We start from the raw sequence: 55,564 nt of genomic DNA on the forward strand, positions 1-55,564 counted from the left end.
CGCGGTGGCGACGATCCGCTCGGAGAGGGTCGCCGACCAGAGGGCGAGGCTGCCGCCCGCGCAGAAGCCCACCGCACCGACCTTGCCGGTGACCTCCGGTCGCCCGGCGAGATAGTCGGCGGCCCCGGCGATGTCCTTGGCCGCCTCGTCCATCCGCATGGCCAGCAGCAGCCGCTGCGCCTCGTCCGGCTCGCTCGTGGTCTCACCGTGGTAGAAGTCCGGCGCCAGGGCGACGAAGCCGGCCTCGGCAAACCGGTCCGCCACCGACCGGATGTGCGGGACGAGGCCCCACCACTCCTGGATGACGATGACGGCGGGGCTGGCCAGACCGCTGGCGGGTATCGCGAGATACCCCTCGCTGCTGCCCCCGTTGCTGCGGTAGCTCACCATCTCGCCCATCGGCCGTCCTCCTAGCGGTCAGTCATCGTTGGCTGGTCGCCCAGTGGTCCTACGTGCCGGTAGCCTGCCACGCCGCGCCGCCGCCGGGAAGACGCGGGAACAGTGGCATTCACCTCCCGTTCGCCCGGCGGTGACTCCGGGTACGCCGACGGCGGCGGGGAACGATCCCCCGCCGCCGTCGTCGGTGCTGCTGCTTCTGTCGGTGCTCCGGTCAGACCTTCTTGGTCAGGCACAGCAGGTAGCCCGTCTTGCCCGGCTTGATGCTGTAGAAGAGGTACCCCTCCTCGCCTTCCTTGAGGTACTGGTCACACGCGGTGCCGGCCTTGGCCTGGGTCTCGGTCTGCCCGTCCACCCGACCGACCACGTTGTACGCCGCGTCGGTGGAGGTGCACTCGACGACCTTGGCGCCGTTGACCTCCTCCTCCTCGGTACCGGTGACCTCGGGCAGCTCCGCGATGCAGTCGCCGGCCTTGGCGTCGGCGGTCTCGTCCTTGTTCAGGTAGTTGCCGATCGCCGAGCCGATACCGAACTTCAGACCCGCGATCACGAGGAACACGACGATCGCGCCGATGATGCCGAGCGCCTTCTTTCCACCGGACTTCTTCGCCTCCGGCTCGCTCGGCGGCGGCGTCGCGACGGCCGGCTGGGGCGGCGCGGCGTCGGACGCGGGGGGCGGTGCGACCTGCTCTGACACGGGGGTTCCTTCCGAGGGGTTGATGAGCAGACGACACCGTAACGATCATTGATTTCCGGCGTCGTCCCGCTCGCCTCGTCCGTTCAGCCAATTCCCAGACTCGTGTGCATGATCTGGTTCACACCGTCCTTCAGCCGGTCACGGTGGGAGTCGGTTCGCCGCTCGGCGTGCTGGTCGGCGTCACGGTCGGTGGCGTCGTCGGAGTCGCCGTCGGTGCCGGGCTCGGCGTCGCCGTCGGTTCCGGGGTCGGCGTCGTCGACGGCGTCGTGGTCGCTCCGGGCGCGCCCGGAGCGCGAGGCCCGAAGGGCGCCTGGTCCGGGCAGTACGGGTACGCCCGCAGCAGCGGCTTGCCGTAGACCTCGGCGGGGTCCGCACAGTCCGGGTAGCCGAGCCGGATCGGGTCGCCGTTCTGGTCGAAGAGCCGGGCGTTCTCCACGAGCCGGCCCTCGCTGTCGTAGACGAAGACGTCCCGGATCCGGTCGTACGGGTTGTTGACCGCCGTCGGGTCGTAGCCGTACTCGTCGTAGCGCATCCGGTCCTCCGCCTGCATCAGGGCGGCGAACGCGAAGACCACCAGCACCGCACTGCCGATCTGCAGCGCCGCACGCGGCCAGCGGGTCAGCCGGGCGGAGCGGCGACCGAGCCAGATCGACGCGAGCACGAAGGCGACCAGCATGATGAGACCGGCGAGCAGTTCGCCACCGAAGCGGGGCAGCAGGCCGAAGCTGCCGCCGGTGCTGATCACGGTGACCAGCATCGCCGCCAGGTATCCGCGCAGCACCCACCACCCGGGACGCAGCAGCCGGAGGAAGTCGCTGGCGGTCTCGTAGCCCAGCGGTGGGCCGAGCCGGGTGTCGACGGCGCGCAGCCGGCGGCGGAACCGGACCACGGTGGCGGCGACCCGCTGGTCGAGGTTGCGGGCGCTGGCCGGGGCACCGGCGGCGGCGCGCAGCTCGGCGGCGTACGCCTCGGGCTCACCCAGCCGCTCGACCAGCGTGCCGTCGGCCTCGGCGGCCACCTCGGCGAGGTGGTCGGGCAGGTCCTCGGTCAGCTCGTCGCGCCGGGTGGGCGGCAGGTCGGCCAGGGCCGCGCGGACCCGCGCCACGTAGTCGGTGATCTCCTGCTCCGTGACGGTCATGCCGCCATCCCCCGATCGTCGAGCAGACTGTCCATGGTGGTGGCGAACGAGCGCCAGAGCTTTCCGGAGCGGGTCAACTGGTCCCGCCCCGCTGCGTTGAGTGCGTAGTACTTGCGGTGCGGGCCGGATTCGCTCGGCACGACGTAGGTGGTGAGCAGGCCGGCGGCGAAGAGACGGCGCAGCGTGCCGTAGACCGAGGCGTCGCCGACCTCCTCCAGCCCGGCCTCCCGGAGTCGGCGCAGGATGTCGTAGCCGTAGCCGTCCTCCTCCCGGAGAACGGCCAGGACCGCGAGGTCGAGCACGCCCTTCAGCAACTGTGTGGTGTCCACGCATTGCACACTAGTGCGTATTGCGAAGTAGCGTCAACGCTATCGCCCAGCGCGTCCAGCCCTGCTTCACACGCCTGGTGCTACCGCAGACTCCAGGCGATGCCGTCGAGGATGTCGTGCTCCGAGGCGACCACCGACGGCATCCCGGCCCGCTCCATGATCACGCGGAGCACCAGCGCACCCGCGCCGATCACGTCGGCCCGGCCCGGATGCATCACCGGGTTCGCCAGCCGCTGCTCGCGGGTCCAGCTCAGCAGGTCCGTGGTCACCTGGGCCACCGCCTCGTACGACACCCGGGCGTGGTGGATCCGCTCCGGGTCGTACTCCCGCAGGCCCTGTGCGAGGGCGACGACGGTGGTGACCGACCCGGCGAGACCGACCAGGGTGGCCGCCTCCCGCCCGGGCACCACCGCGAGCGCCCGGTCCACCGCCGCCGCGATGTCGGCCTGCGCGGCGGCGACCTGCTCCGCCGACGGCGGGTCACCGGGCAGGTGCCGCTCCGTCATCCGGACACAGCCGATGTCCACCGAGATCGCCGCCCGCACCCCGCCGGCCCGGTCGCCGACCACGAACTCGGTGGAACCGCCACCGATGTCGACGACCAGGAACGGCTCCTTCGCGTCGGCGGGGAGCCCGCGCACCGCGCCGGTGAACGAGAGCCGGGCCTCGTCGTCGCCGGTGACCACCTCCGGCGCGACCCCGAGGGTGCGCTGCACCATGTCGGTGAAGTCGGCGGCGTTGGCGGCGTCCCGGGAGGCCGAGGTGGCGCACATCCGCACCCGCTCCGCACCCAGCTTCTCGATGTCGGCGGCGTACGACGCCAACGCCACCCGGGTCCGCTCGATCGCCTCCGGCGCCAGCCGGCCGGTCCGGTCCACGCCCTGCCCCAGCCGGACGATCTCCATGCGCCGGGTCAGGTCGACCAGCGGCGCCTGCGGCCCGGCCGACTCCTCGGGCAGGTCGGCGACCAGCAGTCGGATCGAGTTCGTACCGCAGTCGATGGCCGCCACACGCGTCGTCACGGCAGCAACCTTACGGCAGGACAGGCGGCCCCCCGGCGGCTTGTCCGGTCGGGGCGACGCAGCGGATCACGCCTCCGAACCCCCACCCAGCAAACCCGCACCCAGCGGCGTCACGTGGTGCCGGACGGCCCCGCCGTCCCGCTCACTGACGATCAGGCCGGCCTCCCGCAGCGCGCTGGCGTGCTCCGACGCCGACGAGAGACTGATCCCGACTGCCCGGGACAGCACGGTCGTGCTCAGCCCACCCTCGTCCGCGAGCCGCCGCAGCACCAGCGCCCGGGTCGCGCCCAGCAGCCGCCCGAGGGAATCCGCACCCGCCGTGGCGGCCTGGCGCGGCATCGGCGCCGGATAGACGAGCAGGACCGGGTGGCCCGGCTCGACCAGGACCCGGGGTCGCGGACCGGCCAACGGGGAGGGCAGCAGGACGAGCCCGTGACCGGTGCCGCTCACCTCCCCACCCCACCAGGTCCGTATCTCCAGCACCGGCTCCCGCCAACGGATCGCCGGGTGCAGCCCGGCGAAGAGCCCGTCCAGGCCGTGCAGTGCCAGTCGCCGGCTGGCGCAGGTCACCTGCCGGCGGTGCGTGGACACCAGATCGCTCCAGTGCGGCGCGAGGACGGCGTCGAACCACGTCCGTACCGCCCCACCGAACAGGTCCAGCACCTCCGGGTCGGCCGCCGCGAACCTCCGCCGCAGCGGGGTGGCGGCCGAGTGGGCGTACGCGTCGGTGACCTCGGCCCGGACCCGCCGCGCCGGCGTGGCCCGGATCGCCTCCAGACCGGCCGCCACGGACTCCAGACCGCCGAAGGGGGTGACGAAGTCCGGCAGACGCCCCCGGTCGGGCAGCAGGTGGCGCAGGATCGCCGTGGCCGCCTGGGCCTCGCCCGCTCCCTCGACCGCCGCCGCCCGCTCGGCCAGAGCCGGTGCCATCGCCGCGACCGTGGGATCACGCAGCCACTGACCCGCCAGCAGCGCGGTCCCGACCGGGTGCAGCCGGTCCGCGAACCGCACCCGGCACAGGTCCGCCGGCGCGAGCTGAAGGCGAAGCATGGAAACAGCCTGCCCGCCTTCGCCCTGGACCGAAAGGGTTGATCCACGATCGGAGCGCCTCCAGTGTGGACCTCGGGTCGACGAGGGGTGGCCGACGTGCGGCGGATGGTGGCAGTGCTGACGGGGCTGTGCCTCATCGCGGTGGCCGTGGCGTGTGCTGAGCGGGGGCGACCCTCGTCGACCCCGTCCGCCCAACCCTCGGCGTCCAGCGAACGCCCGGCGCCCGGCGACCACCGGCTCACCCTGCGGCACAACGGGTTGGACCGCACCTACCTGCTGCACGCGTCACCCGGGTACGACCCGAACCGCCCGTCCGCGCTGGTCATCGCCCTGCACTTCTACCCCGGAGCCGGCGCCCTGATGCGGGAGCTGGGCGGCCTCGACGCCAGGGCCGACCAGGACAACGTGCTGGTCGCCTACCCCGACGGGCAGAGCGGCGGCTTCAACGCGCTGGTCTGCTGCGGCACCCTGGACGACGTGGGCTTCCTCAACGCCCTCACCGACCACCTGGTGCGGACCTGGCGGGCGGACCCCAACCGGGTCTTCCTCACCGGCATCTCCAACGGCGGCGACATGAGCTTCCGGGCGGCGGTGGAAGGCGACGGCAGGTTCGCCGCGATCGGAGTGGTCAGCGGCGGCTACAGCGGAACGTTGACCAGGGCCGAGGACTACCTGCCGAAGAACCCGGTCTCCGTGATCACCTTCATCGGCGGCCAGGACCGGTACGCCTCGATCTTCCAGACGGGCATCCGGACCTGGCAGCAGCGACTCAAGTGCCGGCCGGTCCCGCAGAAGTCCGGGGCGCCGGGGGCGACCCTGACCGTGGCCCGCTGCGCCGACGGCAGCGACGTCAACGTCCACACCATCGCCGACATGGGCCACAGCTGGCCGGGGGCGGCATCCGGTCAGCTCGCCGCACCCGCCGCGGGCCTGTCGGCCACCGACCTGATGTGGGACTTCTTCAAGACCCACCCCCGCCGGGCCTGACTACAGGCGTAGCAGCATCCGGGTGTTGCCCAGCGTGTTCGGCTTGACCCGCTCCAGGTCCAGGAACTCGGCGACACCCTCGTCGTACGACCGCAGCAGCTGCTCGTAGACCGGCTGGGGCACCGGCGCTCCGTCGATCGCCTGGAACCCGAACGAGGCGAAGAACCGGGTCTCGAAGGTGAGCACGAAGATCCGCGCCACACCCAGCTCCCGGGCCGCGTCGATCAACTCACCCACCAGCCGGTGGCCGATCCGCCGGCCCCGACAGGACGGATCCACCGCCACCGTCCGAATCTCGGCCAGGTCCTCCCACATCACGTGCAGCGCGCCGCAGCCGACCACCGCGTCGTCCGAGGCCCGGACCGCCACCCGGAACTCCTGCACGTCCTCGTACAGGGTCACGGTGGCCTTGCTCAGCAGCCGCCGGTCGTCGGTGTACGTGTCGACCAGCCGCCGGATGCCCCGCACATCCCCGGTGCGAGCCCGTCGCACCAGGATCTGGCCCTCGGCACCCGCCACCGACGACACGGCGTCCGCGCTCATTCGGTCGCCGGTACGGCCACGCACGGGCCGGCCGTCCACCAGGGCTCGACCAGCTCCAGCGTCTCGTCGCCGAACGGGTTCACCCCGGGGCCGGCGCCCAACGCGTGCCCCAGGTGCACGTGCAGGCACTTCACCCTGCCCGGCATCCCGCCCGCCGAGATGCCGGCGATCTCCGGCACCTCGCCGATGGCCTCCCGGCGGGCGAGGTAGTCCTCGTGCGCGGCCCGGTAGCGGGCGGCCAGCTCCGGATCCGTCGTCAGCCGTTCGGCCATCTCCTTCATCACCCCGGCCGACTCCAGCCGGCTGCACGCCGCCGTCGCCCGGGGGCACGTCAGGTAGTACAGGGTGGGAAACGGGGTGCCGTCGGCGAGGCGGGGTGTCGTCTCCACCGCGTCCGGCAGGCCGCACGGGCAGCGGTGGGCCACCGCCTGGGTGCCCCGGGGAGGGCGTCCCAACTGCGCGGCCACCGCGGCCAGGTCGGCCTCCGTGGCCGGCTCCCGCTGCGGCAGGGGTACGGAATCCGCCGCCGACTCCGGCGGTGGTGCGACAGTCACGGTGCCCATCTCTCCTGGTGCGCTGGTGGGTGGATCACTTGCCCGGCTGCTGGCTGTCCGCCGCCTGCACGCTCGACCAGAGCGTGTCGTACCAGGTAACCGGCCCGGTCGGGGCGTCCGGAGCGGCCGACTTCCCGGCGTCGCGCGCGGCGCCCTCGGGGTCGTGCAGCACCACCATCATCTTCTCGCCCTGCCGGCCCATGAAGAACCGCTCCCGGGCCTGGGTCTTGATGTACTCGTCGTCCTGCCACTTGGCCGCCTCGCTGGCGAGCTTGGCGATCTCTTCCTCCTGCGCCGCCTGGGCGGCCTCCATCCGTTCGATGTCGGCCTGCTGATCCAGGTAGACCCGGACCGGGTAGGTGTAGGCGAGGGCGAGGGCGATCAGCACCGCGAACAGCACGGTGGCCCGGCCGGTGAAGCGACGGGGGTGGGGTGCGGCGAGCCGTTTGACGGAACCACCGGCGGCGGTCCGCCGGGCCGCGGCCGGACGGTTCGCGGAGCGGACCCCCTCGGCGCCCCGGGCAGCGCCCGGCGCCCGCCCGGCGGCACCCCGCGGCTCGGCGCGCACGCCGGCCTCCCGGACCGACCCCCGGTTGGCCCGGCCGCCGCCCGGCCGGCCGGACTGACCCGGCCGGCGGGCGGGACGCTGACCACCCGGTGTGCGGCGCTGCTGCATCGTCACACCCCTCCCCCGAGGTTTCGTGCGTCTCAGGCCGAACGGTAGCGCGGGAACGCGCCGGCGCCGGCGTAGCGCGCCGCGTCGGCCAGCTCCTCCTCGATCCGGAGCAGCTGGTTGTACTTCGCGACCCGGTCCGAGCGGGCCGGCGCACCGGTCTTGATCTGACCGCAGCCCGTGGCCACCGCCAGGTCGGCGATGGTGGTGTCCTCGGTCTCGCCGGAGCGGTGGCTCATCATGCACTTGAAGCCGGCCCGGTGGGCCAGGTCCACCGCGTCCAGGGTCTCGGTCAGCGAACCGATCTGGTTGACCTTCACCAGCACCGCGTTGGCCGCCTTCTCCGCGATGCCGCGGGCGATGCGCTGCGGGTTGGTCACGAAGAGGTCGTCGCCGACGATCTGCACCCGGTCGCCGATCGAGGCGGTCAGCGTCTGCCAGCCGCTCCAGTCGTCCTCCGCCAGCGGGTCCTCGATCGACACGATCGGGTACTCGTCGGCCAGCTTGGTGTAGTAGGTGCTCATCTCCTCGGCGGACTTCGCAGCACCCTCGAACGTGTAGGTGCCGTTGTCGAAGAACTCCGTCGCCGCCACGTCGAGCGCGAACACGATGTCGGTGCCGAGCCGGTAGCCCGCCTTCTCGACCGCCTCGGCGATCAGGTCCAGCGCGGCCGCGTTGGTCGGCAGGTTGGGAGCGAAGCCGCCCTCGTCGCCGAGCCCGGTCGACAGGCCCTGCTTCTTCAGCACCGACTTCAGCGCGTGGTAGACCTCCGCGCCGGAGCGCAGCGCCTCGCGGAAGGTGGGCGCGCCGATCGGCGCGACCATGAACTCCTGGATGTCGACGTTGGAGTCGGCGTGCGCGCCACCGTTGAGGATGTTCATCATCGGCACGGGCAGGAGGTGCGCGTTCGGGCCGCCCAGGTAGCGGAAGAGGCTCAGCTCGGCGCTGCCGGCGGCGGCCTTCGCGACCGCGAGGGAGACGCCGAGGATGGCGTTCGCGCCCAGCTCCGACTTGCTGTCGGTGCCGTCGATGTCGAGCATCTTCTGGTCGATCAGCCGCTGCTCGCTGGCCTCGTACCCGATGATCTGGTCGACGATCTTGTCTTCGACGTTGGAGACCGCCTTCTCCACGCCCTTGCCCTGGTAACGGTCGGTGTCACCGTCGCGCAGCTCGATCGCCTCGAAAGCGCCGGTGGAGGCGCCGGACGGCACTGCGGCGCGGGCCACCGTGCCGTCGTCCAGGCCGACCTCGACCTCGACCGTCGGGTTGCCCCGCGAGTCGAGAATCTCCCGGGCGACGATTCCCTCGATGGTTGCCACTGAGTCGCTCCTCGTTGTTGTTATCCGGTCCGTGGGTGGGCCGCGACGGTGCGGCTGAGGCAGGTGTTGCACGCAGCGTATCGGGCCACGGGAACGGGCACGGCGTCGCCCGCGTACCCGGCTCGCCCCGCACTGACGGACATTCCCGGATTTCCGGGCGTCAACCGGCAACGGGTTTGCGCTGCGCCGACTCGATCCACCAGGCTGGTCGCCATGCCCGCCGCCTCGACCACCCTCCGCATGTTCGCCGTGTCGGTCATCGCGTCGCTCACGGTCACCGGCTGTCAGACATTCGAGGACGCCGGACGAGCGATGGGGCGTTCCGACCTGGTCAACGACCTCGCCGCCCGGCTGGACCGCGCGCTGGAGTCGACCTACTCGGCCGACTACCAGCTCCCGGGCGGGGAGCGCGCGGCGATCGTGCAGGCGCAGGATCCGGCCCGCTCCGCGTACACGTATCCCGGTGGGCGACTCACCGTCACCCCGGAGGCGATCACGCGGTGCACAGCGGCCGACGGCCGCACGGCGTGCACCATCGTCGCGCCACCGACCCCGGCCAGCAAGCCCACCGTGGCGCTCTTCGACGAGGCCAACCGGCAGGGCCTGGTCACGCCGCCGGTGGTGGTCGGCCTGCTGACCGCCGCCGCGCTCGACCCGCAGGCGGTCATCCGGCAGAGCGACACCACCGTCGCCGGGCACCACGCCACCTGCGTGGAGGTCGAGCGGTCGGACGGCGACTTCACCGCCTGCGTCACCACCGAGGGCGTGCTGGGCAGCTTCACCGGGCCGGTCGACGGCAAGCCGATGGAGCTGGCGCTGAGCCGCTACTCCGAGACCGTGGCGAAGGACGCGTTCGACCCGCCCGCCGGCGCCGGCGTGGTGGACCGCCGGCCGGGCGGCTCGTGACCGGCCCGACCGTCGGGTCCACACCACGCGTCGGGTTCCAGCCGGGGGCAGACCTCGGCGGCCCGCCCGCACCCACCGACCTCGCCCTGCCGGTGCTCGGCGCGAAGCTGGTGACCACCACCGACGGGGCCGTGCCACGGGTGGCCGACCTGCCCGCCGACACCCGATGGGTGCCACTGGGCACCCTCGACGGGGTGCCCGCCTGGGCGACCGAACTGGCCACGGCCGACGAGTTCCCCGGCCGGGCGCGCGGTTGGGCCTCGCTCGCCGCCGAGGTGCCCGAACCGCTCGCCACGCTGGCCGGCCGCGCCCTGGCGGTGGTCACCTGGCGACGTACCCACCGGTGGTGCGGTGCCTGCCGGGCCGAGCTGACCGACCAGGCCGGCGAAACGGCCCGGCGCTGCCCCGACTGCGGCCTGTACGTGCCGATGCAGCTCTCCGCCGCGGTGCTGGTGGCGATCACCCGGCCAGGCCCGGAAGGCGGCGCCGACGAGCTGCTGCTGGTCCGGCACGCCACCGGGCCGACCGGGCTGTGGGCACTGGTCGCCGGCTTCGTCGAGGCCGGCGAGACCCTGGAGGCGGCCGTGCACCGGGAGGTCGCCGAGGAGGTCGGGCTGACCGTCGACCGGTTGGCCTACTTCGGCAGCCAGCCGTGGGCGATCTCCGGCCCGGGCGTACTGCTCGCCGGCTTCACCGCCCGTGCCGGCGACCCCCGGGCCGAGCCGGTGGTGGACGGGCGGGAGCTGACCCGGGCCAACTGGTTCGGCCTGGACGCGCTGCCGGCGGAGCTGCCGCCCGCGTACTCCATCTCACGCTGGCTGATCGACGCGACGGTGACCGCCGGACGCCGCCCGCCCGGGGCGGGCTAGAGCCCGAGCAGGGTGCGCAGGTGGCGCGGGGGCGGGCAGTCGTGGGCGAGCATCGCGTCGTGCCAGTCGCGCACCGACACCCCGTCCGGACGGGCGGCGGCGATCTCGGCAACCTCGCTGTACCCCACGAAGTAGGTGGAGAGCTGGGTGGACGTGAGCAGCGACCGGCGCCACTTGCCGGCGGCCTCGCCCTCCTCCTGGAAGCCGCGCCCCGTCATCAACGCCATCGCCTCGGCCTCGGGCAACTCCTCGGCGTGCACCAACTGGTCGAGCAGCGCGTTGATGGTCATCCGTAGCTGCATCTTGAGCTGCTGCAACCGCACCGGCAGGCCACCGAAGCCGAGCCCGGCCATCAGTTCCTCGGCGTACACGGCCCAGCCCTCGATGAACGGGCCCGACTCGGCCAGCGCCCGGACCCGGGTGCCGCCGACGTAGCGGCGGGCGTGGGCGAGCTGGAGGAAGTGCCCGGGCATGGCCTCGTGCACGGTCAGGTTGCGGATCATGTGGTCGTTGTACTCGCGGTAGAACGACTCGACCCGCTGGGCCGGCCACTCCGCCGGGGTGGGTGCGATGCAGTAGAAGGTCGGCAGGGTGGCGGTCTCCAGCGGACCGGGCGCGTCGCAGTACGCCACCGCGACCCCTCGGGCGAACTCGGGCATCTCCTGGATCACGCACCGGTCATCGACGAGCGTGACCAGGTCGTGCGCGCGGACGAAGTCGGTCGCCTCGTCCAGGGTCACCCCGGCCAGCTCGACGATCGTCGCGTCGTCCGGGTGCTCGGCGGCGAGCACGTCCAGCGCCCGCCGTACCGCCGCGTCGTCGGCCCGGCCGCCGACCAGCTCGACGGACGCCTCGCGGATCTCGGCGGTGACCCGGTCCAGGTTGGCCCAGGCACGACGCTGGATCTCGGCCGCGCCCAGCTCGGTGTCCAGGGTGTGCCAGAGTCGGGCCTCCCAGCGGCGGCGACCGAGCCGGGGATCACGGCCCGGGCCGGCGTCGGCGGCCAGGCCGACGCGCAGCCAGGCGACGAACTCCTCCAGCGCGGCGATGGCTCCGGTGGCCGCCGGCTCCACCCGGTCGAGGCTGCCGGGTGCCTGCGCGAGCAGCGCCGGCAGCTCGTCGCGGATCAGTGCGGCCGTGCCGGTGAACTGCCCGACCGCCGTCTCGGCGTGGATCCGCGGCATGTCCCGCAGCGTCGCGCGGGCGGTGGCCAGGGCGTCCGGTACGGCGGCGAGCCGGCCCGCCAGCTGGGTCAGTCGCACCTCGACCGGGGCGTACGGGCGGGCCAGCAGCGGATGCAGCAGCGGGCCGGGGTTGTGGCGCAGCGGGTCCCACTCGTGCGAGCGGATCTCGGTCAGCTCGAACAGCTCCCGATCCACGAAGGAGGTGAGCAGCGCGTGGTCGACCTGCTCCTCGATGTCGAGCGAATCGGGGTCCAGTTCGGACAGAGCGTTGGCCGCGTCGGAGAGCATCGCCCGGTCGGCGGCGAGAGCGTCCGCGGACAGGTCGGGCAGACGGTCGTCGTACCGATGGTCCCCGGCCGCGGTGGCGACCCCCGGCCGGCTCTCCAGTAACGCCTCGACAACCCGTTCCGCGAGAACCCCAAACGCTTCCACCCCCCGACCCTACCGACCGCCCCCTGCCCAGCCGCCACTTCCGTCGATCATGAACTTGTTGCCGTCCGCCTCGGCGCGTCGTGGCAACAACTTCATGATCAGCGGGGGTCAGTGGGTGGGGTGGGTGGTGGGGTGCGTTCGGCGGTGCGGACGGCTTCGGCGTAGGCCAGGGTGGTGCGGCGGAGGGCTGCCTCTGGATCCAGGTCGGCGTGGCGGGCTGCGGCGACCGTGGCCAGGAGGCTGGCGCCGAGTCGTGCCTCCTCGTCCACCTGGGAGTCGGCCAGTGGGGGTGGGACGGCCAGGCCGACCCGTGCCGCCCGGTCCAGGATCTTCGCGGCCAGGGCGAGGGCGGGCTGGCTCAGGGCCACACCGTCCAGCACCGACTCACGTGCCTTCTCGGCCTTCTTGATCCGCTCCCAGTTGGCGGTGATCTCCTCCAGCGTGCCCGTCTCCGCACCGGCGAAGACGTGCGGATTGCGGCGGATCATCTTGTCGACCAGGCCACCGGCCACGTCGTCGACGTTCCAGCGCTCGTCCTCGGGCAACTCCTCGGCGAGACGGGCGTGCAGCACCACCTGGAGCAGCACGTCACCCAACTCCTCGCGCAGCGCGTCCGTGTCACCGGCGCTGATCGCGTCGTAGGCCTCGTAGCTCTCCTCCAGCAGAAAACCGGCGAGGCTGCGGTGCGTCTGTGCCCGCTTCCACGGGTCGCCGCCCGGGGACGCCAGCCGGTCCATGACGGCCACCGCGTCCAGCAGCCGGGCACCCGGCGGGTCCCACGAGCCGTACATCAGCTCCAGCTCGGCCAGCCCCGGCTCCCGGGCCAGCCGCAGACCCAGCTCCCGCGCCAACGCCTCGTCGCCGGCCGGACCGGCCAGCCACACCGCAGCCCCGTGCGCCGCCACCGTGTCCAGCAGCGGCTGTGTCGCCGGGCCATCCACGACGGTGACCTCGGCGCCCGCCTGGCGCACGGCCGTGACCAGCTCGCTCTCCGCGCCGGTCAGCACCGGGTGCGCGCGTACGACATCCCAGGCAGCCGAGGTCATCAGGCCGGCCGGCAGCCGGGGTGAGGTGACCAGCAGGACGATCCGTGCCGACATGCTCAGCTGGCCGTGCCCTCGGTCTCCGGGGCGGCACTCGACGCCGCCGGCTCCGGGCTGGAGATGTCGGTGACCGGACCATCCTCGTTGATGTACGGAAGCGAGTAGAAGACCAGCGACTGGCCGGTGCTCACCACCGACGGCACCCCGACCGCCCGGTAACGCGGGTTGATCGAGACGTCGACCTTCGTCGCCTCCTCCTCCAGCGCGGTGCTGAGGGCGGTGGCGGCGCGGACGAAGCCGGCGTCGCCGAACGCTCGGCGGACGTCGGCCACCGGCATCCCGCCCTGGATCGCGCCGGTCTTCGTGAGGGCCTGGTAGACGGCCATCACCGAGTCGTCGCTCAACTCGGCGGGCGGAAGCTGCTGGTTGAGCACCTGGAGCAGGTCGATCCACTCGCCCCAGAGCTTGGTGTACTCGGTGCTGGCCGGCACCCGCAGGTTCTGCTCCAACTGCTGCGGGGTCACCTCGTCGGGCACCTGGAGGTTCTTCGCCGCCGCAACCCTCTTGCCCAGCTCCAGGCTGACCAGCAGGTTCACCACGTCCTGCCGGGTGACGGCGGACCGCAGCTGCTCCGGCGACGGCGTCGCACCGGCCTGACCGGCCTCCTGCCGGACGGCGTCGCCGTACTTCGCCTGCACGTCGGCGTAGATCTCGTCGACCCGCTGCACCGAGTAGGTGGCGTCACCGACGTACGCGGCGACGTCCGGTGCGGACTTCCCGCAGGCGGCGAGGGAGAGGACACCCAGGGCCGCGACGCTGGCGGCGGCGATCAGACGGCGAGCACGCATGCCCGTCACTCTCTCATGCTCTCTCCCGTGCTGTGACGGCCCCCACCTCACCCGGCCGCCACCGCCAGTGGGGCGGGGGCGCCCAGCACATCGGAGAGCAGTTGGGCGCACCACTCGAGCAGCGCCTGGTCGCGCAGCGGCTCGCCACCGACCCGACGGGTGGTCGGCCGGGGCACGCTGACCTGGTCGGTGGCCTGCTTGTAGACCGCGTCCGGGTGGTAGCGCTTCAGCCGCATCTGCTTCGAGTCGGGCAGCGGCAGCGGCCCGAACCGTACGTGCTTGCCCTGCATCGACACGTCGGAGAGGCCGTACCGACGGGCCAGCAGACGGAACCGGGCGACCGCCACCAGGTTCTGCACCGGGGCCGGTGGCTCGCCGTACCGGTCGGTCATCTCGGCGACCACCTCGCGCAGCCGCTCCTCGTCACGCGCCTCGGCGAGCTTGCGGTACATCTCCAACCGCAGCCGCTCCACGCTCACGTAGTCGTGCGGCAGGTGCGCGTCGACCGGCAGGTCGATCTTGACATCGGCCTCCTCCTCCGGACGCTCGCCCTTGAACGCGGAGACCGCCTCGCCGACCATCCGCACGTACAGGTCGAAGCCGACACCCTCGATGTGCCCGGACTGCTCGCCGCCGAGCAGGTTGCCGGCGCCCCGGATCTCCAGGTCCTTCATCGCCACGTACATGCCGGCGCCCAGCTCGGTGTGCTGGGCGATGGTGGCCAGCCGCTCGTGGGCGTGCTCGGTGAGCGGCTTCTCCGGCGGGTAGAGGAAGTAGGCGTACGCCCGCTCCCGGCCCCGGCCGACCCGGCCACGGATCTGGTGCAGCTGGGCCAGACCCAGCAGGTCGGCCCGCTCCACGATCAGGGTGTTGGCGTTCGGGATGTCGATGCCGGACTCCACGATCGTGGTGCAGACCAGGACGTCGAACTCCTTCTCCCAGAAGCCGACCATGACCTTCTCCAGGGCGTCCTCGCCCATCTGGCCGTGCGCCACCGCGACCCGGGCCTCGGGCACCAGCTCCCGCAGCCGCCGCGCCGCCCGGTCGATCGACTCGACCCGGTTGTGCAGGTAGAAGACCTGCCCGTCACGCAGGAGCTCCCGGTGGATCGACGCGGCGACCTGCCGGTCGTCCTGCGCCCCGACGAACGTGAGGACCGGGTGCCGCTCCTCCGGCGGCGTGGCGATCGTGGACATCTCCCGGATGCCGGTGATCGCCATCTCCAGGGTGCGCGGGATCGGGGTGGCGGACATGCTCAGCACGTCGACCGAGGCGCGCAGCGTCTTCAGGTGCTCCTTGTGCTCGACACCGAAGCGCTGCTCCTCGTCGACGATCACCAGACCCAGCTGCTTGAACCGGGTGGCGGTCTGCAGCAGCCGGTGGGTGCCGATGACGATGTCGACGGTGCCGTCGGCGACCATCTCCAGCGTCCGCTCAGTCTCCTTCGGAGTCTGGAACCGGGACAGCTGCCGGATCTCCACCGGGAACTGGCTCATCCGCTCGGCGAACGTGTTGTAGTGCTGCTGCACCAGCAGCGTGGTCGGCACCAGCACCGCCACCTGCTTGCCGTCCTGCACGGCCTTGAACGCCGCCCGGACCGCGATCTCGGTCTTGCCGTAGCCGACGTCGCCGCAGATCAGCCGGTCCATCGGGACGGTCTGCTCCATGTCCCGCTTGACCTCGTCGATCGCGGCGAGCTGGTCCGGCGTCTCCTGCCAGGGGAACGCGTCCTCCAGCTCCCGCTGCCACGGCGTGTCCGGGCCGAACGAGTGCCCCTTCGACGCCTTCCGGGCGGCGTAGAGCTGGATCAGCTGCGCGGCGATCTCCCGGACCGCCTTGCGGGCGCGGGCCTTGGACTTCTGCCAGTCCGAGCCGCCCATCTTGTGCAGTGTCGGCTGCTCGCCGCCCACGTAGCGGGAGAGCTGGTCGAGCTGGTCGGTCGGGACGAACAGCCGGTCGCCGGGCTGGCCCCGCTTGCTGGCCGCGTACTCGATGACCAGGTATTCCCGGCTGGCGCCGTTGACGGTGCGCTGCACCAGCTCCACGTACCGGCCGATGCCGTGCTGCTCGTGCACCACGAAGTCGCCGGCCTTGAGCTCCAGCGGGTCGATGGTGTTGCGCCGCCGGCTCGGCATCTTGCGCATGTCGCGGGTGGAGGTGCCCCGGCCGCCGGTCACGTCGTTCCCGGTCAGCAGCACGAAGCGGGACGCCTCGTCGACGAACCCGCTGCCCAGCGCGCCGCAGGTGACCACCAGCTCGCCAGGAACGGGCGCGGTCGGCACCTCCTCGGCGAGCCGGGCACCCAGCCCGGCGTCGCGCAGCACCTCGACCGCACGCTGGGCCGGGCCGTGCCCCTCGAAGACCAGCGCGATCGACCAGCCCTCGCCGGCCCAACGCTTGAGGTCGTCGACCACCCGTGCGGTCTCACCGTGGTAGAGCGGGGCCGGCTGGGCGGCCAGGGTCACCGCGATGGCGTCGTCCGGGGTGACAGCGGCCTGCTCGGGGGCGTCCTCCCAGGGCTGCCGCGGCTCGGCGGTGTCCGCCTCCGTCAGGCCGAACGGGGACAGCGTCCACCACGGCTGGCCCAGCTTGCCGGCGGCGGCGCGCACCTCGCCGAGCGTGCGGAAGGCGGCGGCCCCGACGTCCACCGGTGCCTGGCCGCCGACCGCCGCGGCGGCCCAGCTGGCCTGGAGGAACTCCTCCGAGGTACGCACCAGGTCGTGGGCCCGGGTGCGGATCCGCTCCGGGTCGCACAGCAGCACGTGGGTGCCGGTCGGCATGGTGTCGAGCACCAGCTCCAGGGAGTCGGGGCCGACGAGCACCGGCGCCAGCGACTCCATCCCCTCCACCGGGATGCCCTCGGCCAGCTTGTCCAGGATCTCGGCCAGCTCGGGGTGCTCCTGCGCCAGCGCGGCGGCCCGGGCCCTGACCTCGGGGGTCAGCAGCAGCTCCCGGCAGGGCGGTGCCCACAGCAGCGGGACCTGCTCGATGGTGCGCTGGTCGGCGACGGCGAAGGTGCGGATCTCCTCCACCTCGTCACCCCAGAACTCGACCCGCGACGGATGTTCGTCGGTGGGCGGGAAGACGTCGAGGATGCCGCCGCGCACCGCGAACTCGCCACGCTTGGTGACCAGGTCGACCCGGGCGTACGCCATGTCGATCAGCCGGCGGGCGACCTCCTCCAGGTCGGCCTCCTCGCCGGCGGCGAGCTGCACCGGCTCCAGGTCACCGAGCCCCTTGAGCTGCGGTTGGAGCAGCGAGCGGACCGGCGCCACGAGCACCCGCAGCGGCCCGGTGCGGCCGTGCGCGTCGGCCGACTCCGGGTGCGCCAACCGGCGCAGCACGGCCAGCCGGCGGCCGACCGTGTCCGAGCGCGGGGAGAGCCGCTCGTGCGGCAGGGTCTCCCAGGACGGGAAGACCGCCACCTGCTCGGCCGGCAGCAGCCCGCCCAGCGCGGCGGCCAGGTCGTCGGCCTCGCGGGTGGTGGCGGTCACGGCCAGCACCGGCCGGCCGGCGCCGCCAGCGACGCCGTCGGGGTCGGCGGCGACGGCGGCCACCGCGAACGGGCGCAGCGCCGGTGGGGCGGTGATGTCGAGGCCGTCGACCTGCGCGGCACCGGAGCGCGCCAGGTCACGCGCCCGGGTCAGCCCGGGGTCGGCCAGGGCGGCGGAGAACAGACCGGTGAGCATGTGATCACTTCCAGGGGAGTCGACGCACACGACGGCTGCCCCTCGTCCGGTCGGACGGGGGGTGCACGACGACCAGCCTATCCCCGTCGGCCGACACCCATCCCCTTCCGCCCAGGTCCGCCGCGCCGTACGCCCGCACCACCGAGATCCACACAACGTCGGGGATGTAGTGCCTCCGGCGCGCGGGAGGCCACTACAACCCTGAAGTTGCGCGAGCCGCGCGAGATTGATCTTGACCGGTCGCCGATCGGTGTGGTCGGGTTTCCGCATGAGCGAGCAGTGCAGGGCGCAGTTCGACGCCGAGGTGAGCTTCGCCAACGGTGGTGGGCTGCGGACCGAGGGGTTCCGGCTGGACATCCCGGGTCGGGAGATCACCGACGAGGACTTGGCCGCGCTGTTCGTCCGGCATCTCGGGCTGTTGATGGTCGCGGAGGTCCGGATCAGCGCGAAGACGATCATCGAGGAGCCGCACAAGGGCGGCCGGGGCGTCGCCGCCGGTGAACCCGGCACCGGCCGGCGGCTGGTCGAGCTGAGCCACGTGATCCGCGACGGGATGACCACCCTGCCCGGCTGGCCCGGCCCGCGGATCGGTGACTGGCTGACCTTCGCGGCGTCCCGGGCGAACTACGCGCCGGGCACCGAGTTCCGGGTGGCCCGGATCGACATGATCGCCAACACCGGCACGTACCTGGACACCCCGGCGCACCGCTGGGCCGACGGCGAGGACCTGACCAGGGTGCCCCTGGACCGGCTCGCCGACCTGCCGGGCGTGGTGGTCCGGGTGCCGGCCGGCACCCGGGCGGTGGACCGGCTGATGCTGGCGCCGTACGAGGTGGCCGGGCGGGCCGTGCTGCTGCACACCGGCTGGGCTGCGCACTTCGGCACCGAGCGGTACGGCGCGCCGGAGGCGCCGCACCTCACCGGGGACGCCGCCCAGGCACTGGCCGACGCCGGCGCGGTCCTGGTCGGCATCGACTCGATCAACATCGACGACATGAGCCCCATGGCTGGCGGAGAACGCCCCGCGCACAGCACGCTGCTCGCCGCCGGCATCCCGATCGTCGAGCACCTGACCGGCCTGGACGCGCTGCCGCCGAGCGGCTTCCGGTTCACCGCCGTCCCGCCCCGGGTCGCCGGCATGGGCACCTTCCCGGTCCGCGCCTTCGCCGCCGTCAGGGACTGAAGCGCGGTCGAGGGCCGACGGGACAGGTCAGTAGCGCACCGAGATGCGGCGCTCGACCGCGTCCACCAGGACCTCCCCGCCGTACGGGACGATCAGTTGCGGGTCGGTGTGCCCGAGGTCGACGTCGAAGACCACGACCGCGTCCGGGGCGTACTCGGCGCAGGCCCGGGTCACCGCGGCCCGCTGCGCCTCCGCGTACGCCCGGCGTTCGTCGAGGGTGTGCGGCCGGTCGAAGTCCCACGCCTTGGCCCGGCCGACCAGCACCGCCGGGAAGCCGGCGAGCAGGCCGCGCTCCCCCATGCTGCGCAGGATCCGGTAGACCTCGGTGGCCGGGGGCAGCTCCTCGGAGGTCTCGACCAGCAGCACCGAGCCGGCCAGCGACGCCGTCGGGGCGACCCGGTCGGCGGCGAGCAGCCAGTTGAGGACCTCCAGGTTGCCGCCCCAGGTGCGTCCGCGCACCACCCGCGCCGGCCCCTGCCAGTGCCAGCCCTCCCCCGGCAGCATCACCGGCTCCTCGGCGAGCGTGGCCGGGTCGCGCCAGTCGCGCGGCTCGTCGCCCCATTCGGTGGCCGGGGTGAGGTCGTACCAGTCGGTGGTGAAGAGCGCCGCGCGCAGTGAGTCGAAGGTCAGCGGGTGCGGCACGCCCGGCCGGCCGAGGTGCACCAGCACCGACCCGCCGTGGTACGCCACGATCCCCAGCCGGTGCAGGTGGTTGAGCACGTTGGTGTTGTCGGAGTAGCCGAAGTAGGGCTTGGGGTTGGCCCGCAGCACGTCGTCGTCGAGGTGCGGGGTGACGGTGAGCAGGTCGTCCCCGCCGACGGTGGCGAGCACCGCCGTGATGGCCGGGTCGGCGAAGGCGGCGGTCAGGTCGCGGGCCCGGTCGCGCGGGTCGGCCCCCATCACGCGGGTGGTCGGGTACTCCACCGGCTCCAGGTCGAACTCCTCGCGCAGCCGGCGCAGCCCCAGCTCGTACACGTGCGGGAAGAGGCCCGGCAGGCCGGCTGAGGGTGAGACGACGGCGACCCGGTCGCCCGGCTTCGGCTTGGTGGGATATCGCGGAGCGTCCATGATCGAACGGTAGCGGTCCGGGCCAGCGGATTTCCGCCCCGAGAAACGCTACAAACAGGGCAAACGTCACCCTAGGCTGACCTGGTGGACGAGGCGCCGGAGGTCCGGGTACGCGACTGGCTGCCCCGTACCGTCGGCCTGCTGCTCGGCACCCTGGCGCTGGCCACCGCGTTCATCGCCGCCTATGTCGGCGCGTTGCACCAGCCCAACCCCCGGGACGTGCCGGTCGGCGTGGCGATGGGCGACCAGCCCGCGCGCAGCGTCCTGACCGCCGTGCGCGACCGCACCAACAAGATCAAAGCCGTCGGGTACGACGACCCGGGTGCCGCCAACGATGGCCTGACCAGCCGCGAGGTGTACGCGGTGCTCACCTCCACGCCCGACGGCGGGCTGGTGCTCACCACCGCCAGCGCCGGCGCGCCGGCCGCCACCGAGCTGGTCGTCCAGGTGCTCACCAGCGCCGCCCAGCAGGCCCGGCTGCCGCTGCGCGTGACCGACGAGGTGCCGGTGGCCGGCAGCGACCCGCGCGGCCTGGTGCCGTTCTACCTGGCCATCGGGTACGTCCTCGGCGGCTACCTGGCCTCGACCGCGCTCGGCATCTCCCTCGGCACCGCACCGCGCACCCTGCGCCGCGCCGGCCTGCGGATCGGCGCGCTCGCGGTGCACAGCGTGGCGCTCGGCATCATCGGCGCGGTGATCGTCGGCCCGGTGCTGGACGTCTGGGACCACGACCTGCCGGCCGTCGCCGGCGCCGGCATGCTGGCCGCCTTCGCCGCCGCGATGGTCGCCGCCGCGATCCAGGGCTGGCTGGGCGTGCTCGGCACGGGGCTGGTCATCCTGCTGCTGGTGGTGCTCGGCAACCCCGGCTCCGGCGGCATCTACGCCCCCGAGTTCCTGCCCACCTGGCTGCGCGGGATGCACCGGTGGAACGTGCCCGGGTTGGCCACGGATCTGATCAAGTCGGCGGTGTACTTCGACCGGCGCTCGATCGGCTGGCCGGCCACCGGGCTGGCGATCTGGACGGTCCTCGGGCTCGTCGCGCTGATCGCCGCCACCCTGGTCCGGGGCCGTCGGGCGGCACCCACGCGGGCCGTTGAGTGATCTCCGAGGTGTTCCGCGTCACGGCGCGCCATCCGGGGAGCCCCTCCTGCCATCCGGCTCCGCGCGGATACCATCCAGGGAGTCGGACAGCGCTGTCCTTCGTACTCACGTAAGGAGCGCATCGTGACCGACCAGCACGACCACGACGGCCCGGACGCCGCGCTGCGCGCCGACATCCGCCGGCTCGGCACCCTGCTCGGCCAGACGCTGGCCCGCCAGGAGGGCCGGCCGCTGCTCGACCTCGTCGAGGAGATCCGCGCCCAGGTCCGCACCGACGCCCCGGCGGCCGCGCAGCGGCTCGGCGGGCTCGACGTGACCACCGGCACCAAGCTGGCCCGCGCCTTCTCCACCTACTTCCACCTGGCCAACATCACCGAGCAGGTGCACCGTGCCCGGGACCTGCGCCGCCGCCGCGCCGTGCAGGGCGGCTGGCTGGACCAGGCGGCCAAGATGATCGCCGAGCGCGGGGTGCCGGCCGAGGAGATCGCCGCCGCCGCCCGCCGGCTGGCGGTCCGGCCGGTCTTCACCGCGCACCCGACCGAGGCGGCCCGCCGCTCGATCCTGTCCAAGCTGCGGGCCATCGCCGACGAACTGGACACCGAAACCGCCAACGCGATCCTCTACGGCGCCAGCGACGAGGGCCCGGCGAACCGCCGGCTGGCCGAGCTGCTGGACCTCATGTGGCAGACCGACGAGCTGCGGCTGGACCGGCCGGACCCGACCGACGAGGCCCGCAACGCCATCTACTACCTGCGCGACCTGTACGCCGAGGCCGCCCCACAGGTGCTCGACGACCTCGCCGACACGCTGCGCACGCTGGGCGTGGAGACCTCGCCGACGGCCCGTCCGCTGAGCTTCGGCACCTGGATCGGCGGCGACCGGGACGGCAACCCGTTCGTCACCCCGGCGGTGACCCGCGACGTGCTGGCCATCCAGCACGAGCACGGCATCGCGGCCACCGAGAAGGCGATGGACCACCTGATCAACGAGGTCTCCGTCTCCCGTCGGCTGCGGGGCGTGTCACTGGATCTCTCCGCCAGCCTCGCCGCCGACCTGGACGCGCTGCCCGAGGTGGCACCCCGGTTCCGCCGCGTCAACGCCGAGGAGCCGTACCGGCTCAAGGCGCGCTGCGTGAAGGCGAAGCTGGCCAACACCCGGCAGCGGTTGCGGCAGGGCACGGCGCACGTGCCGGGCCGGGACTACCGGGGCTCCGCCGAGCTGATCGCCGATCTGGAGCTGCTGCGCGCCTCGCTGGCCCGCAACTCCGGGCAGCTCACCGCCGTCGGCCGGCTGGCCTCCACCATCCGGACCGTCTCCGCGTTCGGTCTGCACCTGGCGACCATGGACGTCCGGGAGCACGCCGAGGCGCACCACGCGGTGCTCGCCCAGCTCTACGGGGCCGTCGGCGAGATCACCGACTACCCCGCGCTGACCCGGCTGGAGCGCACCAAGCTGCTCGCCGACGAGCTGACCGGACGTCGACCGTTGTCCACGGTGGACACGCCGCTCTCCGAGTCGGCCCGCAAGACGTTCGACGTGTTCGGCACCATCCGGGAGGCGCAGGACCGGTTCGGCGGCGAGGTGATCGAGTCGTACATCATCTCGATGACCCTGGGCGTCGACGACGTGCTGGCCGCGGTCGTGCTGGCCCGCGAGGCCGGCCTGGTGGACGTGCACAGCGGACGCGCCCGGATCGGCTTCGTGCCGCTGCTGGAGACCCCGGCCGAGCTGAACGCCGGCGGCGAACTCCTCGACGAGTTGCTGTCGCTGCCCGCGTACCGGGCGCTGGTGACGGCCCGGGGCGACGTGCAGGAGGTCATGCTCGGCTACTCGGACTCCAACAAGGAGGCCGGGATCACCACCAGCCAGTGGTCGATCCACCGGGCGCAGCGCGCGCTGCGCGACGTGGCCGCCCGCCACGGTGTGCACCTGCGGCTGTTCCACGGCCGGGGCGGCACGGTCGGGCGCGGCGGCGGGCCGACGCACGAGGCGATCCTGGCGCAGCCGTACGGCACGATGGACGGCGCGATCAAGGTGACCGAGCAGGGTGAGGTGATCTCCGACAAGTACACCCTGCCGTCGCTGGCCCGGGAGAACCTGGAGCTCACCCTCGCCGCCGTCCTCCAGGCGACGCTGCTGCACACCGCTCCCCGGCAGCCTGCCGAGATGCTCGAACGGTGGGACGCCACGATGGACGTGGTCTCCTCCTCCGCGTACCGGTCGTACCGGTCGCTGGTCGAGGACCCGGACCTGCCGGCGTACTTCTGGGCGTCCACCCCCACCGAGCTGCTCGGCGCGCTGAACATCGGCTCCCGGCCGGCGAAGCGCCCGAACACCGGCGCGGGGCTGTCCGGCCTGCGGGCCATCCCGTGGGTGTTCGGCTGGACGCAGACCCGACAGATCGTGCCGGGCTGGTTCGGTGTCGGCTCCGGGCTGGCCGCCGCCCGGGAGGCCGGGCTGGCCGACGTACTGGCCGAGATGAACCGCAACTGGCACTTCTTCCGCACGTTCCTGTCGAACGTCGAGATGATGCTGACCAAGACCGACCTGAGCATCGCCCGCCGGTACGTCGAGACGCTGGTGCCGAAGAAGCTGCACCCGATCTTCGAGCAGATCGAGCAGGAGTACGAGCTGACCAAGCGGGAGGTGCTGGCGGTGACCGCCTCGCCCGCGCTGCTGGAGAACTCGCCGGTGCTCCAGCGCACCCTGGCCGTGCGGGACACGTACCTGGAGCCGCTGCACCACCTCCAGGTGGCGCTGCTACGGCAGTACCGCGAGTCCGGTGCCGCCGGACGGGCGGTGGCCACCGCCCCCGGCGGCCGGCGCGCCCCGAGCGACGGCACGGCCCTGGAGCGGGCGCTGCTCACCACGGTCAACGGCATCGCCGCCGGGATGCGCAACACCGGCTGAACGACGACGGAAAAGGCCCCGGTCACGCTGACCGGGGCCTTTTCCGTGTCACTCACCGACGGTCAGAAGTCCCCACCGCCGAAGTCACCCCCACCGAAGTCCCCACCGCCGAAGTCACCCCCACCGAAGTCGCCACCCGCGTAGTCGCCCCCGCCGACGTCACCGCCCTGGTCACCACCGTCGAAGCCCTGGTCACCGCCGTCCCCACCCTGGTCGACGCCGTCGCCGAAGCCCTCCTGGTAGCCCTCGTCGTAGCCGTACCCCGGGTCGGCGAAGGCGGGCGAGAACAGGGCGTCGGCGATCAGGATGCCGCCGAGTACGCCGGCGCCGGTGCCCAGCGCCGTCTTCCACCACGGCGTCGAGTACCAGCCGGCCGGCACGGGCCGGCCCTGATACCGCCCACCCGGGTAGTAGTAGGGCGTTTCCCGGCCGGGCTGAGGGCCGGCCCGGAAGGTCTGCCCCTGCACGTCGACCTCGCGCTCCCTGGTGAGCTGCCCGACGCCGCGCGCGGCGGCCAACTGCGGCAGTTCGGGGCCGGGATCGATGCCCAGCGCCGTCCGTGCCGCCCGGATGTACGCCAGCCCCTCCAACGCGGTCTCCCGGGCCAGCGCGAACTGGTTCGGGGTGCGCGCCTGCTCCAGCTGCGAGCCCGCCGCGTTGTACCGCTCACCGGCGTCGGAGAGCGCCTGGCGGACCGCCGGCTCGTCGCCGTGCAGGTTCATCAACTGGCCGCCGAGGCGCTCGTACCAGCGCTGCGCCTCCGCGCGGGCGTCGCCCAGCTCGGTGCGTCGACGGGCGGTGGTCTGCGCGCGGATGAGCGCCGCGGCGCCCAGTGCGCCGACCAGCACGATGGCGAGGCACAGCACAAGTTCCATGTCTTCGAACGTACCCCCGGGTGTCCCGTCGTATCCGTCTGGCAAGCTCCGGTGATGGACGTCTCGACGCTGCTCCTGGTGATCGTGTGCCTCGGCGCCGGCGGGGCGGTGGGCTGGTACGCGGCCCGGTCCCGATCGGCCGCCGACATCGCCCGGCTGGACGCCACGCTGACCGCGACGCGGGAGGGCGAGGGCCGGCTGGAGCAGTCCATGCGGGCGTTGAGCTACGAGGCGACCGCCCAGTCCCAGGAGGCGGTGGCCCGCGCGGTGGCGCCGCTGCACGACACCCTGCGCCGCTACGAGCAGCGGGTGGCCGAGCTGGAGCACGACCGGATCGACGCGTACGCCGAGCTGCGGGAGCAGGTCCGCTCGATGAGCGCCGTCTCCGGCGAGCTGCGCACCGAGACGAAGCAGCTGGTGGCGGCCCTGCGCGCGCCGCAGGTGCGGGGCCGTTGGGGCGAGCACCAGTTGCGCCGGATCGTCGAGGCTGCCGGCATGCTGGAGCACTGCGACTTCTCCGAGCAGGTCACCGCCGACGCCGACGGGCAGGTGGTCCGCCCGGATCTGGTGGTCCGGCTGCACGGCGGCCGGTCGGTCGTCGTGGACGCCAAGGCGCCGTTCGACGCGTACCTCACCGCGATGGAGGCCCGCGACGAGCGCGGCCGGGACACCCACCTCGACGCGCACGCCCGGCACCTGCGCGGGCACGTCGACGCGCTGGCCGCGAAGTCCTACTGGTCCGCGTTCGACAGCTCACCGGAGTTCGTGGTGCTGTTCGTCCCCGCCGACCCGTTCCTCGACGTGGCGCTCCAGCGTGACCCGACGCTGCTGGAGCACGCCTTCGCCCGCAACGTGGTGCTCGCCACGCCGGCCACCCTGGTCGCCCTCCTACGGACGGTGGCCTACTCCTGGCGGCAGGAGGCGCTGGCCCGCAACGCCCTGGCCGTGCACACGCTGGCGAGGGAGCTGTACAGCCGGCTCTCCACCCTCGGTGACCACGTGGGCAAGCTCGGGTCGTCGCTGGCCGGGGCGGTGACCGCGTACAACCGGGCGGTCGGCTCGCTGGAGGCCCGGGTGCTGGTCAGCGCCCGCAAGCTCGCCGAGCTGGGCGTCTCGGACGAGGAGCTGGCCAGCCCGGCCCAGGTCGAGCTGACTCCCCGCCAGCCGCAGGCACCCGAGTTGCTGGACGACGCCGTCCCCGCCGACCGCGACCGCTGACCGGCCGGCGGGGGCCGCGGGCCGGGGTCAGCTGCGGCGCGCCCCCTCCACGACGAACGGCGTGCCCTGCTGGCAGGTGGTCATCATGCCCGGCTCGACCCGGCCGGTGACGGTCACCCGCGCGCCGGCGGTGAACACCTCGCGGGGGCCGCCGATCAGCAGGTAGCCGTCCAGCAGCACGCAGTTCGGTTCCACCCCGCTGGTGATCGTGCCGGTCAGTTCGGTGGCCCCGACCGGCGGCGGGATGCTGGGTCCACCTGACGGTGGCTTGGGCGTCGCGGTGGGCACCGGTGTCGCCGTGCCGGGGGTCGACGGGACGGACGCGGACGGGGTGGGCTGCCCGGTGACCGGTGACGGCCCACTCGGGGTGGGGGTGGCGGGGCCGTCCGTGCCGCCGCAGGCACTCAGCGCCGCGCAGGCGATCAGGGCGGGGACGACGAGCCGAAAGGTCCTCATGCCCGGTTCGACGTGGCGGGGCGGCGGAGCGTTCCCGTGGCGGCCCGACCCGGGCTGATCAACCGCGTGCCGCCGCGGCCTTCATGTCCCGCTTCAGCTCCTGCGGCAGCGAGAAGGTGAGCCGCTCGTTGGCGGTGGTGATCTCCTCGACGTCGCCGAAACCGCGCGCGGCCAGGTGGTCCAGCACCTCGCGCACCAGGTCCTCCGGGACGCTCGCGCCGGAGGACACGCCGACCGTGCGCGCGTCGGCCAGCCAGGCGTCGTCGATCTCGTGGGCGAAGTCGACCAGGTGACCGGCGCGGGCGCCGGCGTCCAGGGCCACCTCGACCAGGCGCACCGAGTTGGAGGAGTTCGTCGAGCCGACGACGATCACCACGTCGCACTCCGGGGCGATCTCCTTCACCACGTGCTGGCGGTTGGAGGTGGCGTAGCAGATGTCGTCGCTCGGCGGGGACTGGAGCAGCGGCAGCCGCTGCTTGAGCCGGGCGACCGTCTCCAGCGTCTCGTCCACCGACAGCGTGGTCTGGGAGAGCCAGACCACCTTCTCCGGATCACGAACGGTGATCTTGTCGACGCCGTCGGGGCCGTCCACGAGTTGGATGTGCGCGGGAGCCTCACCGGCGGTGCCGACGACCTCCTCGTGCCCCTCGTGACCGATCAGCAGGATGTCGTAGTCCTCGGCGGCGAAACGCTTCGCCTCCTGGTGCACCTTGGTGACCAGCGGGCAGGTCGCGTCGATCGCCTTCAGCGACCGCTGCTTCGCCTGCTCGTAGACCTCGGGGGCCACGCCGTGGGCCGAGAAGATGACGGTGGCGCCCTCCGGCACCTCCTCGTTCTCCTCCACGAAGATCGCACCCTGGGCCTCCAGGGTCTGCACGACGTGCTTGTTGTGCACGATCTGCTTGCGCACGTAGATCGGGGCGCCGTAGAGCTTCAGCGCCTCCTCGACGGTCTGCACCGCCCGGTCGACGCCCGCGCAGTAGCCGCGGGGCTTGGCCAGGAGCACGCGCTTACCGGTCTGGGGAGTCGCCTGAGCCTCGGTCACCCGCCCATCGTACGTGTCCGGTTCCCCAGCGGCAGCGCCTGCGACCCGCACCACAGCGCCCGCCCACCACCCGCCCGCCCCTCGGTGATCAAGAGCTTTGCGTCGGAAACGCGCCTGGGACCGACGCAAACCTCTTGATCACCGCGAGGGTCCGTAGGGTGGGCGGGTGAGCACGGGTGATGGGGCGCGCAGCAGCGCGGAGGAGCCTTGGCCGGTCCGGGTCGTGAGCCAGAAGGTGGGCGCCTGGATCGCGAAGCTCGGCTGGGTGTGGGTGGACGGGCAGGTCGCGCAGATCAGCCGGCGGCCCGGCGCCAGCACCGTCTTCCTCACCCTGCGTGACCCGTCGGCCGACCTGAGCCTGACCGTCACCACCAACCGGGACGTGCTGGACCTCGGCGCGCCGGAGTTGCGCGAGGGCGCCCGGGTGGTGCTGCACGCCAAGCCGGAGTTCTACGCCGCCCGGGGCACCCTGAGCCTGCGGGCCGACGAGATCCGCCAGGTGGGGCTCGGTGAGCTGCTGGCCCGGTTGGAGAAGCTCAAGAAGCTGCTCGCCGCCGAGGGGCTGTTCGACCGTGCCCGCAAGCGCCGGCTGCCGTTCCTGCCCGGCCGGATCGGGCTGATCACCGGCCGGGCGTCGGCGGCCGAGCGCGACGTGCTGACGAACGCCCGACGGCGCTGGCCGGCCGTGGAGTTCCGCACGGTCAACGTGGCCGTCCAGGGCCCGTCGGCGGTGCCGCAGATCATCGACGCGCTCAAGGTGCTGGACGCCGATCCGACCATCGACGTGATCATCATTGCCCGCGGCGGCGGCGGCATCGAGGACCTGCTGCCCTTCTCCGACGAGGCGCTCTGCCGCGCGGTGTTCGGCTGCCGTACCCCGGTGGTCAGCGCGATCGGCCACGAGACGGACGCACCGTTGGTCGACTACGTCGCCGACGTGCGCGCGTCCACCCCGACCGACGCGGCCAAGCGGGTGGTCCCCGACCTCACCGAGGAGGTACGCCTCATCGGCCAGGCCCGGCATCGGCTCCAGCGGGCGGTGCGCAACCTGGTCGACCGGGAGTCGCACCGCCTCGACGGGCTGCGTTCCCGGCCGGTGCTCGCCCGCCCCCAGGTGATGGTCGAGCAGCGGGCGACCGACCTGACCGCGCTCCGCCAGCGTGCCGGACGGTGCCTGGACCACCGGCTCGGCGCGGCCGACGACGAGCTGCGGCACACCCTGGCCCGGCTGCGCGCCCTCTCCCCCGCCGCCACGCTCGACCGGGGGTACGCGATCGTGCAGCGCGCCGACGGCCACGTGGTCCGCGCTGCGGCCGAGGTCGGCAAGGGCGACCCGCTGCGGGTCCGGCTGGCCGACGGCGAGCTCGCCGCCACGGTGGACGGCTGAGTGGCGGGCCGCGGCGGCCGACGGGTGGTGTGCTGAGATGGACGCGATGACTGACGACACGAAGGCCGGGCCGGACGAGCGGCTCAGCTACGAGCAGGCCCGCGCCGAGTTGGCCTCGGTGGTCGAACGGCTGGAGGCCGGTGGCACGTCCCTGGAGGAGTCGCTGGCGCTCTGGGAGCGCGGCGAGGCGCTGGCGGTGATCTGCCAGCGCTGGCTGGACGGCGCCCGGGCGCGGATCGAGGCGGCCCGGCAGGAGCCCGCCTCCTGACCGCCGGTGGGGCGACCGGAGTCGCCCCACCCGCGTACGACCGTCAGCCGAACAGGCTGTACAGCTCGGCCGGCGCCTCGACGACCTGGTCCGCCGGCGGCTTCTGCGCGGCGGTGGCCGCACCGTAGTCGGAGTACGTCATCCGGATCTCCTGCGCGGCGGTCTGCCCGGCGGCCGGCAGTTGCAGCACCAGCTCGCTGAGCCGACCCTGCGGGTCCACCTTCGCCGTGAACGGGACCGTCTTCGCCTGCGTGCCGAGCGCGGCGATCGTGGCGGCGTTCAGCGAGCCGGCCTCGGCAGCCTTGGTGACGTCGATGGTGCCGGCGTACGTGCCGGTGCCGGTGCTCCGGACCTCGGTGATGCCCTGGGTCAGTACGGCGCTGCCGGCGGGGTCGACCTTCTCGAAGTCGAAGCCGAGGCTGCGGTTGCCCTTGATCCGGGTCTGGTCCAGGTGCTGGTACTTGCCGAGGTTGAGCTGCTTGATGGCGGGCAGGCTGTTGGCGGTGGGGCCGGTCAGCTCCAGCTTCACCCAGCTGTCCGGCTTGAAGTGGATCACGTCGAGCTTCATGGCCAGGTCGGATGAGGGGCCGCCGATCGCGATCTTCATGGCCGCGCTCTGACTCGGCTGGTGCACCTGGCCCTCCGCCGTGGAGCCGGCTCCGGCGAGGGTGAACCGGAAGTTCCCGTTGCTGATCTCCCTGGTGGAGTCGAGCAGCGCCTGCTTGGCGTCGCCCGCCACCGGCGTGCCGGACGCGCTCGCCGTGGCGGAGGCGCTCGCCGTCGGGGAGGCGGTCGATCCGGCCGTCGGTGTCCCACTGCTGTTGCAGGCGGCCAGGCCGGGCGTGAACAGAGCGGCGGCGACCAGGCCGGCGCTGAGTCGTCGAACAGTCATGTGTGTCTCCCAAGGGGGTCACCCGACGACCTGGACGGCGCCGGAAACCGGGCGACGCAGCAGCACCGTCGGCTGCGCCGCGCGACCCGGGCCGAGCAGGGCGCCCGGGTCACTCCCTCTCTGTTCCCTGTCGACGCGTCGGACAACCGCCCTTCCGTCCTATTCCTGCACCGACCTCAGCTCAGGGCGCCGGCGAGGTGGCGCAGTTCGTTGTCCCGGGCGTCGCCGACGACGATGACCGTGCGGGTCGGCTCCAGCAGGACCAGCGCCTGCTGGTTGCCCCGGGCGGTGTAGCGCTGCCAGGTGCGTCCGGCCAGCTCGGTCGGGCCCTGCGGCTGGGCCTGGCCGGTCAGCTCGGTCGGGAGCAGCCGCTCCGCCGGCACGCTGCTCTGCAACAGTTGGACGCCCCGCCCCTCCGGGGTGAGGTAGCCGATCCGCAGGTGCGCGCCACCCTCGACGGTCTGGTAGCGGGCGTTGACCGTCCGCCAGCCGGAACCCAGCCCCTCCGGCTGGCTCACCGGGAATGTGTTCGCCGCGCGGGCCTGCTCGATCGCCGGTGCCGGATCGACCGTGGCGGCCTCGTCGCCGCCGAGGAAGCCCCGGTAGAACGCCAGCAGCAGCGCGATCGGGACCAACAGCACCAACAGCGAGATCGCCATGTCCTTCGGCGACCGCTCGGATCGCGCTGGCTTCTCCAGGCGCGGCGGAGGTGCCGGCAGCTCGCCGGTCTCCGAGCCGCCGACGGCGGTGACGGGCCGACCCGGCACCGGTTCGTCCACCGGCGGCGCGGCGGACGGATACGACGCGACGAGGGCCGGCTCACCGACCGGCGGCGTCGTCGGGTCGGTCGCGGCGGGTTCCCCACCGGTGCCGGCGGGAAGGTCGGCCGGCGGCTGGCCGCCGGGCGGCGTGCGGTCGGCGGGTACGCGGTCGGCTGGCTGTGCGGGTTCCACCCTGCCATCTTCGCAGCCGCCCGACCGGCGGTATCCGGCCCATCACCGCCCCGCGCCGACGCCGGTTCCGCCATCGTGTGAGGATCAGCGACAAAGCCGGCAGCGGGGAACGCCCTGCCGCCGGTCGTCCCCGCACCGTCGCGAGGAGGAGCAGCCGTCATGACGAACACCAGGACGCGGATCCCGCAGGATCTCGACCGTAACCTTGCCCTCGACCTGGTCCGGGTCACCGAGGCCGCGGCGATGGCCGCCGGCCGCTGGGTCGGCCGGGGCGACAAGGAGGGCGGCGACGGGGCAGCCGTCGACGCCATGCGCAAGCTGATCAACTCGATCCAGATGCGCGGCGTGGTGGTGATCGGCGAGGGCGAGAAGGACAACGCCCCGATGCTCTTCAACGGCGAGCAGGTCGGTGACGGCACCGGCCCGGAGGTGGACGTCGCCGTCGACCCGGTCGACGGCACCACGCTGATGAGCAAGGGAATGCCGAACGCGCTGGCGGTGCTCGCCGTCTCCGAGCGCGGTGCGATGTTCGACCCGAGCGCCGTCTTCTACATGGAGAAGCTCGCTGTCGGGCCGGCGTACGCCGACGTGGTGGACATCAACGCCGGGGTGGCCGACAACCTGCGCCGGATCGCCAAGGTCAAGGGCACCGACGTCTCCGAGGTGACGGTCTGTGTGCTGGACCGCAGCCGCCACGACGACCTGGTCACGCAGATCCGCCGGACCGGCGCGGGCATCCGGTTCATCTCCGACGGGGACATCGCGGGCTCCATCGCTGCGGCCCGGGGCGAGTCGGATGTGGACGTGCTGATGGGCATCGGCGGCACCCCCGAGGGCATCATCTCCGCGTGCGCCCTGAAGTGCATGGGCGGGGCGATGCAGGCCAAGCTCTGGCCGCGCGACGCCGAGGAGCGGGAGAAGGCACTCGCCGCCGGGCACGACCTGGATCGGGTGCTGGGCACCGACGACCTGGTCACCGGGGACAACTGCTTCTTCGTGGCGACCGGGGTCACCTCCGGCGACCTGCTGCGCGGGGTCCGCTACCGGGCCGGCGGCGCGTACACGCAGTCGATCGTGATGCGGTCGAAGAGCGGCACGATCCGGGTGATCGACTCGTACCACCGGCTGGAGAAGCTGGCGCTCTACTCGGCGGTCGACTTCGACGGCCGGCCACTGGCCGAACAGGAGTGACCGTCACCGGCACTGCGACCCCGCAGTCCCTCTCGGCCGCCCGCCGGATCACCGGTGTCGCGCTGGCGTCGGTCTCCGGGGTCGCGGTGGCGGTGCAGTCCCGAATCAACGGCGAGCTGGGGGTACGCCTGGCCGACGGTTTCGCCGCAGCGGTGATCTCGTTCGGCGTCGGCCTGGTGGTGCTGCTGGTGCTGGTTCCCGCCATCCCCGGTGGGCGGCGCGGTCTGGCCGCGCTGCGGCCCGCCCTCAGGTCGGGCGCCCTGCGGCCGTGGCAGTGCCTGGGCGGGATGTTCGGTGCGTTCCTCGTGGCCACCCAGGGGCTCACCATCGGCTCGTTGGGCGTTGCGGTCTTCACCGTGGCGGTGGTCGCCGGCCAGACCGGCAGCAGCCTCGCCGTGGACCGGGCCGGCATCGGGCCGACCGGCCGGCAGCCGATCACCCGGCAGCGGCTGGCCGGAGCGGTGCTCACCGTGCTGGCGGTCGGCCTGGCGGTCGCCGACCGGCTCGGTGACCCGGGCACGCTGGCGCTGGCCCTGCTGCCCCTGCTGGCCGGGGTGGGTATCGCCTGGCAGCAGGCGGTCAACGGCCGGGTCCGGGCGGCGGCGGACAGCGCCCTGACCGCCACGCTGGTCAACTTCGCCGTGGGCACGGTCGCCCTGCTCGTCGCGTTCGCGATCGACATCGCGGTCCGCGGGTGGCCGACCGGCAACCTGCCGACCGAGCCGTGGTTCTACCTGGGTGGCCCGATCGGCATCGTGTTCATCGCGATCGCCGCCGCGATCGTCCGCTTCACCGGGGTGCTGCTGCTCGGGCTGGCCACCATCGCCGGCCAGATCGTGGGAGCCGTCCTGTTGGATCTGGTGCTGCCCACCGCGGCCTCGCATCCCAGCGTGAACACCCTGCTCGGTGCCGCGCTGACCATGGTGGCCGTGCTGATCGCCGCGCTCGCGCCACCCGGCCGCCGCTGAGCGGGACCGGCCCGACCGGGTGGCGGGCGGGGTTCAGCGACGCAGGGCCTCGACCGTCTCCTTCACCACCTGCTCGACGGGTGTCGGCTGGACACCGAGGGTGGCGGTGGCCGCGGTCGAGTCCATCAGGTACGGCCGGTCGAACTGGTAGGCGGTCTCCCGCAGCTCACGGATGAACGGGTCGGTCAGGCCGCCCAGCCACAACACCGGGTACGGCATCCGCGTCAGCTTGGGCGCTGGCGCGCCGGTCAGCGCGGCGGCCCGGTCGGCCAGCTCGCGCATCGGCGTGGCCGGGGCGCTGGGCACGTGCCAGGCCCGCCCCCATGCCCGCGGGTCGGCGGCCGCGGCGACGAGCGTGCGGGCGACGTCCGGGATGTACGTCCAGGTGTGCGGGGCGTCCCAGTCGACGGGCAGGAAGACCCGCCGCCCGGCGATCACCCGGGGCAGCACCATCATCGCCAGCGACGTGCCGGCGGCGCCGACGTAGTCGGAGCCGCGCACCTCGGTGACCCGGACCCGCCCGGCCCGGTGGGCGGCGAGAGCGTCGGCCCACATCCGGTTGCGCACCCGGCCCTTCGTGCCGGTCGCGGCCAGCGGGGTCTGCTCGGTCATCGGGCCGTCGACCGGCCCGTACCCGTAGAGGTTGCCGACCGTGGCGAGCACCGCGCCGGCCCGCTCGGCGGCGGTGAGCAGCGCGCCGGCCAGCGGCGGCCAGTCGGTGGCCCACCGGTGGTACGCCGGGTTCGCGCAGTTGTACAGCGCTGCGGCCCCGGTGGCGAGTTCGGTGAGGCGGTCGGCGTCGGCAGCGTCGGCAGCGACCCGCTCGATGGCCGGGTGCTCCGGTCCGTTGCCCCGGCGGCTGATGACGCGGACCTGCTCGCCGCGCTCCGCGAGGAGACGTGCGGTGGCGGTGCCGACCGGACCGGTGCCGACGATCACGTGCAGCGACATGAGGAAACCTTTCGAAGCAGGGGTACGAAGCGAGAGCAGTGCTCTCTCTGTGCACCACCACCATGCACGCCGGTCGACCCGCTCGTCAAGAGCAGTGCTCTCTATTTTGATTGGCGCTCCGTCTCGTGGCAGAGTGATCCCATGTCCGCTTCCTCGATCCGCGCCCGCGTCCGCGCCGAGATGATCGACGAGATCAAGGCGGTGGCCCGCCGTCACCTGGCCACCGACGGCGCCAACCTGTCGCTGCGGGCCGTCGCCCGGGACATGGGGATGGTGTCCTCCGCCATCTACCGCTACGTCCCGAGCCGCGACGACCTGCTCACCGCACTGATCCTGGAGGCGTACGACGGGCTCGGCGACGCCGTGGAGGCTGCCGACTCCGGCACCGACTCCGACGACCTACGCGGCCGCTGGCACGCCGTGTGCCGGGCCGCGCGGGCCTGGGCGCTCGCCCACCCCGCCGAGTACGCGCTGCTCTACGGCAGCCCGGTGCCCGGCTACGCCGCCCCCGCCGACACCGTGCTACCCGCCCAGCGTCCCCCGCTGACCCTGGTCGGCATCCTCCGCGACGGCCTGACCGACGGTCGGCTCACCGTCCCCGCCGAAGAACTGCCGGAGCCGGTACGCGCCGACCTGACCGAGCTGGCCGACGCCTTCTTCCCCGGGATGCCCAGCGCCCTGCTGGCCCGGGGCATGGCCGGCTGGACGCAGCTGTTCGGGCTCATCAGCTTCGAACTGTTCGGCCGGTTGAACCAGACCATCTCGCACCGGGACTCGTACTTCGAGCATCAGGTCGGGTTGATGGCCGACCTCATCGGCCTACCCCGACCGGAGTGACCGCACGGGCCGCGGACCGATCCGGTGCCGCGGGTCAGCCGGCGTCGGAGGAGTGCCCGGGGAACAGGTGGGCGCTCGGGTCGATCGCCACGGCGGCGTTGTTCACCGCCGTCGCGGCCTCGCCGAAGCCCGTGGCGATCAGCCGCACCTTGCCCGGGTACTCGGTGATGTCACCGGCGGCGAAGACCCGCGGCAGGTTCGTCGCCATCGCGCTGTCCACCAGGATGTGGCGGCGGTCCAGCCGCAGCCCCCACTCCGCGAGCGGGCCCAGGTCGGCGGTGAAGCCGAGCGCGGCCACCACGATGTCCACCGGAAGCGTCTCGGCCGCGCCGCCGCGCACGGTCACCTCGGCACCGGTGACCGCGCCATCCCCGATCAGCCGGGTGACCTCGGCGTTGACCACCACCCGCACCGGCAGCGACAGCACCCGGGCGACCGTCGAGGCGTGCGCCCGGAACTTCTCCCGCCGGTGCACGAGGGTCACCGACCGGGCCAGCGGTTGCAGCGTCAACGCCCAGTCGAAGGCGGAGTCGCCGCCACCGACGATCAGCACGTCCCGATCGGCCAGCTCGGCCGGCTCGGTGACGAAGTAGACGATCCCCGAGCCGGGAGCACCGTCGGCGCAGGGCAGCGGCCGGGGGCTGAAGCTGCCCAACCCGCCGGTGACCACGACCGCGCCACAGCTCAGCTGCTCACCGCCGGCCAGGCCGAGCACCGGCCGGTCGTCGGCGTACGAGAGCTTCTCGGCCCGGGTGCCGAGCAGGTACTGCGGCCCGAACGGGGCGGCCTGGGCCACCAGGTTCGCCACCAGGTCACGGCCCTTGACGGCGGGGAAGCCGGCCACGTCCAGGATGAGCTTCTCCGGGTACATCGCCGTGACCTGTCCGCCGGGCTCCGGCAGCGCGTCGATCACCGCCACCGACAACCCTCGGAACCCCGCGTAGTACGCGGCGAAGAGGCCGGCCGGACCGGCCCCGATCACGGCGATGTCGACCTCGCGCATGGCGTACCGTCGCTTTCCGCTCACGGATCAACGCTTGCTGATCTCGACCGTAGGCGGGTGACAGCGGGCGGGCAAGCACGTCCCAGAGGCGCGCCGAGGAACCGGTCAGGGCAGGCTGAGGGTGGACCCCGAGTAGTCGGAGCCGCCAGCGACCGGGCGGCGACGGCGGAACAGGATCGCGGCCACCACGCCGCCCAGCAACCCGAACAGGTGCCCCTGCCAGGAGATCCGCTCGTCGGTGGGGAGGATGCCGACCAGTTGCCAGCCGTAGAGCAGGCCGACCAGCAGGAAGACCGCGAAGTTCCACCAGCTGCGCTCGACGATGCCCCGGGTCAGCAGGATGCCCAGGTAGCCGAAGATGACCCCGCTGGCGCCGACCACGACGGAGTTGGGCGAGCCGGTGAACCAGACCCCGAGCCCGCTGACCAGGATGATGATCAGGGTCGACCAGAGGAACCGGCGGGCGCCGGCCGCCAGCACGAAGGTGCCCAGCAGGATCAGCGGGATGCTGTTGCTGTAGAGGTGGTCGAAGCCGTGGTGCAGGAACGGGGAGAAGAAGACCCCGTCCAGCCCGTCGATGCGCTTCGGGATGATGCCGGCGGTGGCGTCCAGGCCGAACGCCAGGCCCTGGTCGGCGGCCTCGATGAGAAAGAGGAACGGGACCACCGCGCACATGGCGACGAAGGCCCGGCCGAGCGCGGCGTAGAACGCCTCGGTGCCGAACCGGTAGGGGTCGCCGTTTCCAGGCTGCAGGGTCACCCCACAACTGCTATCAGCAAAAGGGGCCGACCGCCACTCACGTCCCGCCCGCTCCGCCGGGTACGCGAAGGCGGGGCGAGTGCGCCTTCCACCCGCCCCGCCTTCGACACCGTCAGTAGTGGCCGTTGTTCTGGAAGTAGCTCCAGGCGCCACAGGGCGTCTTGTACCTGCCCTTGATGTAGCCCAGCCCCCACTTGATCTGGGTGGCCGGGTTCGTCCGCCAGTCGTCCGCGATCGAGCCCATCTTGCTGCCCGGCAGCGACTGCGGAATGCCGTACGCGCCGGAGGAGGAGTTGCTGGCCTTGTGGTTCCAGCCGCTCTCCTTGGTCCAGAGCTTCTCCAGGCACGGGAACTCCGCGATGCCGAAGCCCGCGTCGATCATCAGAGCGCAGCCGATCTTCCGGTTGCCGCTGTACTCCTCGCAGGACGCCGGGATCGGCCCGTCGTACGGCTTGGCTGCGGCGTTCTGCGCTTCACGCTCGCGCTTGCGGGTCGCCGCGGCGGCCTCGGCCTTGCGGGCACGCTCGGCGGCCTCCTTGGCGGCCTGCGCCGCCCGGAGCTTGGCCTGGTACTCGGCGGCTCGCTGCTTGGCGACCTTCACCTGGTGGGCGGACTGCCGCTCGCGCTGGTAGGCGAAGTCGACGCGGTCGACCTCGGCGCTCACCTGCGCGGTCAGGCCCTGTTGCTGGGTTTCCCGGTCTTCGCCCAGGTAGAAGCCACCGGCAACGCCCACAGAGAGCAACGCGACAGCAGCCGTACGGGCGCCCAACCGGCTCCACAGCCGACTCACGAAGTGGTCCCTTCGTCGGGGGCAAGGACGCGGCGCGGCGTCGGGCCACAGGAGGGCCGTCGGCCGTACCGCGAGCGCCCCGACCGGTACCGGTCGCGCCGACGCACCGACCTTCGCCGATGTCCGCCCGTCTCGGGACGAACGATCACCAACGATGCCTGTGGCGCGTGGGCGCTCGTTGGACACCATCGCGCACAGTGAGGCTGATGGGAAACCAACCGAGCCGTTTGTGATCTGCGCCACACATAAAATACGGATAAACCCCTATAAAAGCACCATCACAGCGGGATGTCCTCCAACAGATCCGTCACCATCGCTGCGATCGGAGACCGCTCCGAACGGCTGAGCGTGACATGCGCGAAGAGCGGATGGCCCTTGAGTGCCTCGATGACGGCGGTGACGCCGTCGTGCCGGCCGACGCGCAGATTGTCGCGCTGGGCCACGTCGTGGGTGAGCACCACCCGCGAGCCCTGCCCGATGCGGGACAGCACGGTCAACAGCACACCGCGCTCCAGGGACTGGGCCTCGTCCACGATCACGAAGGCGTCGTGCAGGCTGCGCCCACGGATGTGGGTCAGCGGCAGAACCTCCAGGATGCCCCGGGAGGTGACCTCCTCCAGCACGTTCTCGTGCACCACCGCGCCGAGCGTGTCGAAGACCGCCTGGGCCCACGGCGACATCTTCTCCGACTCCGAACCGGGCAGGTAGCCCAGCTCCTGGCCGCCGACGGCGTACAGCGGGCGGAACACGATCACCTTCTTGTGCCGGCGGCGCTCCATCACCGCCTCCAGCCCGGCGCAGAGCGCCAACGCCGACTTGCCGGTGCCGGCCCGGCCGCCCAGCGAGACGATCCCGATCGACTCGTCGAGCAGCAGGTCGAGGGCGACCCGCTGCTCGGCCGAACGGCCGTGCAGCCCGAACGCCTCCCGGTCGCCGCGGACCAGCCGGACCGACTTGTCCGGCAGCACCCGGCCGAGTGCGGAGCCGCGCGTCGAGTGCAGCACCAGGCCGGTGTGGCAGGGCAGACCGGCCGCCTCGTCGACGTCGAGCGCCTCCCCGGCGTACAACCGGCCGATCTGCTCCTCGCCCAGGTCCAACTCGGCCATGCCGGTCCAGGTCGGGTCGCTGGCCTGCCCGTGCCGGTACTCGTCGGCCCGCAGGCCCACCGAGGCGGCCTTGACCCGCAGCGGCATGTCCTTGCTGACCAGGGTGACCTCCCGCCCCTCGGCAGCGAGGTTGAGCGCCACGGAGAGGATCCGGGCATCGTTGCTCTCGGTGCGGAAGCCGGGCGGCAGCACACCGTCGTCGGTGTGGTTGAGCTCCACGCGCAGCGTGCCGCCGACGTCGTTGGCGGGCACCGGCCGGTCCAGCCGACCATGCTGGATCCGCAGCTCGTCGAGCATCCGCAGCGACTGCCGGGCGAACCAGCCCAGCTCCGGATGGTGCCGCTTGCCCTCCAGCTCGGTGATGACCACCAGCGGCAGGACCACCTCGTGCTCGGCGAACCGGTGGAACGCCGCCGGATCGGAGAGCAGCACGGACGTGTCCAGGACGAATGCCTGGCCGGCTGGTCGCGGCTCCTTGGGGTCGGCCGGCGCGGCGGCCGCCGTACGGCGGCTCCGGGTGGCGCGGCGGGTCGTGGCAGTCGCGGCCGGGGTCTGGTCGGCACCGGCGGTGGTACGGCGAGTCGTCACAGGCCTGCTCCGACGGATGGGCACCCGGCCACCCGTGTTCCGCCTCGTCCGGTGCCCGGGTGACACGGGGTCGGATGCGGGCCCCGTGCGCGAGGTCGCAGGTCCGGGCGGGCCGGTTGGCTCGGGAGAACCCCGTGCCATGCCTAGACGCTAGCGGCGGCGGACCGTCCCGGCTAGAGGGCGATCGTGGATCTCCGGAGACGGCCGTGTGAACAACCCGGCGACTCAGGCGACGGGCACCGGGCGCCGCCCAGCCGCTGGGCGGTGGACGCGGCGAAGCCGGCCGGGATGCATGCCCCCTGCGCGCATCCCGGCCGGCGGGGCCACCGTCACCGGTCTGACGTGGCCCCGACGGTGCGTGTCCGCCGCGGACGACGCACCGCGCTCGTGGCGTCGGTCGGCGGGGCCGCCCGGGGCGGCCCGCCGGCCGACCTCAGCCGGTCCGTCGGACGAGCGTGCCGGTCGGGTGCCGCCCGGTGATCGGGGCGGCCGGCGCGGTGAACGACGAGCCGGTGTAGGTGGTGCCGGGGCCGACCACAGCGCCGGAGCGGGCAGTGGCGCCGGGGCGGGCGACGGTGCCCGCGGAGCGGACGACGCCCGCCGGCGAGACCGACAGGGCGGAGGCGATGGCGGCCTGGGCGTCTCGGCGCCGCCGGTTCCAGGCGCCCCGGTCGCCGTCGAAGTAGCCCTGCCGGTAGCCGAAGCGGTAGCCGATGCGGTAGCTGAGCTGCCCGTGCAGGCGGCCGGCCGCATAGCTGGTCGCACCGAGCACCAGGACGAGGAAGACCGCCAGGAACGGGCTCATCGGGCGGCTCCGGCCGGTCCCGGACGTCGCGTCATCGTTCCTCCGGCTCGACGGTGGTGGGATCCGCGACCAGCAGGCGGTCCAGGTCGTCGGTGCTGACCTCCTCGACCAGCTCGACGCTGATCCGGCAGCCGTCCAGGACGACCTCGGCCACGGACGAACGGCGGATCTCGCCGCCGGCGTCGTAGACGCGGACGCTCAGCTCCGGGCAGCCGAGATGGGTACGCCAGGCGTTCCACTCGGCGCGGTCGCCGACGCTCAGCGACAGGTAACGGCAGCCTCGGGCGAGGTAGAGGCGCCAGGGAGCGCACAGCCCCGCGGCCACCCCCTCGGCGATCAGCCCGAAGGCCTGGGCTCGGGTGGCGAGCTCGGTCACCACACCTCCCTGGCAACGGAGGTGTGACGCATGTGAGCACCAGTCGTCTCATGCACGAGACACACCGTAGATTGTCCCATGAGCGTGACAGTATCAGCTTTTCGGCCGTTTACCGCCACCACTACGGGCATCTATTCTGCCCGGGTGACACCCCTCAAGAGCGGCACTGGATCGTTTACCGGAAATCCGAGGAATCCGTCACGTTCGCGTGACAGCAGCGCGCCGGGTCGCGCGGGCGCGGCCGAGTGGCCGTACCGTCACGGGGTGACCGAGACGGCCAATGCGCGGAAGATCGCCTTCGCCACCTTCGTCCGACGTGCGCTGGAAGAGGCGCGGGCGACCCGGGCCTGGAGCGGCACCGAGGTGTCCCGACGCACCGGCGTCTCGCGGCAGACCATCAACCGGTGGGTCCGCGGCGACTGGGCCAGCGACCCGGAGGCGGAACGGGTGGTCGCCTTCTGCGAGGGCCTGGGGCTCAACCCGGCCGCGGCCTTCGCCGCGCTCGGCTGGGACCGCACGGCCGCCGGCCCGCGCGCCGGTCAACCCGCGCCGCCGATGGACCCGGACGTGGAGGCCCTGCTGCGCCGGCTGATCGACCCCAACGTGTCGGACGCGGAGAAGTTCCACATCCGCGAAACCATCCGGTACCTCGCATACCGCCCAACGTTGCCGGTCGATGTCCGAAAAAGAGGGAATCAAGCAGGGTAGTTCCTCAGATGGCGAAAGAACGCCTGGTCGGGTTCATTCGTTTGCCTCCGGGGCCGGAACGGGCACGCTAGCGTCCCTATTCGTACTGCTTGGGCTCGTCGTCGGCGGGGGGACGGGACAAGGCCGAACCCAGCCCTGCGGGACAGAAGGAGGGGTCTGTCCATGACCCTGAAGTGGTTGGCAGTCGTGGTCGCCACGGTGTCCATGACACTGTGGGTGACCGGCAACGTGGTGACTCTCGCGGTCAACGGCGGGCAGCTTCCGCTGCTCGTCAACCTCCTCGTGCTCACCAGTGCCGGCACCGCGGTCATCCTGGCCGTCGTCGCCGAGCTGCACGAGCGGCTCAACGACCGGATCAGCGCGCTCACCGAGTTCCTGGTCGCGCGGCTCAACGAGATCGAGAACCACACCGGTGATCGCAACACCGGGTTCGTGGAGGGATATCTCCTGAGCCACGGACAGGAGGCGGCGGTGGTGCCGTTCGGCCGCCGCGGGCGAGGAGCCGCCGAACGCTGACGATGCGCCGCCGGGCGGGCCGGCTCGGCCAGGAATGAGCCCCGATCGCCGGGGTACGCTGACGCGCGTGCCGCCGTTGAATCTGGGCAATCAGACGCCGAGGACCCCGTTGAACGCCGACCAGGCATGGCGGATAACCGCCGGCCGGGCCGCGGGGACCGTGCTCTTCTTCGACTTCGACGGCACGCTCGCGCCCGTCGACGACGATCCGACCGCGGTACGCCCCGCGCCCAAGGCGCTGGCCGCCATCGAGGCGCTGGCCCCGGTGGTGCAGCGTGTCGCGATCGTCTCCGCCCGACCGGTGGAGTTCCTCCGGGACCAGCTCGGCGGGCTCGCCGGGGTGGATCTCTACGGCCTCTACGGGCTGGAGCACAGCCACTCCGGTGGCGAGACGGTCACCGAACCGGCCGCGCTGCCCTGGGTGCCGACCATGGCGGAGCTGGCCGACCTGGCCCGGGCTGAGCTGCCGCCGGGCACGCTGGTCGAGTACAAGCGGCTCTCCGTCGCGCTGCACTGGCGTACCGCGCCGCAGCTCGGTCCGACCGTGCAGCAGTGGGGGCAGGCGCAGGCCGACCGGCTGGGGCTGCGGGTGCAGGCCGGGCGCATGGTGCTGGAGCTCAAGCCGCCCGTCGACCGGGACAAGGGCATGGTCATCGGCGAGGTGATCCGGGGGGCCACCGGCGCCTGGTACTTCGGCGACGACGTCTCGGACATCAAGGCGTTCGCCGCGCTGCGCGCCCGGGCCGCCGCCGACCCGGACTTCCTCGGCGTCTGCGTCGCCGTGGCCAACCCGGAGACCGGCCACGAGGTGGCCGACGCCGCGGACCTGACCATCGAGTCCCCCGCCGCCCTGGGCGACTTCCTCACCCGGGCGCTGACGCACCTGCCCTGAGCAGGCCGACAGCACGTCCGCTACGGGTGCCTGTGCGGTGTGTCCGCTCAGGCGCCGTAGCGGCGTTGCCGGGTGGCGTACGACCGCAGTGCGCGCAGGAAGTCGATGTGCCGGAAATCTGGCCAGTTGAGCTCGCAGAAATAGAACTCCGAGTGCGCGGACTGCCAGAGCATGAAACCGGACAGGCGCTGCTCGCCGCTGGTGCGGATGACCAGGTCGGGATCGGGCTGGCCGCGGGTGTAGAGGTGCTCGGCGATGTGCTCGACGTCCAGCACCTCGGCCAACTCCTCGATGGTGCCGCCGGAGGCGGCGTGCTCCAGCAGCAGCGAGCGGACCGCGTCGGTGATCTCCCGCCGGCCGCCGTAGCCCACCGCGATGTTGACCTCCGCGCCGCCGCTGCGCTCCCGCGTGCGCTCCTCGGCGCCCTTGAGCGCCGCCGCCGTCTGCGCGGGCAGCAGGTCGAGCGCGCCGACGATGCGCAGCCGCCAGGGGTTGCCCTCCTCGGCCAGCTCCACCACCAGATCCTCGATGATCTTCAGTAGCGGATCCAGCTCGCTGGCCGGCCGGCGCAGGTTGTCCGTGGCCAGCAGGTAGAGCGTCACGTGCCCGATGCCGGCCTGGTCGCACCAGCCCAGGACGTGTTTGATCTTCGCGGCGCCGACCCGGTGCCCGTCGTTCGGGTCGACGTAGCCCATCTCCCTGGCCCACCGGCGGTTGCCGTCGCACATCACCCCGACGTGTCGGGGCACCGGCTTACCCGCGAGCTTCGCCGTGAGCCGGCGCTCGTACACGGAGTAGATAAGGTTCCGCAGCGTCATCACCTAGCAGCGTAGCGACCCGCCGGACGGATCACCGCCTCGGAGCCCCATCCCCGCCGGGGAGCCCGATGCCGATCATGGCCAGGGTACGGGCGGTGAGCCGCCCGTCGCCGAGCCCCAACTCGACCACGTCGTCGAACACCCGGTCGTCCCGACGGGCCGCCCGGACCGCCGCGTCGACCACTCGCCGGCGTCGCGCCAGCCAGGCCGCAACCGAGCTGTGCCGCAGGTGGGTGCCGAGCCGACGGCGCAGCCCGTCGGCGTAGCGGCGGGCGGCGCTCTCGGGTGCCCGGGCCGCCGCTGCCCCGGCCAGCGCGCCGGAGAGCAGCGCGTAGAAGATGCCCTCCCCCGTGAACGGATTGATCAGCGACAGGGCGTCGCCGACCAGCAACGTCCGGCCCCTCCCGGGTGCGGGCCGATGGGTGGACAGCGGCAGGTGGTGGGCGCGCAGCGCGGTCACCGTCGCCAGGTCGGTGCCGGGCAGCAACGCGGCCAGCCGGTCCAGCAGGTATCCCCGGCTCAACGGCTCGCCGCGCAGCACCTCCCCGTACCCGACGTTCGCCCGCCCGTCGCCGATCGGGAACGACCAGGCGTACGCCGGCCAGCGCGCGTGCGAGGTGACGATGAGCTGCTCCGACGGGCCGGGCAGCGCCGGCGCGTACCCCCGGATGGCCAGCGCCAGGTGCCGGTCGGGGTTCACGGGATGGCCGAGCGCACGGCGGACCACCGACCCGGCGCCGTCCGCGCCCACCACCACCCGTCCGGACAGCTCACCGTCGAGGACCACCCGGTCGGCGCGCGGCTCGACCCGCCGCACGGTGTGCCGGCGCAGCTGCGCGCCGGCGGCCACCGCCGCCGCCACCAGCCGCGCGTCGAAGACCTGCCGGGGCACGGTGTACGCCGGTCGGGGCAGGGCGCGGGCCACCGCACCGCCGCCGGGGGCGATCATGCGCAGCGCCGGCAGCGGGGCGTAGCCCGCCACCGCCCCGGTCACACCCAGCTCGGCGAGTACGTCCACCGAGTGCGCGGCGATCCCGTCGCCACACGCCTTGTCCCGGGGAAAGTCGGCCCGGTCCAGCAGCAGCACGCTGGCACCCGCCCGGCGGGCCGTCAGCGCGGCGGCCGCCCCCGCCGGCCCCGCTCCCACCACCACCACGTCGAATTCGTCGCTCACGCGCGCCTCCCTCCGCCGACACGGCCCGGCCGTTCCCGCCCGCCCGGCGAACCGCCTGCGCCGCCGACGCCGGCCGCTGTGACCGACGCCACCCGCCATCCTGCCTCCTGCCCGCTCGCGTCGACCGGGTTCAGGCCGGGGCGGCGTCGGCGGCGCGGGAGGCGCGCCAGAGACCGTGCAGCGTCAGCGCGGCGGCGGCGAGCAGCGGGGCGCCGTCCCGGACCAGGCCGTCCACGCCCAGCAACCACCAGCACAGCGGCAGGTCCACGGCGAGCACGACCACCGTGACGACGACCAGCAGCCCGCGAGCCCAGCTCTTTCCGCGCATGAGGAACGCGGTGCAGAACAGCACCGCGTAGCTGGCCGCGATGCCGGCGCCGAACCAGAACAGCACGGCCGGCACCGCCTCCAGCCGGTCGTCCAGGATGGAGCCGCCGGCCACCAACGCCGGCACCAGCATCAGCGGGCTGTAGGTGAACGCGGCGACCCGGCTGGTCAGCAGCCAGGCGCTGACCTGTGGCCGGCGCGGCGGGGTCTCCCGCCAGGAGATGCCGGCCCGGTCGATGACCAGTCGCGGCCGGTGCCGAACCAGGTGACCGGCCAGCGCCGACGAGCGGTAGAGCATCCACACCACCGCCGCGCAGAGGGCGGTGAGCGCGGCGAAGCCGAGCAGGCCGGGCAGCGGCGGCACCCCCTGCCGGGGCACGATCAGCCGGCCGACCGCGAAGACCGTGGTGACCGCGAGGATCAGTCCGAAGGGGCGGGCCACCGTCCGCCCCCGGTGGACGTGCCCGATCAGCAGCAGGAAGCCGAACGAGCGCAGCATCGCCCAGCCGGTCCGCACCGCCAGGCCGAAGCCCTGCTCAGGGGCGTACCACCAGTTGAGCAGCTCGACCACGACGGTGGCCGCCGCGGTCGTCGCGAGCAGGATGGTGAGCACCCGGACGGCGGACGGCCGCCGGACCTCGGTCTCGGCGGCCGTCCTCATGGGATCCGATGATGCCCGTGACGGGCTCGTCTCACACCTACCGCTGCGGCTGCTCGGCGTCCAGGCGTGCCCGCAGCGCGTCCAGTTCGGCCCAGAGCACGCCCGGCAGCTTGTCACCGAACTTCTCGAACCACTCGGTGACCAGCGGCAACTCGTTGCGCCACTCGTCCGGGTCGACCTTCAGCGCGATCCGGACGTCCTCCGGGGTCATGTCCAGGCCCTCGACGTCCAAGGAGTCCGGCGCGGGCACCATGCCCACCGGGGTCTCCACCGCGTCGGCCCGGCCCTCGAGCCGCTCGACGATCCACTTGAGCACACGCGAGTTCTCGCCGAAGCCCGGCCAGAGGAAGGAGCCGTCCGGGTCCTTGCGGAACCAGTTGACGTAGTAGATCTTGGGCAGCTTGGCCTCGTCGCCGTCGGCGCCCTTACCCATCTCGATCCAGTGCCGGAAGTAGTCACCGGCGTGGTAGCCGATGAACGGCAGCATGGCCATCGGGTCGCGGCGGACCACGCCGACCGCGCCGGACGCGGCGGCGGTCGTCTCCGAGGAGAGCGTGGCACCCATGTAGACGCCGTGCACCCAGTCGCGGGCCTCGGTCACCAACGGGATGGTGTCCTTGCGGCGGCCGCCGAAGAGGATCGCGTCGATCGGCACCCCGTTCGGGTCGAAGTACTCGTCGGCGAGGATCGGGCACTGGGTGATCGGGGTGCAGAACCGGCTGTTCGCGTGCGAGGAGAGGCTGTCGCTCTCCGGCGTCCAGTCGTTGCCCTTCCAGTCGATCAGGTGCGCGGGGGGCTCGCCCATGCCCTCCCACCAGACGTCCCCGTCGTCGGTGAGACCCACGTTGGTGAAGATGGAGTTGCCCCGGTCCAGCGTCCGCATCGCGTTGGCGTTGGTCTTCCAGTCGGTGCCCGGCGCGACACCGAAGAGGCCGTACTCCGGGTTGACCGCGTACAGCCGGCCGTCCTGGCCGAACCGCATCCAGGCGATGTCGTCGCCGATGGTCTCGACCTTCCAGCCCGGGATGGTCGGCTCGACCATCGCCAGGTTGGTCTTGCCACAGGCGGACGGGAAGGCGCCGGCGATGTGGTGGACCTTGCCCTCCGGCGAGGTGATCTTGAGGATCAGCATGTGCTCGGCGAGCCAGCCCTCGTCACGCCCCATCACGCTGGCGATCCGCAGCGAGTAGCACTTCTTGCCGAGCAGCGAGTTGCCGCCGTAACCGGAGCCGAACGACCAGATCTCCCGGGTCTCCGGGAAGTGCGAGATGTACTTCGTCTCGTTGCACGGCCAGGCCACGTCCTGCTGGCCGGGGGCGAGCGGGGCGCCGATCGAGTGCAGCGCGTGCACGAAGTCGGCGTCGTTGCCCATCGCCTCGAGGACGGACGCGCCCATCCGCGTCATGATGCGCATCGAGGCGACCACGTACGGGCTGTCGGTGATCTCGACGCCGAACATGGGGCTCTCGGACTCGACCGGCCCCATGACGAACGGGATGACGTACATGGTGCGACCGCGCATCGAGCCGCGGTACAGGTCGGTCATCGTCCGCTTCATCTCGGCCGGCGCCATCCAGTTGTTGGTGGGGCCGGCGTCCGCCTCGTCGACGGAGCAGATGAAGGTGCGCTCCTCGACCCGCGCGACGTCCGTCGGGTCGGTACGCGCGTAGAACGAGTTGGGCTTCTTCTCCGGGTTCAATCGGATCAGGGTTCCGGCCTCGACCAGCTCGTCGGTGAGGCGGCGCCACTCCTCGTCGGACCCGTCCACCCAGACGACACGGTCGGGGGTTGTCAGTTCCGCGACCTCACGGACCCAGGCGAGCAGTTTCGGATGGGACGTCGGGGCCTGATCGATACCCCGCACAACAGCCGGAGCAACCATGACACATCTCCTTGGTGGTCGACGCTGACCGATCTATGGGATGCACGAGTCTCAGCGGCGCGATGCGTCGCCTTCGTGGAAACCTGGGATTGGCCTCAGCGTAAACCGGGCAGCCTTCCGAGTCAGTGGGACAGGTTGTGAAGAACTGCACAAGGTACGGCCACGCTGCGGCATCACGATCTGATACCCGCTTTCCCGCGCAGTTTCACGCAAATCTTGTTGTGCACCCCGGCCGACGTGAGTGGCGGTCGGGCCGTGGACCGGTCCCGCCGACCGGTTGAGTGATTCCCGTTCCGCAGCGCGTCAGTCCTCCTCATTGGTTACGCTGCGTTCAACAACGGCGCACCCGACGGAGGGTCGGCACCAGTGACGACGCCTGCTCGCCGTTGCTACCCCGCTGACTGGTCAACAGCCGGTAGGCTCGGCCCGTGGCCGCGACAATGACCGGGGAACAACCGGGTCCCCGGCAGACCCGACCGGGTCTGGTCCGCGCACTGCTCGACCGTTTCGGTCACCTCGTCCGCGAGTTGAGCAAGTTCGCCACGGTGGGCGGCATCGCCTTCCTCCTCGACTTCGCCCTCTTCAACTACCTGACGACCGCGCGCGGCATGGAGCAGGTGACGGCGAAGACGATCTCCACCGTGATCGCGGCCTCCGTCGCGTTCGTCGGCAACCGGTTCTGGACGTGGCGGCACCGCCAGCGCAACAACCCGGCCCGGGAGTACGCGCTCTTCTTCTTCTTCAACGCCGTCGGTCTCGGCATCGCGGTGGCCTGCCTCGCGATCAGCCGGTACGGGCTCGGCAGCATCTGGCCGGCCGTCTTCCAGACGCCGCTGGCCGACAACGTCGCCAGCTTCGTCGTCGGCACGGGCCTCGGCACGCTGTTCCGATTCTGGTCCTACCGGCGGTTCGTCTTCGTCGAAGCGGGAACCCCGACCGTTCCGCAGGTGAAGCACGACCGTGACCACGGGGCGTGACCTGCCGCCCACCTCGTTCGGCCGGTGATCGCCGGCTTCACCGACTGACCTAAGGTGTTTCGCATGCGTCTTGTCCGTCTGCTGCCTGAGCGCTGGCAGAAGTTCATCCACGAGGCGCTCAAATTCGGCATCGTCGGCGGCATCAACACCGTCATCAATTACGCGGTGTTCAATGCACTTGCACTCACGGTCTTTGCCGACGGACAACTGAAGGCCACCGTGATCGCGACCATCGTCGCCACGATCACGTCTTATCTAATGAATCGTCACTGGACGTACCGGGATCGCCCGAAATCGGCGCTCAGACGCGAGTACGTCCTGTTCTTCCTGTTCAACGCGACCGGCCTGATCATCGAGCTGGGCGTTCTGGCCGCGGCGAAGTACGGGCTCGGCGTGCACGGCCTGCTGGCGCTGAACGTGGCGAAGACGGGCGGCGTTCTGCTGGCCACGCTGTTCCGGTTCTGGTCGTACCGGACCTTCGTCTTCCAGCCCGTCGAACCGGCCCAGGCCGACGCGAAGCCCGAGCCCACCTGGCACAGCATTCCGCGCGACGAGTGGGACACGATGGCCGAGATGGACCCGGTCGCCGAGCTCGCCGAATCCGTCTCCGAGCTGGAGGAGGCGCAGGCTGACGAACGCCCCGCGCCGGCACCCAGCCCGAACGGCGCTCCCACCCAGGGGCGGTCCATGCCGTTGACGACCGGCCTCACCGCCGACCTGGACGCGGAACTCGCCGCGGAGCTGCACGCCGGCACCCGCCGCTCGCCCCGCCGGTGACCGCCCCCACCACGCGCTCCGGCACCGGGGCCCCCGCCGCACTGTTCTTCGAAGATCTCGTGCCGGGTCTCACGGTCGACCTGGGCGTTGTCACCGTGGACGGCGACGAGATGGTGGCCTTCGCCCGCCGCTTCGACCCGCAGTGGTACCACGTCGACGCGGAGCTGGCCGGGGAGAGCCGGCACGGCGGCCTCATCGCGAGCGGCTTCTACACCGTCAGCCTGTTCATGCGGGCGTACGTCGACCACCTGCTGTCCCGCGCGGCGGCGGACGCCTCGCCCGGCCTGGAGGAGCTGCGCTGGCTCGCCCCCGTGCGTGCCGGAGACCGGCTCGCCGTCCGGGTCGACGTGATGGGCGCCCGGCCGTCCACCGCCCGTCCGGGCCTCGGCACCGTCAGCCTCACCGGCACCATGCTCCGCCTCGGCCCCGACGACCGGCCCGAGCAGGAGGTGCTGCGGACCCGCTTCCGTGGCTGGTTCGCGCTGCGCCCGACCGAGCCCGCACCCGAGGATGAACCGCCCGCGGCGGACCCGTCCGGGAGCCCGTCCGACTGACCCGCCCCGACCCGTCGGCCGGGGCGGTCACCCGTCCGGATCAGGTCGTGGTGTCGCGCAGCGGCTTGCCCTCGCGCATGTCGGCGAGGATGTCGCGCATCTCCCCGTCGCCCAGCGAATGCTTGTCGTGCTGCGCCTCGACCAGTTCGTACAGCTTGGTCTGCACCCGGCCGACGCCCGGGACGTCCGAGAGGACCGACTGGCCCCGCTCGCCGGCGGACTCGATGGTCAGCGTGCCGCAGCCGAGCACCCGCTCCAGGAACCGCTGGTTCATCGAGTGGTCGTTGATCCGGGTGAGCGGGATGTCCCGCCGATCCCGGGAGAAGACACCCTGCTGGAGCAGCACCCGCTCATCGGTGAACAGGTAGTGCGTGGTGCGCCAGACCAGGAACGGCCACAGCCCCAGCCAGAGCGCCGCCACCAGCGCGATCACGCCGATCACGGCCAGCGCGATCGACCCACCACCGCTCGAGGGCAGCAGCAGCACGCCGGCCACCACCGCGGCGACGGCGAGCACCAGCACCGCGATCGGCCGGATCAACGCCTTCCAGTGCGGGTGCAAGTGCAGCACGACATGCTCGTCCTCGGTGAGCACGTCTTCGGGGAACGCCACGGCAACCTCCAACGGGGAAACGACGCGCTGACCGTAAACCCCCCACCCGGGTAGACAACATCCGCCACGCGGCCACCCACCCACTCTTCGCGATCTTGCACTTTCGGTCGCCGTTGTGCGGCTTTCGACCTTTTCACCCAGGCAGCAACTGCAAGATCGCGGAGAGTGGGCGACGGGTCAGCGCAGGTGGAGGACGTCGCCCGCCGCTAGGACGCGGTTGCCGGTGGGGGTGGTGATGAGGAGTTGGCCGTCGGCATCGACGCCGGTGGCGGTGCCGGTCACGTCGTCGCCGTTGGGCAGCAGGATTCGCACGTCACGGCCGATCGTGGCGCAGGCCGCCAGATAGGCGTCGCGCAGGCCGCTCGCCACGGCGTCCCCGCCGGCGGACCGCCAGCGGTCGTACCAGTCGGCCACCGCCCGCAGCAGCGCCCGGAGAAGCGGGTCCCGGTCGGTGGCCGCCGCGCCGGCCAGTTGCAGCGAGGTGGCCGGCAGCCCGGTCGGGTTCACCGGCAGCTCCTCGGCGCGCAGCGTCACGTTGAGGCCGATGCCGAGCACGATGGCCGGCGGCTGGGCCGGCGAACGCCCGGGAATCCCCTCGGCCAGCACGCCGGCGCACTTGGCGTCGCCGATCAGCAGGTCGTTGGGCCACTTCAGGGACGCCTCCAGCTCGGCCAGCCGGGCCACCGCCTCGACCAGCGCGACGCCGGCCAGCAGCGGCAGCCAGCCGTACCCCGTGGGCGGTGCCGCCGGCCAACCGCGGTCCGGCACGGCCTCACCGGGCCGCAGCAGCACGCTGGTGGTGATCCCGGCCCGCGGCGGTGACTGCCAGACCCGGCCGCGCCGGCCACGCCCGGCGGTCTGCCGCTCGGCGACCACGACCAGTCCCTCCGGCTCGCCGGCCCGGGCCGCCTCGGCCACGTCGGCGTTGGTGGAACCCGTCTCGGTGAGCAGGTCCAACCGGGCCCACGGGCCGTGCGGCGCGACCAGCGCGCGCCGCAGCCGGGTCGCCGACAGTGGCGGGCGGTCCAGATCGGTGTACGGGGAGCCCGGCATGCCGCCAGCCTACGGCGGCGCCCGCACCGCACTGAGGTGTACTGCACAGCGGCGGCGACCTGAACCATCGTTATATTCCCAGGGTGACTACCGAGACCGGGACCAACATGCACAGCACCGCGGGCAAGCTGGCGGACCTGGAGCGCCGCGTCGACGAGGCGGTGCACGCCGGATCCGCACGCGCGGTCGAGAAGCAGCACGCGCGCGGTAAGAAGACCGCCCGCGAGCGGATCGAGATGCTCCTCGACGAGGGCTCCTTCGTCGAGCTGGACGAGCTGGCCCGGCACCGGTCCACGGCCTTCGGGCTGGAGAGGAACCGCCCGTACGGCGACGGTGTGGTCACCGGCTACGGCACGGTGGACGGCCGGCAGGTGTGTGTCTTCGCGCAGGACTTCACGGTCTTCGGCGGTTCGCTCGGCGAGGTCTTCGGCGAGAAGATCATCAAGGTGATGGACCTGGCCATGAAGATCGGTTGCCCGGTGGTCGGCATCAACGACTCCGGCGGGGCGCGCATCCAGGAGGGCGTGGTCTCGCTCGGCCTCTACGGCGAGATCTTCTTCCGCAACGTCCGGGCCTCCGGGGTCATCCCGCAGATCTCCCTGGTGATGGGTCCCTGCGCCGGCGGCGCGGTCTACTCCCCCGCGGTCACCGACTTCACCGTGATGGTCGACCAGACCTCCCACATGTTCATCACCGGCCCCGACGTGATCAAGACGGTGACCGGCGAGGACGTCGGCATGGAGGAGCTGGGTGGCGCCCGGACGCACAACTCGCGCAGCGGCAACGCGCACTACCTCGCGAGCGACGAGGAGGACGCCGTCGAGTACGTCAAGGCGCTGCTGTCGTACCTGCCGTCGAACAACCTCGACGAGCCGGTGGTCTACGAGGCTCCCGCCGAGCTGGCGATCAGCGACGAGGACCGCGAGCTGGACACGCTGATCCCGGACTCGGCCAACCAGCCGTACGACATGCACCGGGTGATCGAGCACGTCCTCGACGACGGGGAGTTCCTGGAGGTCCAGCCGCTCTACGCGCAGAACATCGTGGTCGGCTACGGCCGGGTCGAGGGGCGTCCGGTCGGGGTGGTGGCCAACCAGCCCATGCACTTCGCCGGCACCCTGGACATCGCCGCCTCGGAGAAGGCCGCACGGTTCGTCCGCACCTGCGACGCGTTCAACATCCCGGTGCTGACCTTCGTGGACGTGCCCGGGTTCCTGCCCGGCACCGGCCAGGAGTGGGACGGCATCATCCGCCGGGGCGCGAAGCTCATCTACGCGTACGCCGAGGCGACCGTCCCCAAGGTCACCGTGATCACCCGCAAGGCGTACGGCGGGGCGTACGACGTGATGGGCTCCAAGCACCTGGGCGCGGACCTGAACTTCGCCTGGCCGACCGCGCAGATCGCCGTGATGGGCGCGCAGGGCGCGGTGAACATCCTCTACCGCTCCGAGCTGGCCGGCGCCGAGGACCCGGCGGCGGTCCGCGCCGAGAAGATCGCCGAGTACGAGGACACCCTGGCCAATCCGTACGTGGCGGCCGAGCGCGGGTACATCGACTCGGTGATCCCGCCGCACGAGACGCGCACCCAGATCGTCCGGGCGCTACGAATCCTGCGCACCAAGCGCGAAACCCTTCCCCCGAAGAAGCACGGCAACATCCCCCTCTGAGCGCGCTCGGGGCCTGCGCAACTTCAGGGAAAGAGTGGCCTCCGGGCGCCCGGAGGCGCCTACATCCCTGAAGTTGCGCGGATCGGGAACCGGCTCACGTCAGCACGGCGGGTTGGCGGCGAGGCACATGCGGCGGGCAGCCACCTCGGCGAGGCGGCTCAGCTCCGGCTCGGTGCCGTCCCGTCCCAGGGTGAGCACCGCGACCACATCGCCCACCCGCACCACCACCGTGCTGGTCGGTCGGGGCGCGTCGCCAATGATCTCACCGGTCTTCTGGTCGCGGACCGGCGACTGGGTGTGACGCACCATGGCGGCTCCGTCGCCTGCGAAGCCCCGCTGGACGACTGTCCAGTTGTGCACGGCCTCCGCGGTCACCGTCTGTTCCGCCGTCGTGTAAGGCCCGGCGCTCGCCCAGTCGGCGCAGGTGGCGAGCAGTCGGTCGAGGTCGGCGAACAACGACGCACCCGTCTCCGGCGCCACCCGGTACAGATCCTGCTTGAGCAGCAGGTCACCGACCGTGTGGTCGACGCCGACGGGGCGTTCCCGCAGCAGGGTCTGCGACCGTGACCAGCGGGACATCGGCCAGGTCGGCGTCATCCCCCGGCTCTGCCCGCAGTAACCCAGCATCGGATCCACCCGGATCGGCTGCGCGAAGTCCGACTCGCCGAGCTGCACCTGCGCCGGCTGCGCCAGGTCGCCCGGCTGCACCAGGGACTCGGCGGCGATCTCGCCACGGGCGGCTGGGGTCGGGGAGGCCGAGGCCGCCACCGGAGGCGGCACCGACTCTCCACCCCCTCCGGTCGCGACGAAGGCGGAAACGCCCGCGAGCGTCAGCACGACCGTCGCCGCCACGGCGGTGCGTCGGCCGCGCCGCCGGGCCCGGGCCCGGATCTCCTGCGGCTCTGGCCATCGCACGTCCTCCAGGTCACGGCGGACCTGTTCGACGAATCCCAGGTCGTCACGCATCGGTAGCCTCCTCCAGATCAGAGACGGCGAGCAGCCCGGCGAGCGCGGCGCGCCCCCGGGAGAGCCGGGCCTTGACCGTGCCGACCGGGGCATCGGTCTCCCGTGCCACCTCGGCGACCGGCATGCCGACCAGGTAGTAGAGGGCGATGGCGACGCGTTGCTCCTCGGGCAGCCGGCGCAGCGCGGCGACCACCTCGACGGTGTCGGTGCCCGGGCCGGGAACGGTCTCGGTGGCCCCGTGCCGCAGGTACGCGCGGGCCCGACTGCGCAGGCTGCGCCACCGGCTGACCGCGATGCGGCTGGCCACCACCCGCACCCACGCCTCCGGCTCGTCGTACTGGCTGACCGTCGACCAGCGCTGCCATGCCCGGATGTACGCCTCCTGCACGGCGTCCTGCGCCTCGACCCGGTCGCCGGTGAGCACGTAGACGAAACCGAGCAGCCGTTGCCGGCTTCCTCGGTAGAACTCGTCGAACCCGTCGACGTCCGGCACCCACTACCTCCCCGTGTCGGTCGCAGGGAACACGCGCCGGGCGGGGCCGTCGGTTGCCACGATCAGGCGAGCATCTTCTCCAGCTCGGCGAGCGGGAACGCGCCGGCCGCGATGCGCTCCCGGACGGCCCGGCGCACCGCGCGCTGCACAGCCACGTTGGCCGGCGTCGGTACGCCGTGCAGCCTGCCCAGCAGCGTGATCTCCCCGTTGAGGTGGTCCACCTCCGTGGAGCCGGTGCCCCGGGCGAGACTCTGCCAGGTGGAGCCGCCGGAGCGACCCTCGCCGTCGACGGGCCGCTGCTGGACGAGGTCGCCGCGTTCGGCCTTCTCCTCCTCCGGCGAGGTGTGGGCGATGCTCGCGGCGGCGAACGCGGCCAGGCCCTCGGCGCGTACCCGCTCGGCCAGCGCCTCCGGGATGTCCCGGCCGAGCAGCGCCTGCAGGCCGTTGCCGAGGTTGCTGAGCAGCTTGCCGTACTTCCAGCGCATCACGTCCGGCCGGATCGGAGCGACGAACCCGGCGGCGGTGAGGTCCGCGGCGACCCGTTGATCGGTGTCGTCGGCGCCGGACGGGTACCGCCCGACATGCAGCATCTCGGGGTGCGGGTATCCGTTCGCCACCACCACGCCCGGCTCCAGGTGGGTGGCCGGCAGCCACACGCAGACCGGATGCACGTCGGCGAAGAGTCGCAGCGCGGCGCGTTCGTTCGCCACCCCGTTCTGCGCGGTGACCAGCGGCAGCCGCTCGCCCGCCGTGCCGCCGCCGGCCACCGGCGCGTCCACCCAGGCGGCCAGCGCGCCGGAGGTGTCCTGCGACTTGACGGTGAGGACCAGCACCGTGTCGGCGGGCAGCGGCTGGTCGCCGGGGCCGTCCACGGCGGCGAGCCGGGCGGTGACCTCGCCGTCGGGCTGGCGCAGGGTCAGACCCCGCGCGCGGATCGCGTCCAGGTGCGCGCCCCGGGCCACCAGGGTCACGTCCCGGCCGGCCTGGGCCAGCCGTACGCCGATGGTCCCGCCGACCGCGCCCGCCCCGATGATCACATATCGCATGGCCTCATTCTGCCCGTCCCGGCGACGTGGC

Annotated in this window: 55 protein-coding genes (1 of these 55 running past the window's edge); 19 read left to right on the top strand and 36 right to left on the bottom strand. The window is 72.5% G+C overall.

All coding sequences use genetic code 11. From position 1 onward, the window contains the following. The 6 genes from ACTWLT_RS06060 to ACTWLT_RS06085 all read right to left on the bottom strand — a co-directional run. On the bottom strand, positions 1–399 hold the 5' portion of the coding sequence (locus ACTWLT_RS06060; protein WP_445317478.1) for a dienelactone hydrolase family protein. It extends 288 nt beyond the left edge of the window; only the first 399 of its 687 coding nucleotides appear in the window; it begins with the start codon at positions 397–399; the stop codon falls past the left edge of the window. A gap of 211 nt (positions 400–610) precedes the next feature. Beyond that, a complete protein-coding gene (locus ACTWLT_RS06065) occupies positions 611–1,093 on the bottom strand; it encodes an LppU/SCO3897 family protein (RefSeq protein WP_445317479.1) in 483 nt (160 codons plus the stop codon). A gap of 130 nt (positions 1,094–1,223) precedes the next feature. Continuing rightward, a complete protein-coding gene (locus ACTWLT_RS06070; protein WP_445317480.1) occupies positions 1,224–2,231 on the bottom strand; it encodes an HAAS signaling domain-containing protein in 1,008 nt (335 codons plus the stop codon). Then, positions 2,228–2,560 (bottom strand): PadR family transcriptional regulator, encoded by a 333-nt coding sequence (locus tag ACTWLT_RS06075; protein ID WP_089017691.1) that lies wholly within the window; start codon positions 2,558–2,560, stop codon positions 2,228–2,230. Before ACTWLT_RS06075 ends, ACTWLT_RS06070 begins: the two co-directional genes overlap by 4 nt. Positions 2,561–2,640: 80 nt before the next feature. Further along, positions 2,641–3,570 carry a Ppx/GppA phosphatase family protein gene (locus tag ACTWLT_RS06080; RefSeq protein WP_445317641.1) on the bottom strand — a complete coding sequence of 310 codons (930 nt, stop codon included), beginning with the start codon at positions 3,568–3,570 and terminating at the stop codon, positions 2,641–2,643. Between the two features lie 78 nt (positions 3,571–3,648). Further along, entirely contained in the window at positions 3,649–4,632 is a 984-nt protein-coding gene (locus ACTWLT_RS06085) for an ArsR/SmtB family transcription factor (protein WP_445317481.1), read from the bottom strand. Between the two features lie 105 nt (positions 4,633–4,737). Here ACTWLT_RS06085 and ACTWLT_RS06090 point away from each other — a divergent pair, with 105 nt between their 5' ends. Beyond that, the gene (locus ACTWLT_RS06090; RefSeq protein ID WP_445317482.1) at positions 4,738–5,619 is read left to right on the top strand and encodes a CE1 family esterase; all 882 of its coding nucleotides are present in this window, start codon (positions 4,738–4,740) and stop codon (positions 5,617–5,619) included. Here the strand turns inward: ACTWLT_RS06090 and ACTWLT_RS06095 are convergent, their stop codons facing one another. From ACTWLT_RS06095 to eno, 4 genes are read right to left on the bottom strand one after another with little or no spacing between them, the layout of a single operon-like run. Next, the gene (locus tag ACTWLT_RS06095) at positions 5,620–6,162 is read right to left on the bottom strand and encodes an amino-acid N-acetyltransferase (protein WP_252419330.1); all 543 of its coding nucleotides are present in this window, start codon (positions 6,160–6,162) and stop codon (positions 5,620–5,622) included. It lies immediately after the preceding gene. Next, positions 6,159–6,716 (bottom strand): DUF501 domain-containing protein, encoded by a 558-nt coding sequence (locus ACTWLT_RS06100; RefSeq protein ID WP_445317483.1) that lies wholly within the window; start codon positions 6,714–6,716, stop codon positions 6,159–6,161. Before ACTWLT_RS06100 ends, ACTWLT_RS06095 begins: the two co-directional genes overlap by 4 nt. Before the next feature lie 34 nt (positions 6,717–6,750). Then, positions 6,751–7,392, bottom strand: a complete 642-nt coding sequence (locus ACTWLT_RS06105) for an FtsB family cell division protein (RefSeq protein ID WP_445317484.1) — start codon at positions 7,390–7,392, stop codon at positions 6,751–6,753. 32 nt (positions 7,393–7,424) lie between these two features. Continuing rightward, positions 7,425–8,708, bottom strand: a complete 1,284-nt coding sequence (gene eno / locus ACTWLT_RS06110) for a phosphopyruvate hydratase (RefSeq protein ID WP_252419333.1) — start codon at positions 8,706–8,708, stop codon at positions 7,425–7,427. A gap of 213 nt (positions 8,709–8,921) precedes the next feature. Here eno and ACTWLT_RS06115 point away from each other — a divergent pair, with 213 nt between their 5' ends. Together ACTWLT_RS06115 and nudC are read left to right on the top strand one after the other, a co-directional pair. Then, entirely contained in the window at positions 8,922–9,614 is a 693-nt protein-coding gene (locus ACTWLT_RS06115) for a hypothetical protein (RefSeq protein ID WP_445317485.1), read from the top strand. Further along, positions 9,611–10,483: an NAD(+) diphosphatase gene (gene nudC, locus ACTWLT_RS06120; RefSeq protein ID WP_445317486.1), complete on the top strand. Its 873-nt coding sequence runs from the start codon at positions 9,611–9,613 to the stop codon at positions 10,481–10,483. The genes ACTWLT_RS06115 and nudC overlap by 4 nt, the downstream gene beginning before the upstream one ends. Here the strand turns inward: nudC and ACTWLT_RS06125 are convergent. The 4 genes from ACTWLT_RS06125 to mfd all read right to left on the bottom strand — a co-directional run bounded on the left by ACTWLT_RS06125 (position 10,480) and on the right by mfd (position 17,679). Then, positions 10,480–12,099: a DUF885 domain-containing protein gene (locus ACTWLT_RS06125; protein WP_445317487.1), complete on the bottom strand. Its 1,620-nt coding sequence runs from the start codon at positions 12,097–12,099 to the stop codon at positions 10,480–10,482. The two genes, nudC and ACTWLT_RS06125, sit on opposite strands and share 4 nt — an antisense overlap. Before the next feature lie 98 nt (positions 12,100–12,197). Then, positions 12,198–13,199 carry a nucleoside triphosphate pyrophosphohydrolase gene (locus ACTWLT_RS06130; protein ID WP_445317488.1) on the bottom strand — a complete coding sequence of 334 codons (1,002 nt, stop codon included), beginning with the start codon at positions 13,197–13,199 and terminating at the stop codon, positions 12,198–12,200. Positions 13,200–13,201: 2 nt separating this feature from the next. After that, positions 13,202–13,990: a hypothetical protein gene (locus tag ACTWLT_RS06135; RefSeq protein WP_252415769.1), complete on the bottom strand. Its 789-nt coding sequence runs from the start codon at positions 13,988–13,990 to the stop codon at positions 13,202–13,204. A 47-nt stretch (positions 13,991–14,037) separates the two neighbouring features. Beyond that, positions 14,038–17,679: a transcription-repair coupling factor gene (mfd, locus tag ACTWLT_RS06140; protein ID WP_252415770.1), complete on the bottom strand. Its 3,642-nt coding sequence runs from the start codon at positions 17,677–17,679 to the stop codon at positions 14,038–14,040. A gap of 268 nt (positions 17,680–17,947) precedes the next feature. Here mfd and ACTWLT_RS06145 point away from each other — a divergent pair, with 268 nt between their 5' ends. Next, positions 17,948–18,862 (top strand): cyclase family protein, encoded by a 915-nt coding sequence (locus ACTWLT_RS06145; RefSeq protein WP_445317489.1) that lies wholly within the window; start codon positions 17,948–17,950, stop codon positions 18,860–18,862. A 27-nt stretch (positions 18,863–18,889) separates the two neighbouring features. On the opposite strand, the gene ACTWLT_RS06150 is transcribed toward ACTWLT_RS06145, so the two are convergent. Beyond that, the gene (locus ACTWLT_RS06150) at positions 18,890–19,930 is read right to left on the bottom strand and encodes a S66 family peptidase (protein WP_445317490.1); all 1,041 of its coding nucleotides are present in this window, start codon (positions 19,928–19,930) and stop codon (positions 18,890–18,892) included. An 84-nt stretch (positions 19,931–20,014) separates the two neighbouring features. On the opposite strand from ACTWLT_RS06150, the gene ACTWLT_RS06155 reads away from it, so the two are divergent. Together ACTWLT_RS06155 and ppc are read left to right on the top strand one after the other, a co-directional pair. Then, positions 20,015–21,031: a YhgE/Pip domain-containing protein gene (locus tag ACTWLT_RS06155; protein WP_445317491.1), complete on the top strand. Its 1,017-nt coding sequence runs from the start codon at positions 20,015–20,017 to the stop codon at positions 21,029–21,031. Between the two features lie 123 nt (positions 21,032–21,154). Next, positions 21,155–23,941 carry a phosphoenolpyruvate carboxylase gene (gene ppc / locus ACTWLT_RS06160; RefSeq protein ID WP_252415774.1) on the top strand — a complete coding sequence of 929 codons (2,787 nt, stop codon included), beginning with the start codon at positions 21,155–21,157 and terminating at the stop codon, positions 23,939–23,941. A gap of 62 nt (positions 23,942–24,003) precedes the next feature. Here ppc and ACTWLT_RS06165 read toward each other — a convergent pair whose 3' ends face one another. Then, positions 24,004–24,816 carry a hypothetical protein gene (locus ACTWLT_RS06165; protein WP_445317492.1) on the bottom strand — a complete coding sequence of 271 codons (813 nt, stop codon included), beginning with the start codon at positions 24,814–24,816 and terminating at the stop codon, positions 24,004–24,006. A 54-nt stretch (positions 24,817–24,870) separates the two neighbouring features. Between ACTWLT_RS06165 and ACTWLT_RS06170 the strand changes: the two genes are divergently transcribed. Beyond that, entirely contained in the window at positions 24,871–26,034 is a 1,164-nt protein-coding gene (locus ACTWLT_RS06170; protein WP_252415776.1) for a DNA recombination protein RmuC, read from the top strand. 27 nt (positions 26,035–26,061) lie between these two features. Here ACTWLT_RS06170 and ACTWLT_RS06175 read toward each other — a convergent pair whose 3' ends face one another. Next, entirely contained in the window at positions 26,062–26,490 is a 429-nt protein-coding gene (locus ACTWLT_RS06175; RefSeq protein ID WP_445317493.1) for a hypothetical protein, read from the bottom strand. Positions 26,491–26,548: 58 nt separating this feature from the next. Continuing rightward, on the bottom strand, positions 26,549–27,535 hold the full coding sequence (locus ACTWLT_RS06180) for a 4-hydroxy-3-methylbut-2-enyl diphosphate reductase (RefSeq protein ID WP_445317494.1): 987 nt from the start codon (positions 27,533–27,535) through the stop codon (positions 26,549–26,551). A gap of 166 nt (positions 27,536–27,701) precedes the next feature. Between ACTWLT_RS06180 and xseA the strand changes: the two genes are divergently transcribed. Then, entirely contained in the window at positions 27,702–28,922 is a 1,221-nt protein-coding gene (gene xseA / locus ACTWLT_RS06185; protein ID WP_252415779.1) for an exodeoxyribonuclease VII large subunit, read from the top strand. Between the two features lie 46 nt (positions 28,923–28,968). After that, positions 28,969–29,190: an exodeoxyribonuclease VII small subunit gene (locus tag ACTWLT_RS06190; RefSeq protein WP_053655421.1), complete on the top strand. Its 222-nt coding sequence runs from the start codon at positions 28,969–28,971 to the stop codon at positions 29,188–29,190. A 43-nt stretch (positions 29,191–29,233) separates the two neighbouring features. On the opposite strand, the gene ACTWLT_RS06195 is transcribed toward ACTWLT_RS06190, so the two are convergent. Continuing rightward, on the bottom strand, positions 29,234–30,082 hold the full coding sequence (locus tag ACTWLT_RS06195; protein WP_252415780.1) for a hypothetical protein: 849 nt from the start codon (positions 30,080–30,082) through the stop codon (positions 29,234–29,236). Positions 30,083–30,258: 176 nt separating this feature from the next. Then, positions 30,259–31,035, bottom strand: coding sequence for a DUF4245 domain-containing protein (locus ACTWLT_RS06200; protein WP_445317495.1), 777 nt, complete (start codon positions 31,033–31,035; stop codon positions 30,259–30,261). Between the two features lie 159 nt (positions 31,036–31,194). On the opposite strand from ACTWLT_RS06200, the gene glpX reads away from it, so the two are divergent. Both glpX and ACTWLT_RS06210 read left to right on the top strand, forming a co-directional pair. Then, complete coding sequence (gene glpX, locus ACTWLT_RS06205; protein WP_252415782.1) at positions 31,195–32,226, top strand: class II fructose-bisphosphatase; 1,032 nt, start codon at positions 31,195–31,197, stop codon at positions 32,224–32,226. Beyond that, a complete protein-coding gene (locus tag ACTWLT_RS06210; RefSeq protein WP_445317496.1) occupies positions 32,223–33,194 on the top strand; it encodes a DMT family transporter in 972 nt (323 codons plus the stop codon). Before glpX ends, ACTWLT_RS06210 begins: the two co-directional genes overlap by 4 nt. 33 nt (positions 33,195–33,227) lie before the next feature. Here ACTWLT_RS06210 and ACTWLT_RS06215 read toward each other — a convergent pair whose 3' ends face one another. Continuing rightward, positions 33,228–34,145, bottom strand: a complete 918-nt coding sequence (locus ACTWLT_RS06215; protein WP_445317497.1) for an NAD-dependent epimerase/dehydratase family protein — start codon at positions 34,143–34,145, stop codon at positions 33,228–33,230. A 141-nt stretch (positions 34,146–34,286) separates the two neighbouring features. Between ACTWLT_RS06215 and ACTWLT_RS06220 the strand changes: the two genes are divergently transcribed. Next, positions 34,287–34,982, top strand: coding sequence for a TetR/AcrR family transcriptional regulator (locus ACTWLT_RS06220; protein ID WP_445317498.1), 696 nt, complete (start codon positions 34,287–34,289; stop codon positions 34,980–34,982). Positions 34,983–35,016: 34 nt separating this feature from the next. Here ACTWLT_RS06220 and ACTWLT_RS06225 read toward each other — a convergent pair whose 3' ends face one another. From ACTWLT_RS06225 to ACTWLT_RS06250, 6 genes are all read right to left on the bottom strand, one after another. After that, a complete protein-coding gene (locus ACTWLT_RS06225; RefSeq protein WP_445317642.1) occupies positions 35,017–35,985 on the bottom strand; it encodes an NAD(P)/FAD-dependent oxidoreductase in 969 nt (322 codons plus the stop codon). A 105-nt stretch (positions 35,986–36,090) separates the two neighbouring features. Further along, positions 36,091–36,744 carry a rhomboid family intramembrane serine protease gene (locus tag ACTWLT_RS06230; RefSeq protein WP_252415786.1) on the bottom strand — a complete coding sequence of 218 codons (654 nt, stop codon included), beginning with the start codon at positions 36,742–36,744 and terminating at the stop codon, positions 36,091–36,093. A gap of 112 nt (positions 36,745–36,856) precedes the next feature. Next, positions 36,857–37,534, bottom strand: a complete 678-nt coding sequence (locus ACTWLT_RS06235; RefSeq protein ID WP_445317499.1) for an aggregation-promoting factor C-terminal-like domain-containing protein — start codon at positions 37,532–37,534, stop codon at positions 36,857–36,859. Between the two features lie 278 nt (positions 37,535–37,812). Beyond that, the gene (gene phoH2, locus ACTWLT_RS06240; RefSeq protein WP_252415788.1) at positions 37,813–39,228 is read right to left on the bottom strand and encodes an RNA 5'-3' helicase PhoH2; all 1,416 of its coding nucleotides are present in this window, start codon (positions 39,226–39,228) and stop codon (positions 37,813–37,815) included. A gap of 433 nt (positions 39,229–39,661) precedes the next feature. Then, complete coding sequence (locus tag ACTWLT_RS06245) at positions 39,662–40,033, bottom strand: hypothetical protein (protein WP_252415789.1); 372 nt, start codon at positions 40,031–40,033, stop codon at positions 39,662–39,664. Positions 40,034–40,064: 31 nt separating this feature from the next. Further along, a complete protein-coding gene (locus ACTWLT_RS06250; RefSeq protein WP_252415790.1) occupies positions 40,065–40,409 on the bottom strand; it encodes a hypothetical protein in 345 nt (114 codons plus the stop codon). 264 nt (positions 40,410–40,673) lie between these two features. On the opposite strand from ACTWLT_RS06250, the gene ACTWLT_RS06255 reads away from it, so the two are divergent. From ACTWLT_RS06255 to otsB, 3 genes are all read left to right on the top strand, one after another. Next, a complete protein-coding gene (locus ACTWLT_RS06255; RefSeq protein WP_252415791.1) occupies positions 40,674–41,117 on the top strand; it encodes an XRE family transcriptional regulator in 444 nt (147 codons plus the stop codon). Positions 41,118–41,279: 162 nt separating this feature from the next. Continuing rightward, a complete protein-coding gene (locus tag ACTWLT_RS06260; protein ID WP_252415792.1) occupies positions 41,280–41,633 on the top strand; it encodes a hypothetical protein in 354 nt (117 codons plus the stop codon). A 67-nt stretch (positions 41,634–41,700) separates the two neighbouring features. Next, positions 41,701–42,525, top strand: a complete 825-nt coding sequence (gene otsB / locus ACTWLT_RS06265; protein ID WP_445317500.1) for a trehalose-phosphatase — start codon at positions 41,701–41,703, stop codon at positions 42,523–42,525. Between the two features lie 47 nt (positions 42,526–42,572). Here otsB and ACTWLT_RS06270 read toward each other — a convergent pair whose 3' ends face one another. From ACTWLT_RS06270 to ACTWLT_RS06285, 4 genes are all read right to left on the bottom strand, one after another. Continuing rightward, complete coding sequence (locus ACTWLT_RS06270; protein ID WP_252415794.1) at positions 42,573–43,343, bottom strand: isoprenyl transferase; 771 nt, start codon at positions 43,341–43,343, stop codon at positions 42,573–42,575. 31 nt (positions 43,344–43,374) lie between these two features. Then, the gene (locus tag ACTWLT_RS06275) at positions 43,375–44,517 is read right to left on the bottom strand and encodes an NAD(P)/FAD-dependent oxidoreductase (protein WP_445317501.1); all 1,143 of its coding nucleotides are present in this window, start codon (positions 44,515–44,517) and stop codon (positions 43,375–43,377) included. A gap of 130 nt (positions 44,518–44,647) precedes the next feature. Continuing rightward, positions 44,648–45,505 carry a hypothetical protein gene (locus ACTWLT_RS06280; protein ID WP_445317502.1) on the bottom strand — a complete coding sequence of 286 codons (858 nt, stop codon included), beginning with the start codon at positions 45,503–45,505 and terminating at the stop codon, positions 44,648–44,650. A 37-nt stretch (positions 45,506–45,542) separates the two neighbouring features. Continuing rightward, positions 45,543–47,387 carry a phosphoenolpyruvate carboxykinase (GTP) gene (locus ACTWLT_RS06285; RefSeq protein WP_252415796.1) on the bottom strand — a complete coding sequence of 615 codons (1,845 nt, stop codon included), beginning with the start codon at positions 47,385–47,387 and terminating at the stop codon, positions 45,543–45,545. A gap of 440 nt (positions 47,388–47,827) precedes the next feature. Here ACTWLT_RS06285 and ACTWLT_RS06290 point away from each other — a divergent pair, with 440 nt between their 5' ends. The 3 genes from ACTWLT_RS06290 (at position 47,828) to ACTWLT_RS06300 (ending at position 49,695) form a co-directional block, all read left to right on the top strand. After that, the gene (locus ACTWLT_RS06290; RefSeq protein WP_256482386.1) at positions 47,828–48,364 is read left to right on the top strand and encodes a GtrA family protein; all 537 of its coding nucleotides are present in this window, start codon (positions 47,828–47,830) and stop codon (positions 48,362–48,364) included. Positions 48,365–48,427: 63 nt separating this feature from the next. Continuing rightward, the gene (locus ACTWLT_RS06295) at positions 48,428–49,141 is read left to right on the top strand and encodes a GtrA family protein (protein WP_445317503.1); all 714 of its coding nucleotides are present in this window, start codon (positions 48,428–48,430) and stop codon (positions 49,139–49,141) included. Then, positions 49,138–49,695: a MaoC/PaaZ C-terminal domain-containing protein gene (locus tag ACTWLT_RS06300; protein WP_445317504.1), complete on the top strand. Its 558-nt coding sequence runs from the start codon at positions 49,138–49,140 to the stop codon at positions 49,693–49,695. The genes ACTWLT_RS06295 and ACTWLT_RS06300 overlap by 4 nt, the downstream gene beginning before the upstream one ends. Positions 49,696–49,735: 40 nt before the next feature. Here the strand turns inward: ACTWLT_RS06300 and ACTWLT_RS06305 are convergent, their stop codons facing one another. Both ACTWLT_RS06305 and ACTWLT_RS06310 read right to left on the bottom strand, forming a co-directional pair. Further along, positions 49,736–50,308, bottom strand: a complete 573-nt coding sequence (locus ACTWLT_RS06305; protein WP_445317505.1) for a PH domain-containing protein — start codon at positions 50,306–50,308, stop codon at positions 49,736–49,738. Positions 50,309–50,485: 177 nt separating this feature from the next. After that, positions 50,486–51,361, bottom strand: coding sequence for a biotin--[acetyl-CoA-carboxylase] ligase (locus tag ACTWLT_RS06310; RefSeq protein ID WP_445317506.1), 876 nt, complete (start codon positions 51,359–51,361; stop codon positions 50,486–50,488). A gap of 83 nt (positions 51,362–51,444) precedes the next feature. Here ACTWLT_RS06310 and ACTWLT_RS06315 point away from each other — a divergent pair, with 83 nt between their 5' ends. Further along, on the top strand, positions 51,445–53,028 hold the full coding sequence (locus ACTWLT_RS06315) for an acyl-CoA carboxylase subunit beta (protein WP_445317507.1): 1,584 nt from the start codon (positions 51,445–51,447) through the stop codon (positions 53,026–53,028). A gap of 99 nt (positions 53,029–53,127) precedes the next feature. On the opposite strand, the gene ACTWLT_RS06320 is transcribed toward ACTWLT_RS06315, so the two are convergent. The 3 genes from ACTWLT_RS06320 to ACTWLT_RS06330 form a co-directional block, all read right to left on the bottom strand. Continuing rightward, complete coding sequence (locus ACTWLT_RS06320; RefSeq protein WP_445317508.1) at positions 53,128–53,994, bottom strand: hypothetical protein; 867 nt, start codon at positions 53,992–53,994, stop codon at positions 53,128–53,130. Beyond that, positions 53,987–54,487 (bottom strand): SigE family RNA polymerase sigma factor, encoded by a 501-nt coding sequence (locus ACTWLT_RS06325; protein WP_252415804.1) that lies wholly within the window; start codon positions 54,485–54,487, stop codon positions 53,987–53,989. Before ACTWLT_RS06325 ends, ACTWLT_RS06320 begins: the two co-directional genes overlap by 8 nt. 62 nt (positions 54,488–54,549) lie before the next feature. Next, the gene (locus ACTWLT_RS06330) at positions 54,550–55,533 is read right to left on the bottom strand and encodes a ketopantoate reductase family protein (RefSeq protein WP_445317509.1); all 984 of its coding nucleotides are present in this window, start codon (positions 55,531–55,533) and stop codon (positions 54,550–54,552) included. Positions 55,534–55,564: the final 31 nt, after the last annotated feature.

This window comes from Micromonospora yongxingensis, from assembly GCF_052601155.1.

Excerpts from the sequence above, each read along its gene's own strand:
- ACTWLT_RS06070 (WP_445317480.1), bottom strand. The coding sequence starts at position 2,231 with ATGACCGTCACGGAGCAGGAGATCACCGACTACGTGGCGCGGGTCCGC.
- ACTWLT_RS06085 (WP_445317481.1), bottom strand. The coding sequence starts at position 4,632 with ATGCTTCGCCTTCAGCTCGCGCCGGCGGACCTGTGCCGGGTGCGGTTC.
- ACTWLT_RS06090 (WP_445317482.1), top strand. The coding sequence starts at position 4,738 with ATGGTGGCAGTGCTGACGGGGCTGTGCCTCATCGCGGTGGCCGTGGCG.
- ACTWLT_RS06095 (WP_252419330.1), bottom strand. The coding sequence starts at position 6,162 with ATGAGCGCGGACGCCGTGTCGTCGGTGGCGGGTGCCGAGGGCCAGATC.
- ACTWLT_RS06105 (WP_445317484.1), bottom strand. The coding sequence starts at position 7,392 with ATGCAGCAGCGCCGCACACCGGGTGGTCAGCGTCCCGCCCGCCGGCCG.
- ACTWLT_RS06115 (WP_445317485.1), top strand. The coding sequence starts at position 8,922 with ATGCCCGCCGCCTCGACCACCCTCCGCATGTTCGCCGTGTCGGTCATC.
- ACTWLT_RS06130 (WP_445317488.1), bottom strand. The coding sequence starts at position 13,199 with ATGTCGGCACGGATCGTCCTGCTGGTCACCTCACCCCGGCTGCCGGCC.
- ACTWLT_RS06135 (WP_252415769.1), bottom strand. The coding sequence starts at position 13,990 with ATGCGTGCTCGCCGTCTGATCGCCGCCGCCAGCGTCGCGGCCCTGGGT.
- mfd (WP_252415770.1), bottom strand. The coding sequence starts at position 17,679 with ATGCTCACCGGTCTGTTCTCCGCCGCCCTGGCCGACCCCGGGCTGACC.
- ACTWLT_RS06145 (WP_445317489.1), top strand. The coding sequence starts at position 17,948 with ATGAGCGAGCAGTGCAGGGCGCAGTTCGACGCCGAGGTGAGCTTCGCC.
- ACTWLT_RS06150 (WP_445317490.1), bottom strand. The coding sequence starts at position 19,930 with ATGGACGCTCCGCGATATCCCACCAAGCCGAAGCCGGGCGACCGGGTC.
- ACTWLT_RS06165 (WP_445317492.1), bottom strand. The coding sequence starts at position 24,816 with ATGGAACTTGTGCTGTGCCTCGCCATCGTGCTGGTCGGCGCACTGGGC.
- ACTWLT_RS06170 (WP_252415776.1), top strand. The coding sequence starts at position 24,871 with ATGGACGTCTCGACGCTGCTCCTGGTGATCGTGTGCCTCGGCGCCGGC.
- ACTWLT_RS06175 (WP_445317493.1), bottom strand. The coding sequence starts at position 26,490 with ATGAGGACCTTTCGGCTCGTCGTCCCCGCCCTGATCGCCTGCGCGGCG.
- ACTWLT_RS06190 (WP_053655421.1), top strand. The coding sequence starts at position 28,969 with ATGACTGACGACACGAAGGCCGGGCCGGACGAGCGGCTCAGCTACGAG.
- ACTWLT_RS06195 (WP_252415780.1), bottom strand. The coding sequence starts at position 30,082 with ATGACTGTTCGACGACTCAGCGCCGGCCTGGTCGCCGCCGCTCTGTTC.
- glpX (WP_252415782.1), top strand. The coding sequence starts at position 31,195 with ATGACGAACACCAGGACGCGGATCCCGCAGGATCTCGACCGTAACCTT.
- ACTWLT_RS06215 (WP_445317497.1), bottom strand. The coding sequence starts at position 34,145 with ATGTCGCTGCACGTGATCGTCGGCACCGGTCCGGTCGGCACCGCCACC.
- ACTWLT_RS06220 (WP_445317498.1), top strand. The coding sequence starts at position 34,287 with ATGTCCGCTTCCTCGATCCGCGCCCGCGTCCGCGCCGAGATGATCGAC.
- ACTWLT_RS06225 (WP_445317642.1), bottom strand. The coding sequence starts at position 35,985 with ATGCGCGAGGTCGACATCGCCGTGATCGGGGCCGGTCCGGCCGGCCTC.
- ACTWLT_RS06245 (WP_252415789.1), bottom strand. The coding sequence starts at position 40,033 with ATGAGCCCGTTCCTGGCGGTCTTCCTCGTCCTGGTGCTCGGTGCGACC.
- ACTWLT_RS06260 (WP_252415792.1), top strand. The coding sequence starts at position 41,280 with ATGACCCTGAAGTGGTTGGCAGTCGTGGTCGCCACGGTGTCCATGACA.
- ACTWLT_RS06270 (WP_252415794.1), bottom strand. The coding sequence starts at position 43,343 with ATGACGCTGCGGAACCTTATCTACTCCGTGTACGAGCGCCGGCTCACG.
- ACTWLT_RS06280 (WP_445317502.1), bottom strand. The coding sequence starts at position 45,505 with ATGAGGACGGCCGCCGAGACCGAGGTCCGGCGGCCGTCCGCCGTCCGG.
- ACTWLT_RS06285 (WP_252415796.1), bottom strand. The coding sequence starts at position 47,387 with ATGGTTGCTCCGGCTGTTGTGCGGGGTATCGATCAGGCCCCGACGTCC.
- ACTWLT_RS06290 (WP_256482386.1), top strand. The coding sequence starts at position 47,828 with ATGACCGGGGAACAACCGGGTCCCCGGCAGACCCGACCGGGTCTGGTC.
- ACTWLT_RS06295 (WP_445317503.1), top strand. The coding sequence starts at position 48,428 with ATGCGTCTTGTCCGTCTGCTGCCTGAGCGCTGGCAGAAGTTCATCCAC.
- ACTWLT_RS06310 (WP_445317506.1), bottom strand. The coding sequence starts at position 51,361 with ATGCCGGGCTCCCCGTACACCGATCTGGACCGCCCGCCACTGTCGGCG.
- ACTWLT_RS06320 (WP_445317508.1), bottom strand. The coding sequence starts at position 53,994 with ATGCGTGACGACCTGGGATTCGTCGAACAGGTCCGCCGTGACCTGGAG.
- ACTWLT_RS06330 (WP_445317509.1), bottom strand. The coding sequence starts at position 55,533 with ATGCGATATGTGATCATCGGGGCGGGCGCGGTCGGCGGGACCATCGGC.